We start from the raw sequence: 56,369 nt of genomic DNA, 5'->3' as shown, positions 1-56,369 counted from the left end.
ACCGAGGTCTTCGAGCAGTGGCAAGTCATGCTGGTGAGCGATACGCGCCAGGTCGGCAGTCGGTACCTGATGGGTGAAGCCCTGAATGCTGTAGTTGCTGCAGTGCACGCGCATCAGCAGGCTGGTGCGCGGGCCGATGGCGGCTTCATAGTCACGGGCGTGGGTGCGGTTGGTGGTGCCGACTTCGTGAAGCTTCACCCCGGCTCTTGCCATGATGTCGGGAATGCGGAAGGCACCGCCAATCTCGATCAGTTCGCCCCGGCTGATGATGCCTTCCTTGCGCGCGCCCAGGCTGTTGAGCGCCAGCAGCACGGCGGCGGCATTGTTGTTGACCACGGTGACGGCCTCGGCGCCGGTCAGCTCGCGAATCAGGCCTTCGATCAGGTCATCACGGTCGCCGCGCTTGCCGGTGGCCAGGTCGAACTCCAGGTTGAGGGGATAGCGGGCGGCGGTCTGCATGGCCTCGATGGCCTCCTCGGGCAGCAGCGCGCGACCCAGGTTGGTGTGCAGCACGGTGCCGGTGAGGTTGAACACGCGGCGGACCTGGCTGCGTTGCTGGATCGAGAGGCGTTCGCCAGCACGACCGAGGAGGATTTCAGGGGCCAGTTCGGCACTGCTGAGTTCGCCGTTGCGGGCAGGGTCACGCAGGTCGTCGAGCAGCTGGCGCAAGGTGCTCAGGACGGCGTCGCGGCCGTGACGGTCGATCAGCGGGAGGCAGGCCGGGTGGCGCAGGAGGGTATCGATGGAGGGCAGGCGCAGGGTGTCGCTGGCTAGGCTGGAGGGCATGCAGAGTACTACCTTGGACGGGTCCGTTGTCTTTGATGGCCTCTTCGCGGGTAAACCCGCTCCCACAGGTATAGCGCCAACCTTCAGAAGTGCGCTGTAACTGTGGGAGCGGGTTTACCCGCGAAGCAGGCAACTCGGTATTACAGTGTAGACACTCAGCCACTACCCGGCGCGAGCATCAGGTTGGGTGCCAGGCGATGGAAGCCCTCCTCGTCCAGCCTGATATCCAGCGCCAGGCTGGCCAGGTCATCAGCCAGTGGCTCGGCCGCCGCATCGTTTTCCAGATAATGCTGCTTCAGGTAGCTGGAGCATTCCGGGCAGCATTCGGCCCGTAGCGGCGCCTTGCCCGGCGCATGGCGATCGTCTTCGAGACTGGTGTAACGCAAGTCCTTGCTCGATTCGCAATAGACGCACTTGACCCGCACCACATGCCACTCACAGGCACACAACGAACATGCCAGGTAACGCAGGCCGTTGTGCTTGCCACGGTTGCGCACCACCCCGGCCATTGCCGGCGAACCGCAGGCCGGGCACTGCGCCAGGCTACCGGCGGGCTTCAGTTCCGGTGCTGGCAGGGCCAGCAACCAGCTCGACCAGGCTGCCTGCAAGGCGGCGCCAATGAACGGTACCAACGCCGCCGGCAGCGCATCGTACTGGCCGGCCAGCAAGGCGATCCCCCAGCTCTTGCGCTGGCTGTCGTCACTGTCGCGCAGGGCCTGTAGCGCTTCGCCCAGCGCGCCACTGGCCTCGCTATCGAAGTGCAAGAGCAAGGCCTGCAACCAGACCAGCCACGACCCCTCCCGTACCAGACCGTCGGCTGCCAACGGCGGCAGCCCATGACTTATGCACAGGCGATGACGCTCCTCGGCCACCGGCAAACTACCGGGAGGGTTATCCACAAGCTGCTGCTGGACGCGGCATAGTTGAGCGATCAGCAGCAGGTAATCGCCAAGGGCATTACCCTCAGCCAAGTGCTCCAGGCGCGCTGCGCGCAGTGCAAACAGATTGGCAGGCGGCAGGTGCAGAAACGGCGGCATCACTGCCGACGCTTCGATCTGCCCCGGTTCGAGTATCGTGCTCAAGCGCTCATCCTTCTTTCCGTCCGTGATTGCCCGGCGTCTTGTCGCCGGTCACTTCGCGGTACCACAACTCATGGTGCTTGCGTGCCCAGGCGCGGCTGACCCCGCCATGCAGCATGGCGCCGATCGAGCCCTTGATCCAGATACCGGCGTAGATGTGCACGATAATGCTGAGGATCAGCACGAACGCCGCCAGCGCATGGGCTAGCGCCGACAGGCGAATGACCTCGATACCGAACAGCTGGCTGAAATACGCGCGCCAGATCACTACGCCGCTGAGCAACAACACCAGCATGCACACCAGCAGGGTCCAGAACAGCAGCTTCTGCCCGGCGTTGTACTTGCCGATCGGTGGCACTCCCTCCTCCTGGTTCAGCATCACCCGGTCCACGCGGCGCAGCCACAGGCGGTCGTTGGCGGTGATGAAGTTGGCGCGCCAGAAACGGAACACCAAGCCGAGGAAGAACACGAACATCGCCACGCCCAGGAAGGGGTGCAGAATGCGCGTCCATGGTCCGCCGCCAAACAGATGGCTGAGCCAGAACAGTGCTGGATGGAACAGCGCCAGCCCGGAAAGACCTGCCGTCATGAACAGGATGGCGACGATCCAGTGGTTGGTCCGCTCATTGGCGTTGTAGCGCAGGATGGGTTTGTCGTCGTTCATGGCCGCTGCTCCCCTTGCCCACCGGGCTTGGTCGGGTCATAGACATGCACCGCAGGGTCCACCTGATGCACGCTGTTGTCCGGTGGCACCGGGTGTTCGTCCTCCTCGACCCGCTGTGGCCCCACCCGCACGTAGTGGAAGAACCCGGCCAGCACCGCCGCGCCCATGGCCAACAGCGCCAGCGGTTTTGTGAAGCCCTTCCACAAGCCCACCAGCGGGCTGATCACCGGTTGGTCCGGCAGGCCGGCGTACAGCTTCGGTGTGTCGGCGTGGTGCAGCACATACATCACGTGGGTGCCGCCGACACCGTCCGGGTCGTACAGCCCGGCCTGCTCGAAGCCGCGGGACTTGAGGTCGACGATACGCTCGGCGGCATGCACCTTCATCTCCTCCTTGGTACCGAACACGATCGCCCCGGTCGGGCAGGTCTTCACACAGGCCGGCTCCAGGCCCACGGTCACGCGGTCGGAACACAGGGTGCACTTGTACGCCTTGTGATCCTTCTGCGAGATGCGCGGGATGTTGAACGGGCAGCCGGTGATGCAGTAGCCGCAGCCGATGCAGTGGTCCTGGTTGAAGTCGACGATGCCGTTGGCGTGCTTGATGATCGCGCCCGGGCTTGGGCAGGCCTTCAGGCAGCCCGGCTCGGCGCAGTGCATGCAGCCGTCCTTGCGAATCAGCCACTCCAGGTTGCCGTCGTCGCGCTCGTGCTCGGTGAAGCGCATCAGGGTCCAGGTTTCAGCGGTGAGGTCCTGGGGATTGTCATAGGTGCCGTGGTTGTGGCCGACCTCGTCACGCAGTTCGTTCCATTCCGAGCACGCCACCTGGCAGGCCTTGCAACCGATGCACTTGGTGGTGTCGATCAGTTTGGCGACCTCGTCCAGCTGGCGTACCGAAGGCGGAACGGTGGTGGTGGCCGAGCGGGCGATGATGTCTTGGCTGGCCATCAGAGTTTCTCCACTTTGACGAGGAACGACTTGGACTCTGGCGTCTGGGTGTTGCCGTCACCGAGGAACGGCACCAAGGTGTTGGTCAGGTAGCCATGCCGCGTGGTCCCGGTGAAGCCCCAGTGCAGCGGTATGCCGATCTGGTGCACCGTCTGGTTGTTGACCTGCAGCGGGCGAATCCGCTTGGTCACCACCGCCACCGCATCGATGTGACCACGCTTGCTCGACACCCGCACCCGGTCACCGGCCTTGATGCCTTTTTCGTTGGCCAGCACCTCGCCGATCTCGACGAACTGCTCGGGCTGGGCGATGGCATTGAGGCGGCAGTGCTTGCTCCAGAAGTGGAAGTGCTCGGTCAACCGGTAAGTGGTCGCCGCATATGGAAACTCTTCGTGCTTGCCAAGGGTGTCCCACACGGAATCGAAGATCCGCCCGGCCGGGTTGCTGGTGGCCTTCTTGTTCTGCGGGTGCAGCGGGTTGATGCCAATCGGCGTCTCGAACGGCTCGTAGTGCTCGGGGAACGGGCCCTCGGCCATCTTGTCGATGGCGAAGAACCGCGCCACACCTTCGGGGTTCATGATGAACGGGTTCATCCCTGCCTCAGGTGGCGAGTCGACCTTGAAGTCGGGTACGTCGGTGCCGGTCCAGGCCTTGCCGTTCCACCACACCAGGCGCTTCTTCTCTGGGTCCCACGGCTTGCCTTGGGGGTCGCTGGACGCGCGGTTGTAGAGGATGCGGCGATTGGCCGGCCAGGCCCAGGCCCAGTTCTGCACCTGGTGCATGCCGTACGGGTCGCTGTTGTCGCGGCGGGCCATCTGGTTGCCTTGCTCGGTCCAGCAGCCGGCGAAAATCCAGCAGCCGGAGGCGGTACTGCCGTCATCCTTGAGCTGGCCGAAGCCGGACAGTTGCTGGCCAGCCTTGATGACTGCGCCGGTCGGGTCGGTGACATCGGCCACTGCCCAGCCGTTCATCTCCTTGGCCAGCTCCTCGGGTGATGGCTCTGCGGGGATCTTGTACGGCCAGTGAATGTTCATCATGGCGTCTGGATAGGCCCCGCCCTCGGCCTGGTAACGCTGGCGCAGGCGAATGAACAACTCGCTCATGATCTGCACGTCGGTGCGGGTCTCGCCCGGGCCGTCGGCGCCCTTCCAGTGCCACTGCAGCCAGCGGCTGCTGTTGACCAGCGAGCCATCCTCCTCGGCGAAACAGGTGGTGGGCAGGCGGATCACCTCGGTCTGGATATTGGCCGTGTCGACATCGTTGAACGGCCCAGCATTGCGCCAGAACTCCGAGGTTTCGGTGGCCAGCGGATCCATGATCACCAGCCACTTGAGCTTGCCGAGCGCCGCGGTGACGCGATTCTTGTCCGGCAGCGCGGCGATCGGGTTGAAGCCCTGGCACATGTAGCCATTGACCTTGCCCTGGCTCATCATTTCGAACATGCGCAGCACGTCGTACGCCGGCACATCGAGCTTGGGTAGCCAGTCATAGCCCCAGTTGTTTTCGGCCGTCGCGTTCGGCCCGTACCAGGCCTTCATCAGGCTGACGTGGAACTTGCCGTAGTTCTGCCAGTACGACAGCTGCCCCGGGCGCAGCGGTTTGGAAGCGCGCTTGTCGATATAGGCGGCGTAGTCCTGCTCGGCGTCGCCAGCCAGGGTCAGGTAGCCCGGCAATGAGTTGGACAGCAGGCCGAGGTCGGTCAGGCCCTGGATGTTGGAGTGCCCGCGCAGGGCGTTGACCCCGCCGCCCGGCATGCCGACGTTGCCCAGCAGCAGCTGGACCATGGCCGCACTGCGGATGATCTGCGCGCCGATGGAGTGCTGCGTCCAGCCGAGTGCGTAGAGGATCGTCATGGTCTTGCCCGGTACCGAGCAGGTGGCGATCTCTTCCCAGATCTTCATCATGGCGTCCTGCGGCATGCCGCAGGTCATGCTGGCCAGCTCCGGGGTGTAGCGGCTGTAGTGCTGCTTCATCAACTGGAACACGCAGCGCGGGTGCTGCAGGGTCGGGTCGACCTTGGCGAAGCCGTCCTCGCCCAGCTCATAGCCCCAGCCGGATTTGTCCGCATACACGCGCTTGGCCTCGTCGTAGCCGCTGAACAGCCCGTCCTCGAAGCCATAGGTCTCTTTGACGATGAACGACACGTCGGTGTAGTTGCGCACGTACTCGTGCTGGATCTTGTCATTGCTCAGCAGGTAGTTGATCAGCCCGCCCATGAAGGCGATGTCGGTACCGGTACGGATCGGCGCGTAGTAGTCCGCCACCGAAGCGGTACGGGTAAACCGCGGGTCGACCACGATCAGCCGCGCCTGGTTGTGCGCCTTGGCTTCGGTCACCCATTTGAAGCCGCATGGATGCGCTTCTGCTGCGTTGCCACCCATCACCAGGACCAGATTCGCGTTGGCGATATCGGACCAATGGTTGGTCATGGCGCCACGGCCGTACGTCGGGGCAAGACTTGCCACCGTCGGGCCATGTCAGACACGTGCCTGGTTATCGAACCCCAGCATGCCTGTTGCGCGGACGACCTTGTGGGTCAGGTAACCCGCCTCGCTGGAGGCGGCGGAGGCAGCGAGGAAACCGGTGGTGAGCCAGCGGTTTACCGTTTGCCCCTGGGCATTCTTCTCGATGAAGTTGGCGTCGCGGTCTTTCTTCATCAGGTCGGCGACGCGGTCGAGCGCCTCGTCCCAACTGACCCGCACCCACTCCTTGCTGCCCGGCTTGCGCACCTCGGGGTACTTGAGGCGGCTGGGGCTGTGGATAAAGTCGAGCAGCCCGGCACCTTTGGGGCACAGGGTGCCACGGTTGACCGGGTGATCGGCGTCGCCTTCGATGTGGATGATGTTCTGCTTGACGTTCTTGCCCGCATCGCCCTGGCTGTACATGATCAGGCCGCAGCCGACCGAGCAGTAGGGGCAGGTGTTGCGGGTTTCTTTCGTGTGCGCCAGCTTGAAGTGACGCACCTGCTCGGCGAAGGCCGGCGTAGGGGACATGCCCAACGCCGCCAGGCTCGAGCCTCCAAGGCCGACAGCGGCGACCTTGAAGAACTGCCGACGGTTGAGATCCATCGTGCACTCCTGATCAGGTTCGGACGCACGGAACATGGCCGGCGCCTCTTGGTAGTCACGGTGGCGGCTAATTGATGGCCGCCAATGGATAAGACTAGTCAAGAAACGAGAAGGTGCGATGACATGGGTCAGTGGTGTGCGGATTGATTGTGTCTGGGGGGGCGTTGGGGCTGCCGGGGATATCCCTCGAGCTCACAGGCGCCGCAAGGGTTGTGGCGAGCACCTGGTAGCCCTCACCCCATTCTGCTGACATCCACCCACGGCCAACCAGCCGTAAGACATTTCTGAATCTGCAACCAAATGCTTCAAGAATAAGATGCTTGGGAATTATCCTACGAGCGCTGCCGAAGTATCGCTGTTGTCGGGGAAATCCCTCAGGGATAGCCTTTTCGGGTCGCTCCGGCGACCGGGCATGAGAACCCGATAGATTAGCTAGCAGCGCCGTTATGGTGGCCGTACGTGGGCGGGCTTACGCCTGGCCGAGCCTTTGCTAGCTTCTCTCGGTTTTCTCACTCCCGCGTACGGCTGCCGCCTTCAATCCATGAGAAAGATTCAGGTGGTGGTTCCCTTTTTCAAGAAGCTGGAGCTGGACCATGAAGAAGCTCGTACCCGACCCACCCTACCGCAAGCCCATCCACACCCCTTTCTTCACCGTCAGATCCGACATGTGCCCTCCCGACGCCCTCGCCCACGCCAGCGAGCTGCTCCGCGGGGTCATCGAAACCATCGACGAACACTGCCGCGCACGAGCCGGTGAATCCGGCCTGAACATGCTGGGCAATGCCATGCATGCAAGTGAGATCGCCTATTCGCTGGTCGAACATGTGCACCCCCAACTCTATGGCCAGAAGACAGAGGGATGACGAAATGGCAGACGAACCCAAGGTCATCACCACCATCGGTGTAGAAACCTTCCTCGACGTTGGCAACCCGCCGCTCAATCTACTGCGAGTGCAGCCCGGCATCCCGATCGACGATGCCTACGAACAGGTCTCCATTTTGCTGGGCTATATCAAGCACCTGATACATGAAGGCGATGCGGAAGATGACCACAAGCTATTGGGAGCTGCGGAATACCTGTCGGTCTTGGCCAAGGCACTGATGGATGAAATAGAGATGACCAAGAACAGATTGCACTGCAGCTCAAAGCTTAGCTCAAGCATCCTATAGCGACCTTGTGTGGCGAAAGGCAGCATTCCCTTGTTCGCGCACTGGCGAAAATCTTGGGCCGCAATGCGGCCCTTTTCGCAGCATATGGAAGCTCCTACAACCCTCGAGCCGGCCCAACTGTACTCAATGAAAAATATTGAAGTCATCCTCTGCTATATGACGTATGTCGACATGCTCTCTGGCGTCATTCCCATCGATGCCAATTACCTTGTAGTGATCAAGCAGATACAACTCTCGGCTTAGCTGATTATCACCACGTACTTTTTTGGCCAAGGCCAAGAAAAGAACCCACACTGATAAGACAAGATGAGGGGCAATCTGCATGTACTGTATGAAACTCGGCCCAGAAAGACGGCTGAAATAAATAGTACTTCTTGCACGTGATTGCTATCCGATGCTTGCATGACCCACTCCTTTGAAGAAGTGGATGTTAAGCAATCTCAACAGCAAATAGTTGACAGTGTGACGATTAGCTAGACTCCTCACACATTTTGCTGACGTAACCCAGGAGAAATGTCACGCGTAAAGATGCAGAAGCACAGCCCCCAACAACACCAGACTAACCCCGCCAATCTGAAAGACCGACAGCCGCTCGCTATAAAAGAAGTACCCCAAGATAGCGGCAATGCCGCCCGACAGGGTGCTGATGACGGTGACGACGGAAACCGAGCCATTGAGCGCGCCCCAGGAAAACGCGGAGAACCCGCCCAGGTTGAAAAGACTGGCGCCGCATAGTGTGCCAAAGGTCTTCAACCTGATCGTCGCGTGATCCCGCAGTAACCTGAAGGCTTCAGGGATGAGAAACATGACCCCCACTGCATAGCCTAGCGCCAACATGTTCACCGGCCCCAGCACCGGCAAGGCGAACTTGCCCTGAATCCAGAAGCTGATGCCGTAAAGCATGGCCGCCAACAACGCAAACCCGACTGATATCGTGCTGATGGTCCTGCGCTCGAAATCACCTCCGTGATCACTGCGACTGGCTAGTAGAACGCCGAAGAAGCAAATGAGAATGCCGCTCACTTGCCAAGCTGACAGCGCATCACCACCCAGCCACGCCAACAGAGTAGTAAAAACGCCATATGAGGTGACCAAGGGGGCAACAACTGCTGTTTTGCCAACAGCAAAAGCCTTCGACAGCGCCAACGCTCCCACTACGGTACACAGAGAAGCTACTACCCCCACCCCTACTGTACGCCATGGCGCAGAAATAAATCTTTCCAACTGGCTGGCAGAAATGACGACAATTATCGTCATTAACAAAAGCCCCAGTAATTGCCCGAAAAACACCGCCCGCTTGACCCCAACCGCTCGTGCATTCACACCGACCAAAAAGTCCGTCGCCCCCCAGAATGCCGCTGCTAACAAGCCCATGAATACGTCCACAGTAAGGTTCCTTATTATTATTTAACCCTGCTTCCCCCCAGACAGTAATCGGGATCATGTCAAAAATCAAACACTCGACCAGGCCCAAACCTCACATCCCGACGCACCCTTACGTAACTGCCACCTCAGCAATTCAGTTAACAGAATTAGTCAATTCAGCTGAAACAACAATAAGCTTCAAAAGAGCAATATAGGATCCTTCTTACAAGATCATTCCTAAATGCCTACTCCAAAAAGTTGCTGCGACATTGGCGGACAACACTGTGGGCAAGGTAGCCGCCTCGCTGGAGGCGGCGGGATGTGCACTCCTGGATGTTTGAGGTGGCTGGGGCTGAGGACAATGCTGGATAGGCCCCAGTCGGGTCATTACATAACCCATTCAACACTGAGGCAGGTTTCGGGCCACATTGAGCGGCGCACTGCTCTGGGCCACCGGCATGATCTCGACGGTATTGATGTTCACATGCCCCGGTTGCTCGGCAATCCACGCCACTGTAGCGGCGATGTCCTCCGGCAAGATGGCCTCCACGTCACGATAGAGCGCTTGCACGGCATCCAGGTCGCCGTTCAGGCGCACCACCGAAAAGTCGGTGCCCGAGCACAATCCCGGTTCGATATTGCTCACCCGCACACGGGTGCCCGCCAGATCGGCGCGCAGGTTGAGGCTGAATTGGCGGACGAAGGCCTTGCTGGCGCCATACACGTTGCCGCCCGGGTACGGATAAGTGCCGGCAATGGACCCCATGTTGATGATCATCCCGCTGTCGGCCTCCACCATCTGCGGCAGGACCTTGTGGGTCACCATCGCCAGGCCGGTGACGTTGGTGTCGATCATCTGCTGCCAGTTCTCGCTGCTGCTGGCCTGGGCGCGGTCGACACCCAGCGCCAGCCCGGCATTGTTCACCAGCAGGTCGATTTGCAGCGAGGCGTCGCGGACTTGTTCGAACGCCGACTCGATCGACCGCGGATCGGTGACATCCAGCGCCAGCGCAATGAAATTGTCGCCCAGCTCGGCCTCCAGCACTTGCAGCTTGTCCATGCGCCGGGCGGCGCCGATCACACGGTAGCCCTTGCCGATCAGGGTGCGGCAGATGGCCCGGCCAAAGCCCGAAGAAGCGCCGGTGACGAATGCAGTTTTCATCAGTTATCTCCTTTGAAAGGGGTCAGGCCAGGTACTTCACGCCCAGGCTGGTAAACAGGCAGAGCATCGAGAACACCAACGCCTTGCGTACCACTTCATTGCCTTTGCGCAGGGCCAGGGCGCTGCCCAGGTGGTTGCCGAGGATGTTGCAGGCCACCAGCGGTAGCGCCAGCAGGTAGACGACCTTGCCCGCCATGACGAACGCCACCAGTGCGCCGATGTTGGAGGCGAAGTTGAAGGTCTTGGAGTTGGCGGAGCTGGAGACCAGGTCCATGCGCAGCAGGTAGTGGAACGCGATGATGAACATGCTGCCGGTGCCGGGGCCGAAGAAGCCGTCGTAGAAGCCGATGGCCAGGCAGGTCAGCGGAACCACGGTGAACAGCATGCGCGGCGACAGCTCGCGCTCCTCCACCGGGCGGTCCTTGGGGGTGAGGAAGATGAGGATGCCGAACGGGATCAGCGCCAGGATGATCTTGCCCACGGTTTCCTGGGGGATCGACACGATCAGGTGCGCGCCCAGGTAAGCCCCGAGCAATGAAAACGGCACACCGACCAGCGCCACCTGCCAGACCATCTTGCTGTTGGCCAGGAAGTTGCGGATGGCCGCGAGGGTGCCCAGGGTGCTCACCAGCTTCTCTTGCCCCAGGGCAACCTGCGGCGGCATGCCCACCAGCAGAAAGCCCGGCACCAGAAACAGCCCGCCACCCCCGGCGATGCTGTCGACAAAGCCTGCAACGAATGCGATGGCGCCCAGCATCAGGATCGCCAACAACCAGTGTTCCGCCCAGAAGGCGCCTAACAGTTCCATATCGGTACGTCCGTCGAGTCAGTAAAAGAGAATCAGGAGAGCACTTCGTAAAGGTGATCGGCCCGGGCGAAATGCACGCGGTTCAGGTCGTTGACCGCGAACAGCCGCAGCAGCCAGCGGTCGGCGCCATCGTTCTGTGGCTCGAAACCATCGCGGGCATGCAGCACACGCTGGTTCTTGAAGACCATGAAGTCGCCCGGCAGCAGCAGGTGGGGTTCGTCGAAGCGACGGGTTTCCAGCACGCTGCGCAGGCTGGCCAGTGCCTGCTCGGCCCGCAGGTTGAGGCCGTGGGTGTTTTCGCTGTCGAAACGGCACAACCATTCACCGGCATGGCCGCGCACCAGTACAGGGAGTTCGGCCGTGCAACGGCGGTTGCCGCTAAAGGAGTCGGGGCGGCGGATCTCGAACTGAGGCAGGCACAGTTCGCGTACGGTGGCCGCGGGCAGTGCCGCCACCACGGCATCGAGGCTCACCAGTGTGGTGCTGATGCGCGGGTCGCAGCGCATGCCGAAGAACGACAGGTATTCCGGGCAGCAGGACGTGTCGCCGAGCGGCTCGGATGACAGTGGCAGGTCCGGGTTGTCCACATGATAGGAGAAGCGCAGCTTCGAGCCATGGGAGCTCTTGTGGCTGGAAGAATGACGCGAAGGAATGACATGGCGGAACAGCCGACCATCGTTCTCACCCTCGTAGACCACCGGGTTGATCCCCATCAGGCTCTGCATGGTCAGGCTGACCAGGCAGGCAACCGGCGTGCTGCGCGGGCTGAGTACGCCCGAATAAGGTGTGGGTGGGATGTCACGGTCACGCGGGCAATTGCGCACGATCATGCTGGTCAGGTACGGGTCCGTGACAAAGCCACGGATCTGTTGGCAAAGCGCCTTGCCCAGCACGTCCTGGGCCTGGTCCTTGAGCTGTGGATAAAGCTCCTTGCTCGTCTCGAAGTCGAGCGGTGTGTTGTTCAGCAAGGTTTGCCAGGCGCTGGAGATGACCCAGGGCAGACGGATCTCCAGTGAGGCTTGTAGCTCGGCGCCTTGATGCAGGTGTGCACTTTCCATTTGCAGTGATATTCCATGTTGCTGGCTTGAGGCCAGTCGGTGTCGGCGGCAGATGTTTATGTTTTTGAAGCCGGTCACAGCGGGACGATGCAAGCGGCTGAAGCCGGCAAGAGGCCAGCGAATTGCATCGATGCAATCATTGTAATTACAAAAATAACGTCGATTCAATCCATTTTCCAAAAGGCGCAAACAGACAATTAAGTCGATTCAATCAACTTATTGATTTCAAAAGGTTTCTGGAGGGCGTGGCGAAACGGCGCTGGATGCAGACCGGATTTATTTCGATCAAGGCCTCGATTTAAGGTCGTCGACCGACTGATCGATGCGATTCAATCAAGGTAATTTACACGTAAGAAAACACAATTACTTCCATCAGACCTTTCGTGCTAGGCTTCCGCGTTCTCGCAGATTCTGGTGCCATTTCTATGTGGGTTCCTCATTACAGCGACCTGGCGCAGCCGGTCTACCTGATGATCGCCGACGCCCTGGAGCAGGACATCGGCAGCGGCCGGCTGGTGGCTGGCGAACGCTTGCCAACCCTCAAGGACCTGGCCGAGTCACTGGACGTGACACCCGGCACCATTGGCCGAGCCTATGACGAAGCCGCCAAGCGTGGCCTGGTGGTGGGTGAGGTCGGGCGCGGGACTTTCGTGCTGCCGCAACGCCAGGCGCAGCCCCCTGCCCCGCCTGCGCCTGCACGGCCCAGCCCCAGCAGCGCCGAGCGCGAGAGCGGGCAGATCGACCTGTCGATCATCAAGCCCAATGACGCCCACATGACCGATTGGCTGCGCGGCGCCATCAACGAACTGGCCCAGTCGCCCGACCTGGCCCAGGTGCTGGACTATGTCACCGAGGGCGGCCATGCGACCCACAAGCAGGCTGGAGCGGCCTGGATCCAGCGCTGGCTGCCCGAAGCCCGCTGGCAGCAGGTGGTGCTGACGTCGGGCGCCCAGCATGGCTTGCTAGTAGCCATCAGCAGCCTGTCGAAGAGCGACGACGTGGTGCTGTGCGAATCGTTCTGCTACCCAGGCATCATCTCCCTGGCCCACAGCATGGGGCGTCGCCTGCGAGGCGTGGCCATGGACGAATTCGGGCTGATTCCCGAGGCGCTGCGTGCGGCATGCCTGGAACATCGCCCCTCGCTGCTGGTGTGCGTCACCACGCACCAGAACCCGACCAACTCGATCATGCCCCATGCGCGGCGCGAGGCCATCGCCCAGATCGCTCGCGAGTTCGACCTGTTCATCGTCGATGATGACATCTATGGTTTTCTCGAACCCGCCCCGGACTACAAGCCGCTTGCTGCGTATGCCCCTGAGCGGTCGGTGTACCTCACCAGCCTGTCCAAGAGCGTGCTGCCGGCACTGCGTATCGGCTACCTGTATGCCCCGCCGCAAACCCTCTCGCGGCTATCATCGATGGTACGCAGCAGTGTCTGGATGCCATCGCCATTGATGGCGCAACTGGCCAGCAACCTGATCAACAGCGGCATGGCCGATCAGCTGGTGCAGGTGCAGCAGGAGCAAGCAGCTGCGCGTCAGCACATGGCGCGAGAAATCCTGGGCAAGTACAGGATCCGCAGCCAGCCCAACAGCTTCCATATCTGGTTGGAGTTGCCCGAGCCCTGGACCAGCGACGAGTTCGCCAACCTGGCGCGCAACAATGGCGTCACGGTGGTCAGCGGCAGCCAGTTCCTGCCCGAGCGCAACCATGCCACCTGTGGCGTGCGCATTGCCTTGATGTCTCCCAGCCGCCAGGAGCTGGGCTTTGCCCTGACCAAACTGGCGAGCCTGCTGGATTCACCGGAGCCGCGGTTGTTCTATTGAGCGGCATGCTGCACCGCTCTGCCTCCCGCTCGGCACTTTCGGAAAAGGACTACATCAGATTCGCTTGAAACTGACTAGGTTGAGGCAAACTCCGACAAAGGGATCTGTCCTCATGAATTTCAAGACGTTCTGCCTGAGTGTACTCGTCGCCGGCTCAGGCACCATTGCCCCAAGTGCTGCAGCCGCCTCGGGTGAAAATCCTTCGCCACTCACGTCACTACAAGCGCGAAAAATGACCGCGGCCGCCGAACGAGCGGCCACTGCCCAGGGCTATGCGATCGTCATCAGCATCATCGACAACCATGGCAACCTGAAACACTTCCACCGCATGGACGGCACCAGCAGCGGCAGCATCAAGGTAGCGCAACTCAAGGCTTCGACCTCTGCCCGCTTCCCCTTGTCTTCACGCGCACTTGGCGAACGCAGCTCCGCACACCCGGCCAACCCCTATGCATCATTACCGGGGTTCACGTTGCTGGAAGGAGGCCTGCCGATCATGGACAAGAACGGCATGCATATCGGCGGTATTGGCATCAGTGGTGCCACGCCGGAGCTGGATGCACAGTTTGCTCAGGCGGCGCTGGATAGCGATGCCTGAACAGGCATAAAAAAACCCAAGGCAACTGCCCTGGGTTTCTGTTCCAGCTAGACGCCTTGCCGCTCGATCAGAACGGAATATCGTCATCGAAGCTGTCAAAGTCAGCCGCCGGCTGCGGCGCAGGCTGCTGCGGCGCCGGGCGCTGTTGCTGCTGCGGGCGCTGAGCCTGCTGGCGTGGCGGAGCCTGGTTGTACTGTTGCTGCTGGCCGCCACCGTAGTTGCCGCCACCCTGGTTGTACGGGTCACCGCCCTGCTGCTGGCCCTGCGGACGACCGCCGAGCAGCTGCATGGTGCCGTTGATGTCGACGATGATCTCGGTGGTGTAGCGCTTGATGCCGTCCTTTTCCCACTCGCGGGTCTGCAGCTTGCCTTCGATGTAGCACTGCGAACCTTTGCGCAGGTACTCGCCGGCGATTTCGGCAACCTTGCCGAACAGCGACACACGGTGCCACTCGGTACGCTCGACCTTCTGGCCCGACTGCTTGTCGGTCCACTGCTCGCTGGTGGCCAGGCTCAGGTTGGTCACGGCGTTACCGTTGGGCAGGTAGCGGACTTCGGGATCCTGGCCACAGGTGCCGACCAGAATGACTTTGTTAACCCCACGGGCCATAACGTTCTCCTAGGCTTCGCACGCCGATGAGGCTGGATTCACCAGTCGCTCGAGGGTCGCACGGTCCAAAATTTTCGTATCCAGTTTGATATAGATGGCGGCTTCATCTGCCACCACCACGGCGTCGGTCACACCCGGCACGGCCATCAGGCGCTCGGTCAAGCCGGCTTCCCGAACGGCCTCTGGCGTCAGCGGCATGCGCAGGCTGGTCACATAGGGCGGCTCGTTCATGCGCAAGGCGACGACCAACCAGATGGCACACAGGATTGCGCAACCAAGGAACACCATGTTCAGCCCGCCGTGCTGGAACAGCCAGCCACCGAGGATGCCTCCCAGGGCAGCGCCGAGGAACTGGCTGGTGGAATACACCCCCATCGCCGTCCCCTTGCCACCAGCAGGCGACACCTTGCTCACCAGCGAAGGCAACGAGGCCTCCAGCAGGTTGAATGCGGTAAAGAATACCACGGTGCCAATCACCAGTCCGCGCAAACCGTCAGCCCACTGCCAGAAGAACACTTCCGTCAGCAGCAGGACACTGACCGCACCAGCCAGGACGCGTTTCATCTTGCGCTTTTTTTCGCCGTAGATGATGAACGGGATCATTGCAAAAAATGAGATCAGCAGCGCGGTCAGGTACACCCACCAGTGCTGCTCCTTGGGCAGATCTCCGCGTTCGACGAAGGCCAGGGGCAGCGCGACGAAGCTGGCCATGAGGATGGCGTGGAGGATGAAAATGCCTGCATCCAGGCGCAGAAGGTCCGGATGACGCAGGGTCGGGCCAAGGGCCTGGCGCGCCACACCCGACTCGCGGTGCTGCAATGTGCTGTGGGTATTGGGCACGACGAAGGCGATCAGCAGGATACCAACCAGGGCAAGTCCTGCAGTGGCCAGGAACAATCCTGACAAGCCGAAGTGACTTGTCAGCAATGGGCCTGTGACCATGGCGACGGCAAACGACAGGCCGATGCTCATGCCGATCATCGCCATCGCCTTGGTCCGGTGCTGCTCGCGGGTCAGGTCCGAGAGCAAGGCCATGACCGCCGCGGAAATCGCCCCGGCCCCCTGCAGGATACGCCCGGCGATCACCCCCCAGATGGAGTCTGCCTGAGCCGCCAGCAGGCTACCCAGGGCAAACACCACCAGCCCCAGGTAAATGACTGGTCGGCGGCCAATGCGGTCGGAAATCATCCCGAACGGGATCTGCAATACCGCCTGGGTCAGGCCATAGGCGCCTATGGCCAGGCCGATCAGCGCAGGGGTAGCGCCGGCCAGGTCCATGCCGTAGGTGGCCAGCACCGGCAAGACCATGAACATGCCCAGCATACGAAAGGCAAAGACCAGGGCCAGGCCGCCAGCAGCGCGGGTTTCGCCGCTGCTCATGCGCTCGTTGTGGGTGTCGTGCATGGATAAACCTCGTGTGAACCGGCGGCGATTCTATCAGTCCGACAGCTTGACGGCATCTACGCGACGCTTTGCCGCGTACTGGCAGCGCGCCGTATACTTCCTTGTTTATGCCCGCCGAGCGAGGCCGCAGTGGACAAGATCCTGATTCGTGGGGCACGTACCCACAACCTGAAGAACATCGACCTGACCCTGCCGCGGGACAAGCTTATCGTGATCACCGGCCTGTCCGGATCCGGCAAGTCGTCCCTGGCGTTCGACACACTCTACGCCGAAGGCCAGCGCCGCTACGTGGAATCGCTGTCGGCCTATGCCCGGCAATTCCTGTCGATGATGGAAAAGCCCGACGTCGACACCATCGAAGGCCTGTCGCCGGCGATTTCCATCGAGCAGAAGTCGACATCGCACAACCCAAGGTCAACGGTCGGCACCATCACCGAGATCTACGACTACCTGCGCCTGCTGTACGCCCGCGTCGGTACGCCGCGCTGCCCGGACCACGACATCCCTCTGGAAGCGCAAACGATCAGCCAGATGGTCGACCTGGTACTGGAGCGCCCGGAAGGCAGCAAGCTGATGCTGCTGGCGCCGGTCGTGCGCGAGCGCAAGGGTGAGCACCTGGCGGTATTCGACGAGTTGCGCGCCCAAGGCTTCGTGCGTGCACGGGTCAACGGCAAGCTCCATGAGCTGGACGAACTGCCGAAGCTGGACAAGCAGAAGAAGCACAGCATCGACGTGGTAGTGGACCGTTTCAAGGTCCGCGCCGACCTGCAACAGCGCCTGGCCGAATCGTTCGAAACCGCGCTGAAGCTCGCTGACGGCATCGCCTTGGTAGCGCCCATGGACGACGAGCCCGGCGAAGAGATGATCTTCTCCGCGCGCTTCGCCTGCCCGGTGTGCGGCCACGCGATCAGCGAGCTGGAGCCGAAGCTGTTCTCCTTCAACAACCCGGCCGGTGCCTGCCCGACCTGCGACGGCCTCGGGGTGAAGCAGTTCTTCGATACCAAGCGCCTGGTCAACAGCGAGCTGACCCTGGCCGAAGGCGCGATTCGCGGCTGGGACCGGCGCAACGTGTATTACTTCCAGATGCTCGGCTCGCTGGCAGCGCATTATGGCTTCAGCCTGGAAGAGCCGTTCGGTGAACTGTCCGCCGAGCACCAGAAGGTGATCCTTCAAGGCAGCGGCAAGCAGAGCGTCGACTTCAAGTACCTCAACGACCGCGGCGATATCGTCAAGCGCTCGCACCCGTTCGAAGGCATCGTGCCGAACCTCGAGCGCCGCTACCGCGAAACCGAGTCGGCCACCGTGCGTGAAGAGCTGGCCAAGTTCCTCGGCACCCAGCCCTGCCCGGACTGTCGCGGCACCCGCCTGCGCCGCGAAGCCCGCCACGTGTGGGTTGGCGAGAAAACCCTGCCAGCGGTGACCAACCTGCCGATCGGTGAGGCCAGCAGCTATTTCGGTGACCTGAGCCTGACCGGCCGGCGCGGCGAAATCGCGGCAAAGATCCTCAAGGAGATTTGCGAGCGCCTGCAGTTCCTGGTCAACGTCGGCCTCGACTACCTGACCCTCGACCGCAGTGCCGATACGCTGTCTGGCGGTGAGGCCCAGCGTATCCGCCTGGCCAGCCAGATTGGTGCCGGCCTGGTCGGGGTCATGTACATCCTCGACGAACCGTCCATCGGCCTTCATCAACGGGACAACGACCGCCTGCTGGCCACCCTCAACCACCTGCGCGACCTGGGCAACACGGTGATCGTGGTTGAACACGACGAGGACGCCATACGTCTGGCCGACTACGTGGTGGACATCGGCCCAGGTGCCGGCGTGCACGGTGGCCAGATCGTCGCTGAGGGCTCGCCACAGGAGGTCATGGACCACCCTGACTCGCTGACCGGCAAGTACCTGTCCGGGCGCAAGAAGATCGTCGTGCCCGCCAAGCGCACCCCGCGCGACAAGAAACTGCAGCTAAAGCTCAAGGGCGCACGTGGCAACAACCTGCAGAACGTCGATCTGGAAATCCCGATCGGCCTGCTGACCTGCGTGACCGGCGTATCCGGCTCGGGCAAGTCGACGTTGATCAACAACACGCTGTTCCCCCTCGCGGCCACCGCCCTGAACGGCGCGAGCACCCTGGAACCTGCCCCGCACACCAGCATGGATGGCCTGCAGCACCTGGACAAGGTCGTGGATATCGACCAGAGCCCGATCGGCCGCACACCGCGCTCGAACCCGGCTACCTACACCGGTATCTTCACGCCGATTCGCGAGCTGTTCTCCGGCGTACCGGAATCGCGCTCGCGCGGCTACGGTCCGGGGCGCTTCTCGTTCAACGTCAAGGGTGGCCGTTGCGAGGCCTGCCAGGGGGATGGCCTTATCAAGGTCGAGATGCACTTCCTGCCGGACATCTACGTGCCCTGCGACGTTTGCAAGAGCAAGCGCTACAACCGCGAAACCCTGGAGATCAAGTACAAGGGCAAGAACATCCACGAAGTGCTGGAAATGACCATCGAGGATGCCCGTGCGTTCTTCGATGCGGTACCAGCGTTGGCGCGCAAGCTGCAAACGCTGATGGACGTGGGGCTTTCGTACATCAAGCTGGGGCAATCGGCGACCACCCTGTCCGGTGGCGAGGCACAACGTGTGAAGCTCTCTCGCGAGTTGTCCAAGCGTGACACCGGCAAGACCCTCTACATCCTCGACGAGCCGACCACCGGCCTGCACTTCGCCGACATCCAGCAGCTGCTGGACGTTCTGCATCGCCTGCGTGACCACGGCAACACCGTGGTAGTGATCGAGCACAACCTGGATGTGATCAAGACTGCCGACTGGCTGGTGGACCTGGGGCCGGAGGGTGGTTCCAAGGGCGGGCAGATCATCGCCTGCGGGACGCCTGAGGAGCTGACCAAGATGAAGCAGTCTTATACCGGGCACTACCTCAAGCCGCTGCTGGAGCGTGACCGGGCCTGACGGTTGGCGCTGGCGTGAAAAAGCCCCTGGTACCGTTGGTGCCAGGGGCTTTTTCATGACGCTGTGGATAACTTACATCTGCGACTGCAGGTAATTCTCCAGGCCGATGGCCTTGATCAGACCCTGCTGCTTCTCCAGCCAGTAGGTGTGATCTTCTTCGGTATCAGCCAACTGCGCGCGCAGGATGTCGCGGCTGATGTAGTCCTTGTGCAGTTCGCACAACTCGATGCCTTTGCACAGAGCGCCACGCACCTTGTACTCGAGCTTGAGGTCGGCCTCGATCATTTCCGGCACGGTGCTGCCCACTTCGAGATCATCCGCGCGCATGTCCGGAGTGCCTTCGAGCATGAGGATACGACGCATCAGGGCATCAGCGTGCTGCGTCTCTTCTTCCATCTCGTGGTTGATACGCTCGTAGAGCTTGGTCAGGCCCCAGTCTTCGTACATGCGCGAGTGGATGAAGTACTGATCGCGAGCGGCCAGTTCGCCCTTCAGCAACGTGACGAGATAGTTGATAACGTCCGGGTGACCTTGCATCGCCCTGCTTCTCCCTGTGAAAACGACTAATGCACATAGTGTGAACCAGCTTTTGCGCGCGGTCACTGAAAAATGCGCAATTAGAAGCAAAAAATCGGTTAAACAGTAGTGATATTCATTGAAAAACCGCCCAAATGAGGGCGGTTCTTCTTATCACTTCGACTTAGGCGAGATTCACCCCCAATGCCTTGGCGATGCCTTCGCCGTAGGCCGGGTCAGCCTTGTAGAAGTACTGCAACTGGCGCTGAATCACATCTTCGCTGACGCCCGCCATGGCGCCGGCGATATTACTGATCAGCAGCGCCTTCTGCTCGTCACTCATCAGGCGGAACAGCGCGCCGGCGTGGCTGTAGTAATCGTTGTCCTCGCGGTGATTGTGACGGTCCGCCGCACCGCTGAGAGCCAGTGCGGGTTCGGCGTAGCGTGGCGACTGCTTTGGCGCATCAGCGTGGCTGTTGGGCTCGTAGTTCGGCGCACTGCCGTAACTGCCCATGGCCATCGAACCATCGCGCTGGTAGCTGTTCACCGGGCTACGTGGGGCGTTCACCGGCAGTTGCTGGTGGTTGGTACCCACACGGTAGCGGTGTGCATCGGCGTAAGCGAATACGCGGCCCTGCAGCATGCGGTCTGGCGACAAGCCTACACCCGGGACCATGTTGCTCGGGCCGAATGCCGCCTGCTCCACTTCGGCGAAATAGTTGAGCGGGTTGCGGTTGAGCTCCAGCACACCGACTTCGATCAGCGGGTAGTCTTTTTGCGACCAGGTCTTGGTCACATCGAACGGGTTCTCGTCGCGGTTGGCCGCCTCGGCCTCGCTCATCACCTGGATGCACACGGTCCAGCGCGGGAAGTCACCACGCTCGATAGCCTCGAACAGGTCACGCTGGGCGTAGTCCGGGTCGGTACCGGCCAGGCGCGCTGCATCGGCCGGAGTCAGGTTCTTGATACCTTGCTGAGTCTTGAAGTGCCACTTGACCCAAGTGCGCTCGCCTTGGCCATTGACCAGGCTGTAGGTGTGGCTGCCAAACCCGTGCATATGCCGGTAACCGTCTGGAATGCCGCGGTCGGAGAACAGGATCGTGACCTGGTGCAGGGCCTCGGGCGAATGCGACCAGAAGTCCCACATCATCTGGGCGTTCTTCAGGTTGGTTTGCGGGTGGCGCTTCTGGGTGTGGATAAAATCCGGGAACTTGAGCGGATCTCGGATGAAGAACACCGGGGTGTTGTTGCCCACGATGTCCCAGTTGCCTTCCTCGGTGTAGAACTTGACCGCAAAGCCACGCGGATCGCGCTCGGTATCTGCCGAGCCACGCTCGCCACCAACCGTCGAGAAGCGCAGGAAGGTCTCGGTCTGCTTGCCAATCTGTTCGAACAGCTTGGCACTGGTGTACGAGGTGATATCGCGGGTGACGGTGAAGGTACCGTAGGCACCCGAGCCTTTCGCATGCACACGACGCTCAGGGATGTTCTCGCGGTTGAAGTGGGCAAGCTTTTCGATCAGGTGGAAGTCGTCGAGCAGCAGCGGGCCACGCGGGCCGGCGGAGCGGGAATTCTGGTTGTCGGCTACAGGTGCACCGCTGGCGGTGGTGAGAAGTTTGCTCATGGGCTCTCCTTATCGGTCTTCGAGTGCCGGCTAAACGGCTTGGGAAGAAGTATCGATGAGCGGTCACCTCAGAACAAATTCATTACATGAGTTACATCAATAGAAATAAACAATACCTGCAAGAACAAAAAACCGGGCACTAGGCCCGGTTCTTTGTAGCAGACAGAACGTCTTACTCAGCAGCTTCTACAGCACCGCCGACCGGACGATCAACCAGCTCGACGTACGCCATAGGCGCGTTGTCGCCAGCGCGGAAACCGCACTTCAGGATGCGCAGGTAGCCGCCCTGACGGGTGGCGTAACGCTTGCCCAGGTCGTTGAACAGTTTGCCAACAGCGGACTTCGAACGGGTACGATCGAAGGCCAGACGACGGTTAGCAACGCTGTCTTCCTTGGCCAGGGTGATCAGCGGCTCGGCAACGCGGCGCAGTTCCTTGGCTTTCGGCAGGGTGGTTTTGATCAGCTCGTGCTCGATCAACGACACTGCCATGTTCTGGAACATAGCCTTGCGGTGAGAGCTGGTACGGCTCAGGTGACGTCCACTTTTACGATGACGCATGATTCATTCCTTACCAAACACTACGTTCGGTGATTACGACGATCAGGCGGTCGCCTTGTCGTCTTTCTTAAGACTTGCAGGCGGCCAGTTGTCGAGGCGCATGCCGAGAGACAGACCACGAGAGGCCAGGACGTCCTTGATTTCAGTCAGGGACTTCTTGCCCAGGTTAGGAGTCTTCAACAGCTCTACTTCGGTACGCTGAATCAGGTCGCCGATGTAGTAGATGTTCTCCGCCTTGAGGCAGTTGGCCGAACGTACAGTCAGTTCCAGGTCGTCAACCGGGCGCAGCAGGATCGGATCGATCTCGTCTTCCTGCTCGACTACGACAGGCTCGCTGTCACCCTTGAGGTCGACGAACGCGGCCAACTGCTGTTGCAGGATGGTCGCAGCGCGGCGGATAGCCTCTTCAGGATCCAGGGTGCCGTTGGTTTCCAGATCAATGACCAGCTTGTCCAGGTTGGTACGCTGTTCAACACGGGCGTTTTCGACCACATAGGCGATACGACGCACCGGGCTGAACGAAGCGTCCAGCTGCAGACGGCCAATGCTACGGCTTTCGTCTTCGTCGGCTTGACGGGAGTCAGCCGGCTCGTAACCACGACCACGAGCTACGGTGAGCTTCATGTTCAGGGCGCCGTTGGACGCCAGGTTCGCGATTACGTGATCGGGGTTGACGATCTCGACATCGTGATCCAGCTGAATATCGGCAGCGGTAACCACCCCCGAACCCTTTTTCGACAAGGTCAGCGTAACTTCGTCACGACCGTGCAGTTTGATAGCCAGGCCTTTCAGGTTCAACAGGATTTCAATGACGTCTTCCTGAACACCTTCGATCGCGGAGTACTCGTGGAGTACGCCATCGATCTCGGCCTCGACTACTGCACAGCCAGGCATGGAGGACAACAGGATGCGGCGCAGCGCGTTGCCCAGGGTATGGCCGAAACCACGCTCGAGAGGCTCGAGCGTAATCTTGGCGCGGGTCGGACTGACTACCTGCACATCAATATGGCGGGGAGTCAGGAACTCATTTACCGAAATCTGCATGGATGCACCTATTTTCTAGCCCTTACTTGGAGTAGAGCTCGACAATCAGGTTTTCGTTGATGTCGGCAGACAGATCGCCACGAGCAGGAACGTTCTTGAAAACGCCCGACTTCTTAGCAGAATCTACGTCTACCCACTCAACGCGGCCACGCTGGGCGCACAGTTCAAGGGCTTGAACAATGCGCAGCTGGTTCAGCGACTTCTCGCGAACCGCGACCACGTCACCCGGACGAACTTGGTAGGATGGAATATTTACAGTCTTACCGTTGACGCTGATCGCCTTGTGCGAAACCAGCTGACGGGATTCGGAACGAGTCGAACCGAAGCCCATACGGTAAACGACGTTATCCAGACGGCACTCGAGCAGTTGCAGCAGGTTCTCACCAGTTGCGCCTTTTTTCGAGGCAGCAGCTTGGTAGTAACCGCGGAACTGACGCTCCAGAACACCGTAGATACGACGGACTTTTTGCTTCTCGCGCAGCTGGGTACCGTAGTCGGACTGACGGCCACGGCGCTGACCGTGGATACCTGGGGCTGCTTCGATGTTGCACTTCGATTCCAGAGCGCGAACGCCGCTCTTCAGGAACAGGTCGGTGCCTTCACGACGAGACAGTTTGCATTTTGGACCAATGTAACGTGCCATTCTTCTGTCTCCTGATTACACGCGACGCTTCTTCGGCGGACGGCACCCGTTGTGCGGGATAGGCGTCACGTCGGTGATGCTGGCGATCTTGTAGCCGCAGCTGTTCAATGCACGAACGGCGGATTCACGACCTGGACCTGGGCCCTTGACGTTGACGTCGAGGTTCTTCAGACCATATTCCAGCGCAGCTTGACCAGCACGCTCAGCAGCGATCTGAGCTGCGAACGGGGTGGATTTGCGCGAACCACGGAAACCCGAACCACCGGAAGTAGCCCAGGACAATGCGTTGCCCTGACGGTCGGTGATGGTCACGATGGTGTTGTTGAAAGACGCATGGATGTGGGCGATGCCATCAACCACTGTCTTTTTGACTTTTTTACGAGGACGAGCAGCAGGTTTTGCCATGTCTATATTCCTGGGCGATTACTTGCGGATCGGCTTACGCGGGCCCTTACGGGTGCGTGCGTTGGTCTTGGTGCGCTGACCGCGAACCGGCAGACCTTTACGATGACGCAGGCCGCGGTAGCAACCCAGGTCCATCAAGCGCTTGATCTTCATGTTGATGTCACGACGCAGGTCACCTTCGGTGGTGAACTTCGCGACTTCGCCACGCAGGGTTTCGATTTGCTCGTCGCTCAGATCCTTGATCTTTGCGGCTGGGTTGACACCAGCGTCTGCACAGATCTTCTGTGCAGTAGTGCGACCGACACCATAGATGTAGGTCAGCGAGATAACAGTATGCTTGTTATCTGGAATGTTGACGCCTGCAATACGGGCCATTCAGTGGGACTCCAATTGACAGCTACCTACGCCCCGGAAGCCAAGAAATAGGGCGCGAGATAATATCGCTGTAGAAACGAATAATCAACCCAGCAGCACACTAGCTGCTGGGTTTGAAGCGCAGATCACACTCAGCCTTGGCGCTGTTTGTGACGCGGTTCCGCGCTGCAGATCACTCGTACGACGCCTTCGCGACGGATGATCTTGCAGTTGCGGCACAGCTTTTTCACCGATGCACGAACTTTCATTACCGACTCCTCGAACCTTAGGGGCGTATCAGCGCAGCAGACCGCTGCCACCGTAGCCTTTCAGGTTGGCTTTCTTCATCAGGGATTCGTACTGGTGCGAAACGAGGTGCGATTGTACTTGGGACATGAAGTCCATCACAACCACTACCACAATCAGCAACGAGGTCCCGCCAAGGTAGAACGGCACATTTGCTGCCACCACCAGGAACTGGGGCAGAAGGCAGACGGCCATCATGTAAAGAGCACCGAACATGGTCAGACGAGTCAGAACGCCATCAATGTAGCGTGCGGACTGCTCACCAGGACGGATACCCGGAATAAAGGCACCGGACTTCTTCAGGTTTTCCGCTACGTCTTTCGGGTTGAACATCAACGCTGTGTAGAAGAAGCAGAAGAAAATGATCCCTGCACTAAACAGCAGAATGTTCAACGGCTGACCAGGAGCGATCGACTGCGAGATGTCCTGCAGCCAGCCCATACCTTCGGACTGACCGAACCAGGCACCCAGCGAAGCCGGGAACAGCAGAATGCTGCTCGCGAAAATGGCCGGGATAACCCCTGCCATGTTCACCTTCAGCGGCAAGTGGCTGGTCTGCGCGGCAAAGACCTTGCGGCCCTGCTGACGCTTGGCGTAGTGAACGGCGATACGACGCTGACCACGCTCAATGAACACCACGAAACCGATGATCGCTACTGCAAGCAAACCGATTGCGACCAGGGCGAAAATGTTGATATCGCCTGTGCGTGCAGACTCGAAAGACTGCCCGATTGCTCTCGGAAGACCGGCAACGATACCTGCGAAGATCAACATCGAGATACCGTTACCCACACCGCGCTCGGTGATCTGCTCACCCAGCCACATCATGAACATCGCGCCTGCCACGAAGGTGGAGACAGCAACGACATAGAAGCCGAGCCCTACAGAAAACGCCACGCCCTGGTTGGCCAGGCCAATGGACATGCCAATGGCTTGAACCAGTGCCAGGATAACGGTGCCGTAGCGGGTGTACTGGCTGATCTTGCGACGGCCAGCTTCACCTTCCTTCTTCAACTGCTCCAGTTGCGGGCTGACCGCCGTCATCAGCTGCATGATGATCGATGCCGAGATGTACGGCATGATCCCCAATGCAAAGATGCTCATGCGCTCGAGCGCGCCACCGGAAAACATGTTGAACAAGCTAAGAATGGTCCCCTCATTCTGCCGAAACAGATCCGCCAGACGGTCTGGATTGATGCCAGGAACCGGGATATGCGCACCTATCCGATAGACGATGATCGCCATGAACAGAAAGCGCAGACGAGCCCAGAGTTCCGACATCCCGCCCTTACCGAGCGAAGAGAGAGCACCTTGCTTAGCCATTTATTCCTCGAATTTGCCGCCAGCTGCTTCGATAGCCGCACGCGCACCCTTGGTGGCTGCGATGCCCTTGATGGTGACTGCGCGAGTGACTTCGCCAGACAGCATGATTTTCACACGCTGTACGTTCTGGCCAATCACGTTGGCGTCCTTCAGGGACTGTACGGAAACCACGTCGCCTTCCACCTTGGCCAGCTCGGACAGACGCACTTCAGCGCGGTCCATGGCTTTCAGGGAAACGAAGCCGAATTTCGGCAGACGACGGTGCAGCGGCTGTTGACCGCCTTCGAAGCCAGGAGCGATCGAACCACCGGAACGGGAGGTCTGACCTTTGTGGCCACGGCCGCCGGTCTTACCCAGACCGCTACCGATACCACGACCTGGACGATGCTTCTCGCGACGGGAACCCGGCGCTGGACTCAGATCATTGAGTTTCATCGATTAACCCTCGACCTTCAGCATGTAGTAAGCCTTGTTGATCATCCCGCGGTTCTCGGGAGTATCCTGGACTTCTACAGTGTGACCGATGCGACGCAGACCCAGACCTTTAACGCACAGTTTGTGGTTAGGCAGGCGGCCCGAGACGCTCTTGATCAGCGTTACTTTTACGGTTGCCATGATTAGAAGATCTCCTCAACGCTCTTGCCGCGCTTGGCAGCAATGGACTCAGGAGATTGCATGGCTTTCAGACCCTTGAAGGTGGCGTAAACCACGTTCACTGGGTTGGTCGAACCGTAGCACTTGGCCAGGACGTTCTGAACACCAGCAACTTCCAGGACGGCACGCATTGCACCGCCGGCGATGATACCGGTACCTTCCGAGGCAGGCTGCATGTAAACCTTCGAGGCGCCGTGGGCAGCCTTGGTGGCGTACTGCAGGGTGGTGCCCTTCAGGTCAACCTGGATCATGTTGCGACGTGCAGCTTCCATGGCTTTCTGGATCGCAGCAGGTACTTCGCGCGACTTGCCACGGCCAAAACCAACGCGACCCTTGCCATCACCCACCACGGTCAGTGCGGTGAAGGTGAAGATACGGCCGCCTTTTACGGTTTTAGCTACGCGGTTAACTTGAACCAGCTTCTCGATGTAGCCTTCGTCGCGCTTTTGATCGTTATTTGCCATAACTTAGAACTCCAGCCCGCCTTCACGAGCAGCATCAGCCAGCGCTTTGACGCGGCCATGGTACTTGAAGCCGGAACGGTCAAAGGCAACTTGAGATACACCGGCGGCTTTCGCGCGCTCAGCTACCAGCTTGCCAACCTTAGTGGCCGCGTCGATGTTGCCAGTGGCGCCATCACGCAGGTCTTTGTCCAAGGTCGAGGCGCTTGCCAGAACCTTGCTGCCGTCGGCCGAAATGACCTGGGCGTAGATGTGCTGCGAGGAGCGGAACACGCACAGGCGCACGACTTCGAGTTCGTGCATCTTGAGACGTGCTTTGCGAGCGCGACGCAGTCGAATAACTTTTTTGTCGGTCATTTGCTAGGCCCTACTTCTTCTTGGCTTCTTTACGACGGACTGCTTCGTCCGCGTAACGCACACCCTTGCCTTTGTAAGGCTCTGGCGGACGGAACCCGCGGATTTCAGCGGCCACCTGACCTACCAGCTGCTTGTCGATACCCTTGATCAGGATGTCGGTCTGGCTAGGAGTTTCAGCGGTGATGCCGGCTGGCAGTTCGTAGTCCACTGGGTGAGAGAAGCCCAGGGCCAGGTTCAGGACGGTGCCTTTGGCCTGTGCCTTGTAACCAACACCGACCAGCTGGAGCTTGCGCTCGAAGCCTTGGCTTACGCCTTGGACCATGTTGTTGACCAGAGCTCGGGTAGTACCGGCCATGGCGCGAGCTTGCTGGTCACCATTGCGAGCGACGAAACGCAGCTCACCAGACTCTTCGGTAACTTCAACAGACGAGTGAACGTTCAGTTCGAGAGTACCTTTGGCACCCTTCACCGAAAGCTGCTGGCCGGCGAATTTGACTTCGACACCAGAAGGCAGCTTAACGGGGTTCTTAGCGACGCGAGACATGTCTATCCCCCCTTAGAACACTGTGCAGAGAACTTCGCCGCCGACACCGGCAGCGCGCGCAGCGCGATCAGTCATCACACCTTTGTTGGTGGAGACAATAGACACGCCCAGGCCGCCACGTACTTTCGGCAGCTCAGCGACGGACTTGTACTGGCGCAGGCCTGGACGGCTGGAGCGCTTCAGTTCCTCGATGACCGGACGGCCTTCGAAGTACTTCAGTTCGATCGACAGGGAAGGCTTGGCTTCACCAGTAACCTGGTAGCCAGCGATGTAACCTTCGTCCTTCAGAACTTTGGCAACCGCGACCTTCAGGGTGGAGGAAGGCATGCTTACGACGGACTTTTCAGCCATCTGGGCATTACGGATGCGAGTTAGCATGTCCGCTAACGGGTCCTGCATACTCATGGGCTAGATGCTCCTGATACAAGAAATATTAGCCTTGCGGCTATCACAACCACCCAAGCGGGCAGGGTAAAAAACCCAGGCTCAGGTGAGCCGGTCATTCTAGACATAAGGCAGAAACGAAACAAGCCCCACGAGGGGGCTTGTTTGTTGGCGAGGTCACCGATGGTCGGAAGATTGCTCCCCGTCCACCGGGATCACACCTGCAGGGATTACCAGGAGGCTTTGACCAGACCCGGTACGTCACCGCGCATTGCAGCTTGACGCAGCATGTTACGGCCCAGGCCGAACTTACGGTATACACCGTGAGGACGACCAGTCAGGCGGCAACGGTTGCGCAGACGCGCAGCGCTGGCATCACGTGGCTGCTTCTGCAGAGCGACAACGGCAGCGAAACGCTCTTCTGGAGAGGCGTTCAGGTTGACGATGGTCGCTTTCAGCTCAGCACGCTTTTTGGCGAACTTGGCTACCGTGAGCTGACGCTTCAGCTCGCGGTTTTTCATGCTCTTCTTGGCCATTTTCCTACTCCAATCAGTTGCGGAACGGGAATTTGAATGCACGCAGCAGAGCGCGGCCTTCGTCATCCGAACGAGCAGTGGTGGTCAGGGTGATGTCCAAACCGCGCAGAGCATCGATCTTGTCGTAGTCGATTTCCGGGAAGATGATCTGCTCTTTCACGCCCATGCTGTAGTTGCCACGGCCATCGAAGGACTTGGCATTCAGGCCGCGGAAGTCGCGTACCCGAGGCAGGGAGATCGCCAGCAGGCGGTCCAGGAATTCGTACATCTTGTCGCTACGCAGGGTCACCTTGACGCCGATCGGCCATCCTTCACGGACTTTGAAGCCCGCGATGGATTTACGAGCGAAAGTCACGACCGGCTTTTGACCGGTGATCTTTTCCAGGTCGGCAACAGCGTGCTCGATGACTTTCTTGTCGCCGATCGCTTCGCCCAGACCCATGTTCAGGGTGATCTTGGTAACGCGCGGAACTTCCATCACGTTCGACAGCTTAAGTTCTTCCTTAAGCTTAGGAGCGATTTCGTTCCGGTAAATCTCTTTCAGTCGTGCCATGGTCTTCTACCTAGCAGTGTTCAAGCATCAACCGCTTTTTGGGTCGACTTGAAGACACGAATTTTCTTACCGTCTTCTACTTTGAAACCAACGCGGTCAGCCTTGTTGGTTTCGCCGTTGAAGATGGCAACGTTGGAAGCGTGCAGAGGCGCTTCTTTTTCGACGATACCGCCCTGAACGCCCGCCATCGGGTTAGGCTTGGTATGACGCTTGACCAGGTTCACACCACCGACGACCAGACGGTCATCAGCCAGAACCTTCAGCACCTTACCGCGCTTACCTTTGTCTTTGCCGGCGATCACGATGATCTCGTCGTCACGACGAATCTTTTGCATGTCGGATCTCCTTACAGCACTTCAGGGGCGAGCGAGACGATCTTCATGAACTTCTCAGTACGAAGTTCACGGGTCACTGGCCCGAAGATGCGAGTGCCGATCGGCTCTTGCTTGGTGTTCAGCAGAACAGCAGCGTTGCCGTCGAAACGAATGATGGAACCGTCAGCGCGACGTACACCGTGACGGGTACGGACGACAACAGCAGTCATCACTTGGCCTTTTTTGACCTTACCGCGTGGAATTGCTTCCTTGACGGTTACTTTGATGATGTCACCGATGCCGGCGTAACGGCGGTGCGAACCGCCGAGAACCTTGATGCACATGACGCGACGAGCGCCGCTGTTATCGGCCACATCGAGCATGGATTGAGTCTGAATCATAAAATTTCTCCGACCCCTAGCCCTTAGACTTCAACAGCGCGTTCGAGGACTTCAACCAGTGCCCAGGACTTGGTCTTGGCCAGCGGACGGGTTTCACGGATGGAAACCTTGTCGCCGATTTTGCACTGGTTGGATTCGTCGTGCGCGTGCAGCTTAGTCGAACGCTTAACGTATTTACCGTAGATCGGGTGCTTTACGCGACGCTCGATCAGAACGGTGATGGTCTTGTCCATTTTGTCGCTGACGACACGGCCAGTCAGCGTACGGACGGTTTTTTCAGCTTCAGCCATGATCACTTACCTGCCTGCTGGTTAAGCACAGTTTTCACGCGAGCGATGTCACGCTTAACTTGCGAGAGCAGGTGCGACTGCCCCAACTGGCCAGTTGCCTTCTGCATACGCAGATTGAACTGGTCGCGCAGCAAGCCGAGCAGTTGCTCATTCAGTTGCTGTGCAGATTTTTCACGAAGTTCATTCGCTTTCATCACATCACCGTCCGCTTAACAAAGGAGGTGGCGAGAGGCAGCTTTGCAGCAGCCAGGGCGAAAGCTTCGCGCGCCAGCTCTTCAGAAACACCCTCGATCTCGTACAGGACTTTGCCTGGCTGGATCTGGGCAACCCAGTATTCCACGGAACCTTTACCTTTACCCATACGAACCTCGAGAGGCTTCTTGGAGATCGGCTTGTCCGGGAACACACGGATCCAGATCTTGCCGCCACGCTTGACGTGACGGGTCAGCGCACGACGTGCGGACTCGATCTGGCGAGCGGTGAGGCGACCGCGAGCAACAGCTTTCAGGGCGAATTCGCCGAAGCTGACTTTGCTACCGCGCAGTGCCAGACCACGGTTGTGGCCAGTCATCTGCTTGCGGAATTTTGTACGCTTTGGTTGCAACATTTGGCGTACCCCTTACTTAGCAGCTTTTTTACGAGGCGCTGGTGCTTGTGGTTTCAGTTCTTCTTGGCGACCACCAATAACTTCGCCTTTGAAGATCCAAACCTTCACACCGATCACACCGTAAGTGGTGTGAGCTTCGTAGGTGTTGTAGTCGATATCGGCACGCAGGGTGTGCAGCGGCACACGACCTTCGCGATACCACTCGGTACGAGCAATCTCAGCACCGCCGAGACGACCGCTCACCTGGATCTTGATGCCCTTGGCACCAATACGCATGGCGTTCTGTACGGCGCGCTTCATGGCGCGACGGAACATTACGCGGCGTTCCAGCTGCTGAGCTACGCTCTGCGCAACCAGCATAGCGTCGAGTTCCGGCTTGCGGATCTCTTCGATGTTGATGTGCACAGGCACACCCATCTGCTTGGTCAGGTCCTGACGCAGCTTCTCGACATCTTCACCTTTCTTCCCGATAACGATACCTGGACGAGCGGTGTGGATGGTGATGCGTGCAGTTTGAGCCGGACGATGAATATCGATACGGCTTACGGACGCGCTTTTTAGTTTGTCTTGGAGGTACTCACGCGTTTTCAGATCCTTCAACAGGTAATCTGCGTAAGTAGCACCGTCTGCGTACCAGACGGAGGTGTGCTCCTTGACGATTCCCAGGCGAATGCCAGTGGGATGTACTTTCTGACCCATCTGATCGACTCCGTTACTTGTCCGCAACCTTGACAGTGATATGGCAAGACCGCTTGACGATGCGATCAGCACGGCCCTTGGCACGTGGCATGATGCGCTTCAGCGAACGCCCTTCGTTGACGAAGACGGTGGAGACCTTCAGGTCATCAACGTCTGCGCCTTCGTTGTGTTCGGCGTTGGCTACGGCCGACTCGAGGACTTTCTTCATGATTTCAGCGGCTTTTTTGCTGCTGAAGGCCAACAGGTTGAGCGCTTCGCCCACCTTCTTCCCGCGGATCTGGTCGGCGACCAAGCGGGCTTTCTGGGCGGAGATGCGAGCGCCCGACAACTTAGCGGCTACTTCCATTTCCTTACCCCTTAACGCTTGGCTTTCTTGTCAGCCACGTGCCCGCGATAGGTGCGGGTACCGGCGAACTCGCCCAGTTTGTGGCCGACCATGTCTTCGTTCACGAGAACTGGGACATGCTGACGACCGTTGTGAACCGCGATGGTCAGACCGACCATTTGTGGCAGGATCATCGAACGGCGCGACCAGGTTTTAACTGGCTTGCGATCGTTCTTCTCCACCGCCACTTCGACCTTCTTCAACAGGTGAAGATCGATAAAAGGACCTTTTTTCAGAGAACGTGGCACTGTCGTATCCCTCTAGTTACTTGCGACGACGGACGATCATGTTGTCGGTACGCTTATTACCGCGGGTCTTCGCACCCTTGGTTGGGAAGCCCCATGGCGATACCGGATGACGACCACCGGAGGTACGACCTTCACCACCACCATGTGGGTGGTCAACCGGGTTCATGGCAACACCACGAACGGTTGGGCGAACGCCGCGCCAGCGTTTGGCACCAGCTTTACCCAGCGAACGCAGGCTGTGCTCGGAGTTCGAGACTTCACCCAGGGTCGCACGGCACTCAGCCAGGACTTTACGCATTTCACCAGAGCGCAGACGCAGGGTCACGTAGACACCTTCACGAGCGATCAGCTGAGCCGAAGCACCAGCGGAACGTGCGATCTGAGCACCTTTACCCGGCTTCAGTTCGATGCCGTGAATGGTGCTACCTACTGGAATGTTGCGCAGCTGCAGGGAGTTACCGGCCTTGATTGGGGCCAGGGCACCTGCGATCAGCTGGTCGCCAGCGCTCACGCCTTTAGGGGCGATGATGTAGCGACGCTCACCGTCTGCGTAGCACAGCAGGGCGATGTGAGCAGTACGGTTTGGATCGTATTCGATACGCTCGACAGTGGCTGGGATGCCATCTTTGTCGTTGCGACGGAAGTCGACCAGACGGTAATGCTGCTTATGACCACCACCAACGTGACGAGTGGTAATGCGGCCATTGTTGTTACGACCACCAGACTTCGATTTTTTCTCGATCAGCGGTGCGTGAGGAGCGCCTTTGTGCAGCTCCTTGTTGACCACCTTGACCACGAAACGGCGGCCAGGGGAAGTCGGTTTGCATTTAACGATTGCCATGATGCACCCCTTCCTTACTCAGCACTGCTGCTGAAATCGAGATCTTGGCCTGGCTGAAGGGAGACGATCGCCTTCTTCCAGTCATTACGCTTGCCCAGACCACGTGCGGTACGCTTGGTTTTACCCAGAACGTTAACAGTCGACACGTTTTCAACTTTTACGTTGAACAGGCCTTCGACAGCTTTCTTGATTTCCAGCTTGGTTGCATCGGTAGCAACCTTGAATACGAACTGGCCTTTTTTCTCAGCCAGAACGGTAGCCTTCTCGGAAACGTGCGGGCCAAGGAGGACTTTGAATACGCGTTCCTGGTTCATCCCAGCAGCTCCTCGAATTTCTTCACGGCCGAGACGGTGATCAACACCTTCTCGTATGCGATCAGACTGACCGGGTCGGAACCTTGAACGTCACGTACATCGACGTGCGGCAGGTTGCGAGCAGCCAGGTACAGGTTCTGATCAACAGCGTCGGAAACGATCAGTACGTCGTTCAGACCCATGCCGTTCAGCTTGTTCAGCAGATCTTTGGTTTTCGGCGCTTCAACAGCGAAGTCCTGAACCACGACCAGACGGTCGCTACGCACCAGCTCAGCGAGGATGGAGCGCAGGGCTGCGCGGTACATCTTCTTGTTGAGCTTCTGCGAGTGATCTTGAGGACGAGCTGCGAAGGTTACACCACCGCCACGCCAGATCGGACCACGAGTGGTACCAGCACGAGCACGGCCAGTACCCTTCTGACGCCATGGGCGCTTACCGCCACCGGCCACGTCGGAACGGGTCTTCTGCTGCTTGGTGCCCTGACGGCCGCCAGCCATGTAGGCTACGACTGCTTGGTGTACCAGCGTCTCGTTGAATTCGCCACCGAAAGCCAGTTCGGAAACTTCGATCGCCTGAGCGTCATTTACATTAAGTTGCATGTCAGTATCCCCTTAACCGCGAGCCTTGACAGCTGGACGTACAACCACGTCGCCGCCAGTAGCGCCAGGAACGGCACCCTTGACGAGCAGCAGGTTGCGCTCAGCGTCTACGCGAACTACTTCCAGGGACTGAACAGTCACGCGCTCGGCGCCCATGTGACCGGACATTTTCTTGCCCTTGAACACACGACCAGGAGTCTGGCACTGGCCGATGGAACCTGGGACACGGTGCGACACGGAGTTACCGTGGGTGTTGTCCTGGCCACGGAAGTTCCAGCGCTTGATGGTACCGGCGAAGCCTTTACCTTTGGACTGACCAGTAACGTCAACCAGCTGGCCTGCAGTGAAGAGTTCAGCTTTGATCGAGTCGCCAGCCTGGAACTCGCCTTCTTCAAGACGGAACTCCCAGACACCGCGACCAGCGGCAACGTTGGCCTTGGCGAAGTGACCTGCCTGAGCGGCAGTCACACGCGAAGCACGACGCTCGCCGACAGTGACTTGCACTGCACGGTAGCCATCGGTTTCTTCAGTTTTGAACTGGGTGACACGATTCGGCTCGATCTCAATGACCGTGACCGGAATGGAGACACCTTCTTCGGTGAAAATGCGGGTCATACCGCACTTGCGACCGATTACACCAATAGTCATGTTGTAAACCTCATGAGTGTACGGGGCTTTCACCCGCTATGGCCGCCCATTTCAGAGCGTTACACGACTAGACCGAAGTCTTAGCCGAGGCTGATCTGTACTTCCACACCTGCCGCCAGATCGAGCTTCATCAGCGCGTCAACGGTTTTATCCGTTGGCTGGACGATGTCCAGAACACGCTTATGAGTGCGAATCTCGTACTGGTCACGCGCGTCTTTGTTGACGTGCGGGGAGACCAGAACGGTGAAACGCTCTTTGCGGGTAGGCAGTGGAATTGGACCACGCACTTGTGCACCAGTACGTTTCGCGGTTTCCACGATTTCCTGGGTGGATTGGTCGATCAGGCGATGGTCGAAAGCCTTCAACCTGATACGGATTTGCTGATTTTGCATTGGATTTCAGACTCCAGGCTGTTCCCAACGGACGCACTACGCCCGCTAAAAGGAGGCGTGATTCTATAGACGCCCCAATTTAGTGTCAACCCAATAAAAAAAACCCCCGCTGAGCGGGGGTTTTTTCAATCGGTCGAGTGATTACTCGATGATTTTGGCTACGACGCCGGCGCCGACGGTACGACCGCCTTCACGGATAGCGAAGCGCAGACCGTCTTCCATTGCGATGGTCTTGATCAGGGTAACAGTCATCTGAATGTTGTCACCTGGCATTACCATTTCAACGCCTTCCGGCAGCTCGCAGTTACCGGTCACGTCAGTGGTACGGAAGTAGAACTGAGGACGGTAGCCTTTGAAGAACGGAGTGTGACGGCCGCCTTCTTCCTTCGACAGGACGTAGACTTCTGCGGTGAACTTGGTGTGCGGCTTGACCGAACCTGGCTTGACCAGAACCTGGCCACGCTCAACGTCGTCACGCTTGGTACCACGCAGCAGAACGCCGCAGTTCTCGCCAGCACGGCCTTCGTCCAGCAGCTTGCGGAACATCTCGACACCGGTGCAGGTGGTGGTGGAGGTGTCACGCAGACCAACGATTTCCAGCGGATCCTGAACGCGGACGATACCACGCTCGATACGGCCGGTAACAACGGTACCACGGCCCGAGATCGAGAATACGTCTTCGATTGGCATCAGGAATGGCTGGTCGATGGCACGAACTGGCTCAGGGATGTAGGCATCCAGAGTTTCTACCAGCTTCTTGACAGCGGTAGTACCCATTTCGTTGTCGTCTTTGCCTTCCAGCGCCATACGAGCCGAACCGATGATGATCGGAGTGTCGTCGCCTGGGAAGTCGTAGGTGGACAGCAGGTCGCGAACTTCCATCTCGACCAGTTCCAGCAGCTCAGCGTCGTCTACCAGGTCAGCCTTGTTCAGGAAGACCACGATGTACGGAACGCCAACCTGACGGGACAGCAGGATGTGCTCACGGGTTTGTGGCATCGGACCATCGGCGGCCGAGCAAACCAGGATCGCGCCGTCCATCTGGGCAGCACCGGTGATCATGTTCTTCACGTAGTCAGCGTGACCTGGGCAGTCAACGTGAGCGTAGTGACGAATGTTCGAGTTGTACTCGACGTGAGCGGTGTTGATGGTGATACCGCGTGCTTTTTCTTCTGGAGCCGAGTCGATCTTGTCGAACTCAACGACGGCCGAACCGAAAACTTCGGAGCAGACGCGAGTCAGAGCTGCGGTCAGAGTGGTCTTACCGTGGTCAACGTGGCCGATGGTGCCGACGTTAACGTGGGGAAGGGAACGATCAAATTTTTCTTTAGCCACGACAGTGAACCTCTTGCCTAAAGGGGATTAGCCTTGTTTTTTAACGAGTGCTTCGACGATGTTCGACGGAGCTTCGGCGTATTTGGAGAATTCCATGGAGTAGCTTGCGCGACCCTGAGACATGGAACGAACGTCGGTCGCGTAACCGAACATCTCTCCGAGCGGAACTTCAGCGCGGACGACGCGGCCAGAGACCGACTCATCCATACCCTGTACCAGACCACGACGACGGTTCAGGTCACCCATCACGTCACCCAGGTAGTCTTCCGGGGTTACAACTTCGACCTTCATGATCGGCTCGAGAACCACGCCACCGCCCTTCTGGGCCAGTTGCTTGGTTGCCATCGAAGCAGCGATCTTGAACGCCATTTCGTTGGAGTCGACGTCGTGGTACGAACCATCGAATACCGCGGCCTTCAGGCCGATCAGAGGATAACCGGCAACAACGCCGTTTTTCATCTGCTCTTCGATACCCTTCTGGATCGCAGGGATGTATTCCTTAGGAATCACACCACCAACGACTTCGTTGGCGAACACCAGACCTTCGGTGATGTTGCCCTTGTCGTCCTGATCCGGCTCCGAGAAACGGATCCAGCAGTGACCGAACTGACCACGGCCGCCCGACTGACGAACGAATTTGCCTTCGATTTCGACGTTGGACTTGGTGATCTTCTCGCGGTACGAAACCTGCGGCTTGCCAATGTTGGCTTCGACGTTGAACTCGCGCTTCATGCGGTCAACGAGGATGTCCAGGTGCAGCTCGCCCATACCGGAGATGATGGTCTGGCCGGTTTCTTCGTCGGTCTTGACGCGGAACGACGGGTCTTCCTGGGCCAGTTTGCCCAGAGCGATACCCATCTTCTCCTGGTCAGCCTTGGTTTTCGGCTCTACGGAGAGCGAAATTACCGGCTCAGGGAAGTCCATACGCTCGAGGATGATCGGCTTGTCGGCATTGCACAGGGTGTCACCGGTGGTGACGTCCTTCATGCCGATCAGAGCAGCGATGTCGCCTGCACGTACTTCCTTGATTTCTTCACGCTGGTTGGCGTGCATCTGCACCATACGACCAACGCGCTCTTTCTTGCCCTTGACCGAGTTGACGACGGAGTCACCAGAGGTCAGGAAGCCCGAGTAAACGCGGACGAAGGTCAGAGTACCAACGAACGGGTCGGTGGCAATCTTGAATGCCAGAGCCGAGAACGGCTCGTCATCGCTGGCGTGACGCTCGTCGTACTGCTCAGGAGTGACTTCATCCTTCGGCACTTCGGCCAGATCAGGGTGGATACCCTTGATCGCAGGAATCTCGGTCGGAGCAGGCAGGAAGTCGATGACGGCGTCGAGAACCAGGGGAACGCCCTTGTTCTTGAACGACGAACCGCAGACAGCCGGAACGATCTCGCTGGCCAGGGTGCGCGCGCGCAGGCCTGCCTTGATTTCTTCGACGGTCAGCTCACCTTCTTCAAGGTACTTGTTCATCAGCTCTTCGCTGGCTTCGGCGGCGGCTTCAACCATGTTGTTGCGCCATTCGTTAGCCAGGTCGACCAGATCCGCAGGAATTTCTTCCTCACGGTAGGTAGTACCCTTGTCGTCTTCGTTCCAGTAGATGGCTTTCATCTTGATCAGGTCGACCTGACCCTGGAAATCGTCTTCTGCACCGATAGCCAGCTGGATCGGAACCGGGGTGTGGCCCAGGCGGTTCTTGATCTGGCCGACAACGCGCAGGAAGTTGGCACCGGCACGGTCCATCTTGTTCACGTAGACAACACGTGGAACGCCGTACTTGTTGGCCTGACGCCATACGGTTTCGGACTGCGGCTCAACGCCGGAAGTACCGCAGAACACAACGACCGCGCCGTCGAGTACACGCAGCGAACGCTCAACTTCAATGGTGAAGTCAACGTGGCCGGGGGTATCGATGACGTTTACGCGGTAGTTGTCGTACTGACCACGGGAACCTTTCCAGAAGGTGGTAACGGCAGCGGAGGTAATGGTGATACCGCGCTCCTGCTCCTGCACCATCCAGTCGGTGGTCGCGGCGCCGTCATGCACCTCGCCCATCTTGTGGCTCAGACCTGTGTAGAACAGGATCCGCTCGGTAGTGGTAGTCTTGCCCGCGTCAACGTGGGCGCAGATACCGATGTTACGGTAGCGGTTAATTGCTGTAGTACGAGCCATAAAGCCCTCGCAAAATAATTGATGCTTGAATTAGAAGCGGTAGTGCGAGAACGCTTTGTTGGCTTCAGCCATACGGTGCACGTCTTCACGCTTCTTGACCGCAGCACCCTTGCCTTCGGCAGCATCCAGCAGCTCACCGGCCAGGCGCAGAGCCATCGACTTCTCGCCGCGCTTGCGGGCGTAGTCTACGAGCCAGCGCATTGCCAGAGCGTTACGACGGGATGGACGAACTTCAACCGGAACCTGGTAAGTGGCACCGCCGACACGACGGGACTTTACTTCGACCAGCGGAGCGATGGCGTCGAGAGCTTTCTCGAAGATTTCCAGGGGGTCGCTGTTCTTGCGTGCTTTGACGGTATCCAGGGCACCGTAAACGATGCGCTCGGCTACGGCCTTCTTGCCGCTTTCCATCACGTGGTTCATGAACTTGGCGAGGATCTGGGATCCGTACTTCGGATCGTCAAGGATCTCACGTTTTGCTGCTACACGACGTCTTGGCATGATAAGCCCTCAAACGGTCTTCAGGTTAGCCCGGGACGCGGGTCTTCGACCCCTGCCCGACCTTACTCTTATCGACTCAAAAAAATGGATGTCTGCAAACGGCCGATTACTTCGGACGCTTGGTACCGTATTTCGAACGACCCTGGTTACGGCCTTTAACGCCCGAAGTATCCAGAGAGCCGCGAACGGTGTGGTAACGAACACCTGGCAAGTCTTTTACACGGCCGCCACGGATAAGGACGACGCTGTGCTCTTGCAGGTTGTGGCCTTCACCACCGATGTACGAGGAAACCTCGAAACCGTTGGTCAGACGCACACGGCATACTTTACGCAGTGCCGAGTTAGGTTTTTTCGGCGTGGTGGTGTACACGCGGGTGCACACGCCACGACGCTGCGGGCAGTTCTGCAGCGCAGGAACGTCGGACTTCTCGACCGAACGCTTACGCGGCTGACGTACCAGCTGGTTGATAGTTGCCATCTACTAGCTCCACTGATTGTCTTGCGACTCTATTGTCTTGCAAGAAAGCCAAAAATTGGCGAGACGGAGCCTCACCAAATTTAAGGGTACAAAAGTCTACGGAGGATCTTGCACCCAGTCAAGACGAGGCCCCGGCCCTCCTCGCCCGATCATCGGCAACATTTCATGTCAGCGATGGTCGTTCGAGGTTTGCCGGGGCCCTGCCCTGTACTTAGTTGCCGCTGGAGTTCAGCGCTTCGGTCAGTGCGGCTTCCACCTCACTGGCGCTCACACGCAGCGGTTTGTCGGCATCACGGCGACGCTTGCGCTCGCTGTGGTAGGCCAGACCAGTACCAGCCGGGATCAGACGACCCACGACCACGTTCTCTTTCAGGCCGCGCAGGTAGTCGCGCTTCCCGGTTACAGCCGCTTCGGTCAGTACGCGGGTGGTTTCCTGGAAGGAAGCCGCGGAGATGAACGATTCGGTCGACAGCGAGGCCTTGGTGATACCCAGCAGCACGCGGGTGTATTTGGAGACGAACTTGTCTTCCGCTGCCAGGCGCTCGTTTTCCATCAGCACCTGGGTCAGTTCCATCTGGTCGCCCTTGATGAAGCTGGAGTCACCCGACTCGGCGATCTCGACCTTGCGCAGCATCTGACGCAGGATGGTCTCGATGTGCTTGTCGTTGATCTTAACGCCCTGCAGACGGTAAACGTCCTGGATCTCGTTGACGATGTATTTCGCCAGCGCGCTCACACCCAGCAGACGCAGGATGTCGTGCGGATCGCTCGGGCCGTCGGAGATAACTTCGCCGCGGTTTACCTGTTCGCCTTCGAAGACGTTCAGGTGGCGCCACTTCGGAATCAGCTCTTCGTACGGCTCGCTGCCGTCGGTCGGAGTGATGACCAGACGACGCTTGCCCTTGGTCTCCTTACCGAACGCGATGGTGCCGCTGACTTCAGCCAGAATCGAGGCTTCCTTCGGACGACGCGCTTCGAACAGGTCGGCAACGCGTGGCAGACCACCGGTGATGTCACGGGTCTTCGACGTTTCTTGCGGAATACGCGCGATAACGTCACCAACACCGATCTGGGCACCGTCAGCCACACCCACGAGGGCGTTGGCCGGCAGGAAGTACTGGGCAGGTACGTCGGTACCTGGCAGGTACAGGTCCTTGCCAGCGGCGTCGACCATCTTGATTGCCGGACGGATTTCCTTGCCTGCGGCAGGGCGATCCTTGACGTCCATCACTTCAATGTTGGTCAAGCCGGTCAGCTCATCCGTCTGACGCTTGATGGTGATGTTTTCTTCCATGCCCACGAAGGTCACGGTACCTTTCAGTTCGGTAACGATCGGGTGGGTGTGCGGGTCCCACTTGGCGACGATGGCGCCAGCTTCGACCTTGTCACCTTCCTTGACCGAAATCACCGCACCGTAAGGCAGCTTGTAGCGCTCACGCTCACGACCGAATTCGTCGGCAATGGCCAGCTCGCCGGAACGCGATACGGCAACCAGGTTACCGTCGGCACGCTCAACCTGTTTCAGGTTGTGCAGGCGAACCATACCGCCATTCTTCACCTGGACGCTGTCGGCAGCCGAGGTACGGCTTGCAGCACCACCGATGTGGAACGTACGCATGGTCAGCTGGGTACCCGGCTCACCGATCGACTGTGCAGCGATAACGCCGACAGCTTCACCGATGTTCACCTGGTGACCACGAGCCAGGTCACGACCGTAGCACTTGGCGCAGATACCGAAACGGGTTTCGCAGTTGATCGGCGAACGCACGACCACTTCGTCGATGCTGTTCAGCTCGATGAACTCGACCCACTGCTCGTCGACCAGGGTACCGGCCGGAACGATGACGTCCTCGGTGCCTGGCTTGAACACGTCACGGGCGATGACACGGCCCAGTACACGCTCACCCAGCGGCTCTACAACGTCGCCGCCTTCGATGTGCGGGGTCATCAGCAGGCCCTGGTCGGTGCCGCAGTCGATCTCGGTCACGACCAAGTCTTGTGCAACGTCTACCAGACGACGAGTCAGGTAACCGGAGTTCGCAGTCTTCAGTGCGGTATCCGCCAGACCCTTACGAGCACCGTGGGTCGAGATGAAGTACTGGAGTACGCTCAGACCTTCACGGAAGTTCGCGGTGATCGGCGTCTCGATGATCGAGCCGTCCGGCTTGGCCATCAGGCCACGCATACCAGCCAGCTGACGAATCTGGGCTGCGGAACCCCGCGCACCCGAGTCAGCCATCATGTACATCGAGTTGAAGGACTCTTGGTCGACTTCGTTGCCATCGCGATCGATGACCTTCTCTTTCGAGAGGTTGGCCATCATCGCCTTGGACACTTCGTCGTTCGCCTTCGACCACAAGTCGATGACCTTGTTGTACTTCTCGCCCTGGGTTACCAGGCCGGAGGCGTACTGGCTCTCGATTTCCTTCACTTCGTCGGTAGCGTTACCGATGATGCGGGCTTTCTCGTCCGGGATAACGAAGTCGTTAACACCGATGGAAACGCCGGAAATGGTCGAGTAAGCGAAACCGGTGTACATCAGCTGGTCAGCGAAGATAACGGTCTCTTTCAGACCCACCACGCGGTAGCACTGGTTGATCAGCTTGGAGATCGCCTTCTTTTTCATCGGCTGGTTGACCACGTCGTACGGCAGGCCTGCCGGAACAACCTGGAACAGCAGCGCACGGCCGACGGTGGTGTCGACGATGCGGGTATTCTTGACCACCGAACCGTCACGCTCTCTCACGGTTTCGTTGATACGAACCTTGATTTTCGCGTGCAGGGCAGCTTCGCCGGCGCGGAATACGCGGTCGACTTCCTGCAGGTCGGCAAATACGCGACCTTCGCCCTTGGCGTTGATGGCTTCACGGGTCATGTAGTACAGACCCAGTACAACGTCCTGCGACGGAACGATGATTGGCTCACCGTTGGCTGGCGACAGGATGTTGTTGGTCGACATCATCAGCGCGCGCGCTTCGAGCTGGGCTTCCAGCGTCAGCGGCACGTGAACGGCCATCTGGTCACCGTCGAAGTCGGCGTTGTACGCGGCGCAGACCAGCGGGTGCAGCTGGATGGCCTTACCTTCGATCAGTACCGGTTCGAATGCCTGGATACCCAGACGGTGCAGGGTCGGTGCACGGTTGAGCAGCACGGGGTGTTCGCGAATCACTTCGGCCAAAACGTCCCATACCTCTGGCAGCTCGCGCTCGACCATCTTCTTGGCAGCCTTGATGGTGGTCGCCAGACCACGCATTTCCAGCTTGCCGAAAATGAACGGCTTGAACAGCTCGAGCGCCATCTTCTTCGGCAGACCACACTGGTGCAGACGCAGGGTCGGGCCTACGGTAATTACCGAACGGCCGGAGTAGTCCACACGCTTACCGAGCAAGTTCTGACGGAAGCGACCTTGCTTACCTTTGATCATGTCGGCCAGGGACTTCAGCGGACGCTTGTTCGAGCCAGTGATGGCGCGACCGCGACGACCGTTGTCCAGCAGGGCGTCGACCGCTTCCTGCAGCATGCGCTTTTCGTTGCGCACGATGATGTCTGGCGCCGACAGATCGAGCAGGCGCTTCAGACGGTTGTTACGGTTGATCACCCGACGATACAGGTCGTTCAGGTCGGAGGTCGCGAAGCGGCCGCCATCCAGCGGTACCAGCGGACGCAGGTCCGGCGGCAGTACTGGCAGTACGGTCAGGACCATCCACTCAGGCAGGTTGCCCGAACCCTGGAAAGCTTCCATCAGCTTCAGGCGCTTGGACAGCTTCTTGATCTTGGTTTCCGAGTTGGTCTGCGGAATCTCTTCGCGCAGGCGGCCAATCTCGTGCTCCAGGTCGATGGCATGCAGCAGCTCGCGGACAGCCTCGGCACCCATGCGGGCGTCGAAGTCGTCACCGAACTCTTCCAGCGCTTCGAAGTACTGCTCGTCGTTCAGCAGCTGACCCTTCTCGAGGGTGGTCATGCCTGGGTCGATCACGACGTAGCTCTCGAAGTAGAGCACGCGCTCGATGTCACGCAGGGTCATGTCCATCAGCAGGCCGATACGGGACGGCAGCGACTTCAGGAACCAGATGTGGGCAACCGGCGAGGCCAGTTCGATGTGCGCCATGCGCTCACGACGAACCTTGGCCAGGGCAACTTCAACGCCGCACTTCTCGCAGATCACGCCACGGTGCTTGAGGCGCTTGTACTTGCCGCACAGGCACTCGTAGTCCTTGACTGGGCCAAAGATCTTGGCGCAGAACAGGCCGTCACGCTCAGGCTTGAACGTACGGTAGTTGATGGTTTCCGGCTTCTTAACTTCACCGAACGACCACGAACGGATCATTTCAGGCGACGCCAGACCGATGCGGATGGCGTCGAACTCTTCGACTTGACCCTGGTTTTTCAGCAAATTCAGTAGGTCTTTCAAGGCCTTTCCTCCTGGCGGAGCAGGGAGCGGGCATTACCTGCCCCACTCCCCTTCGCGTCACGTGTTATTCGGTTTCCAGATCGATATCGATACCGAGCGAACGGATCTCTTTGATCAACACGTTGAAGGACTCGGGCATGCCCGGCTCCATACGGTGATCGCCATCCACGATGTTCTTGTACATCTTGGTACGGCCGTTCACGTCGTCCGACTTCACTGTGAGCATTTCTTGCAGGGTGTATGCCGCGCCGTATGCTTCCAGCGCCCACACTTCCATCTCCCCGAAACGCTGACCACCGAACTGCGCCTTACCACCCAGCGGCTGCTGGGTAACCAGGCTGTAGGAACCAGTGGAACGCGCGTGCATCTTGTCGTCCACCAAGTGGTTCAGCTTGAGCATGTACATGTAACCAACGGTCACAGGACGCTCGAACTTGTTGCCGGTACGGCCGTCGAACAACACCATCTGGCCGCTTTCTGGCAGGTCTGCCAGTTTCAGCATGGCCTTGATCTCACGCTCCTTGGCACCGTCGAAGACCGGAGTAGCCATTGGCACACCTTTCTTCAGGTTGTTCGCCAGGGCGATGATCTCTTCGTCGGTGAACTCGTCCAGGTTCTCCTGACGACCACCGATCTCGTTGTAGATCTCGGTGAGGAAGGTGCGCAGTTCAGCGGCTTTACGCTGCTCTTCGATCATGCGGTCGATCTTCTCGCCCAGGCCTTTGGCCGCGAGGCCCAGGTGGGTTTCAAGGATCTGACCGACGTTCATACGCGAAGGTACACCCAGTGGGTTCAGTACCACGTCAACCGGAGTACCGTTGGCGTCGTGCGGCATGTCTTCTACCGGCATGATCACCGAGACGACACCCTTGTTACCGTGACGACCGGCCATCTTGTCACCCGGCTGGATGCGACGGCGGATTGCCAGGTAGACCTTGACGATCTTCAGTACGCCTGGAGCCAGGTCATCGCCCTGCTGCAGCTTGCGCTTCTTGTCTTCGAACTTGTCGTCCAGCAGACGGCGGCGGTCGACGATGTACTGCTGAGCCTTTTCCAGCTGCTCGTTCAGTGCATCTTCGGCCATGCGCAGTTTGAACCACTGGCCGTGCTCCAGACCGTCCAGGACTTCGTCAGTGATCACGGTGCCTTTCTTCAGGCCCGCACCACCGTCGACCACTTGGCCGTTCAGGGCAGCACGCAGACGCTCGAAGGTTGCACCTTCGACGATGCGGAACTCTTCGTTGAGGTCCTTGCGGATCTCGTCCAGCTGCATCTTCTCGATGGACAGGGCGCGGCTGTCGCGCTCCACGCCATCACGGGTGAAGACCTGTACGTCGATGACGGTACCCTTGGTGCCGGTCGGCACACGCAGGGAGGTATCCTTAACGTCGCTGGCCTTTTCACCGAAGATGGCGCGCAGCAGTTTTTCTTCCGGCGTCAGCTGGGTTTCGCCCTTAGGCGTGACCTTGCCAACCAGGATGTCGCCAGCGCCGACTTCGGCACCCACGTAGACGATACCGGCTTCGTCCAGCTTGTTCAGAGCGGCTTCACCCACGTTCGGGATGTCCGCAGTGATTTCCTCTGGGCCAAGCTTGGTGTCACGCGCCACACAGGTCAGTTCCTGGATGTGGATGGTGGTGAAGCGGTCTTCCTGGACCACACGCTCGGACAGGCAGATGGAGTCTTCGAAGTTGAAGCCGTTCCACGCCATGAACGCGATGCGCATGTTCTGGCCCAGCGCCAGTTCACCCATGTCGGTGGACGGGCCGTCAGCCATGATGTCGCCACGCTGGACCTTGTCACCTTTGCTCACCAGCGGACGCTGGTTGATGCAGGTGTTCTGGTTCGAACGGGTGTACTTGGTCAGGTTGTAGATATCCACACCTGCTTCACCGGTCTCGACTTCGTCGTCAGCAACACGAACGACGATACGGCTGGCGTCGACCGAGTCGATCACACCACCGCGGCGAGCAACCACGCAGACACCGGAGTCACGGGCAACGTTGCGCTCCATGCCGGTACCTACCAGCGGCTTGTCAGCACGCAGGGTTGGTACAGCCTGACGCTGCATGTTCGAACCCATCAACGCACGGTTGGCGTCGTCGTGCTCGAGGAACGGAATCAGCGACGCGGCAACCGAAACAACCTGCTTCGGCGAAACGTCCATCAGGGTGACGTCTTCCGGCGCCTTGACGGTGAATTCGTTCAGGTGACGAACCGCTACCAGCTCATCGATCAGCTGCTTCTTCTCGTTCATCGCGGCCGAAGCCTGGGCGATCACGTGATCCGCTTCTTCGATGGCTGACAGGAACACGATGTCGTCGCTGACCACGCCTTCCTTCACCACGCGGTACGGGCTTTCCAGGAAGCCGTACTGGTTGGTGCGGGCATAGGCTGCCAGGGAGTTGATCAGACCGATGTTCGGACCTTCAGGGGTCTCGATCGGGCACACGCGGCCGTAGTGGGTCGGGTGTACGTCACGGACTTCGAAGCCGGCGCGCTCACGGGTCAGACCACCAGGGCCGAGTGCCGAGACACGACGCTTGTGGGTGATCTCGGAGAGCGGGTTGTTCTGGTCCATGAACTGCGAGAGCTGGCTGGAACCGAAGAACTCCTTCACCGCCGCCGCTACCGGCTTGGCGTTGATCAGGTCCTGCGGCATCAGGCCTTCGCTTTCGGCCATCGACAGACGTTCCTTGACCGCACGCTCAACACGTACCAGGCCAACGCGGAACTGGTTCTCGGCCATCTCGCCAACGCAACGAACGCGGCGGTTACCCAGGTGGTCGATGTCGTCGACGATGCCTTTGCCGTTACGGATATCGACCAGGGTCTTCAGAACCTCGACGATATCTTCTTTGCTCAGCACGCCCGAACCTTCGATCTCGGTACGACCGATACGACGGTTGAACTTCATGCGGCCGACGGCAGACAGGTCGTAACGCTCAGCGCTGAAGAACAGGTTGTTGAACAGGGTCTCGGCAGCATCCTTGGTCGGCGGCTCGCCTGGACGCATCATGCGGTAGATCTCGACCAGGGCTTCCAGCTGGTTGCTGGTGGTGTCGATCTTCAGGGTATCCGAGATGAACGGACCGCAATCGATGTCGTTGGTGTAAAGGGTCTCGATGCGGACAACCTGAGCCTTGGCGATCTTGATCAGCAGCTCGGTGGTCAGCTCGGTGTTGCACTCGGCCAGGATCTCGCCGGTAGCCGGATGAACGATGGCCTTGGCGGTGGTGCGACCGAGGACGTACTCCATCGGCACGTCCAGCTGGTTGACGCCAGCCTTCTCGAGCTGATTGACGTGACGCGCAGTGATGCGACGACCCTGCTCGACAATGACCTTGCCAGCGCCGTCATGGATGTCCATGACCGCGACTTCACCACGCAGACGCTGAGGTACCAGTTCCAGGCTCAGCTTCTCGCCCGAAATGTGGAACACGTTGGTGGTGTAGAAGGTGTTGAGTACTTCTTCCGTGCTGTAGCCCAGCGCGCGCAGCAGCACCGAGGCCGGCAGTTTGCGGCGACGGTCGATACGCACGAACACGCAGTCTTTCGGGTCGAACTCGAAGTCCAGCCACGAACCGCGGTAAGGGATGATGCGAGCGGAGTACAGCAGCTTGCCGGAGCTGTGCGTCTTGCCACGGTCGTGGTCGAAGAACACACCAGGCGAACGGTGCAGCTGGGAAACGATTACTCGTTCGGTACCGTTGATAACGAAGGTACCGTTCTCAGTCATCAGGGGGATTTCACCCATGTAGACTTCTTGCTCTTTGATGTCCTTGATCGCTTTGTTCGACGATTCCTTGTCGAAGATGATCAGGCGCACCTTGACCCGCAGTGGGACCGCGAAGGTCACGCCACGCAGGACACATTCCTTCACATCGAAGGCGGGATCGCCCAGGCGGTAGCCTACGTACTCCAGGGCAGCATTGCCGGAGTAGCTGATGATCGGGAATACCGACTTGAAGGCCGCGTGCAGGCCGACGTCACGGAACTGATCCTTGGATGCTCCCGCTTGCAGGAATTCGCGATACGAATCCAGCTGGATGGCCAGAAGATATGGCACATCCATGACGTCCGGCAACTTGCTAAAGTCCTTGCGGATACGTTTTTTCTCAGTGTATGAGTAAGCCATCAGCGTTCCCCAGCTTGGTCACCTGCTTGTTTGGCTTCTCCCGGCGGGAGCAGCCAGAAAATCGTGCAAACCCCTTGGTTTGCGCACCCACATGGGTGTCTTGCAGCGTGTTATCGGGGCCGGCTTGACCAGCCACCAATAACGGAAAAAGGCCGGTGGCATAAGCCACCAGCCATCAGCCTTTCGCTCAACGCTCAGGCTGGCATCGCAAAGTCGAAATTACTTCAGCTCGACTTTAGCGCCTGCTTCTTCCAGCTTCTTCTTAGCGTCTTCAGCGGCTTCTTTCGAAACGCCTTCAGCTACAACCTGAGGAGCGCCGTCGACTTTCTCTTTGGCTTCTTTCAGGCCCAGACCGGTCAGTTCGCGAACGGCTTTGATCACGTTCACTTTCTTGTCGCCGGCTTCAACCAGAACAACGTTGAACTCGGTCTGCTCTTCAACAGCGGCAGCGGCGGTAGCTGGGCCAGCGGCAACAGCGGCAGCAGCGGTAACGCCGAAGGTTTCTTCCATCGCTTTGATCAGTTCAACAATTTCCAGAACGGTTTTCTGGCCGATCGCTTCGATGATTTGCTCGTTAGTCAGAGACATCACTTAAATCCTGTATTGGGGTGACAGCCTACGCAGCCATCAAATTAAACGTATGATTTTGAAAGAGTTGCGCGTGCCTTAGGCAGCAGCAGCTTCTTTCTGGTCGCGCAGAGCTGCCAGGGTACGAGCCAGCTTGCTGGTTGCACCTTGGATTACGCTCATCAGCTGTGCGATAGCCTCGTCGCGAGTTGGCAGGGTCGCCAGCACGTCGATCTGGTTAGCGGCAAGGAACTTGCCGTCAAACGCAGCTGCCTTGATCTCGAACTTGTCCTGACCCTTGGCGAACTCTTTGAACAGACGAGCGGCAGCGCCCGGATGTTCGTTGGAGAAAGCAATCAGGGTCGGGCCTTTGAACGCGTCGTTGAGGATCGAGAATTCGGTGCCTTCAACAGCGCGCTTGAGCAGCGTGTTACGTACGACACGTACGTATACGCCAGCTTCGCGGGCCTCTTTACGGAGTCCGGTCATTGCGCCTACAGTCACACCACGGGCATCGGCCACGACAGCGGACAGAGCGACTTTGGCAGCCTCGTTGACTTCAGCGACGATGGCCTTCTTGTCTTCGAGTTTAATTGCCACGGGTTTACTCCTGGTTTTTACCGTTTCATCTGGCCGAAGCCGGATGTCGTTTTGGTGTCTGATTCGGTAAACGAATCGGGAGCACCATCTGCGTGGGCTGGGATTTTAAGGCTCGCGCCGCCTACGGTCTTGGATAGCCCCCGCCAGGCAGGGACCCCAATTTTTGCTGGTGGCGCGACAGGTCGCGCCACCATGTTCTTACACGTTCAGCGAGCTCTGATCGATGATCAGACCTGGGCCCATGGTGGTGCTCAGGGTAACGCGCTTGACGTAGATACCTTTCGAAGAGGCCGGCTTGATACGCTTCAGGTCAGCGATCAGGGCTTCAACGTTTTCCTTCAGCTTGTCAGCTTCGAAGCCGATCTTGCCAACGGAGGTGTGGATGATACCGTTTTTGTCGGTACGGTAGCGAACCTGACCAGCCTTGGCGTTTTTGACTGCGCCGGCTACGTCTGGAGTCACGGTACCCACTTTCGGGTTAGGCATCAGGCCGCGAGGACCCAGAACCTGACCCAGCTGACCTACAACGCGCATGGCATCAGGCGATGCGATGACGACGTCATAGTTCAGGTCGCCGCCTTTCATTTCGGCAGCCAGATCGTCCATACCTACGCGGTCAGCGCCGGCAGCCAGAGCGGCTTCAGCAGCTGGACCCTGGGTGAAGACAGCAACACGTACGGTCTTGCCAGTGCCGTGTGGCAGCACGGTAGCGCTACGAACGACCTGGTCGGATTTACGCGGGTCAACACCGAGGTTAACGGCGATGTCGTAGGATTCTACGAACTTGGCAGCCGGCAGCGAAGCGAGCAGAGTTGCAGCTTCTTCGAAGTTGTAGGCCTTGCCTGCTTCGATTTTCTCGGCGATTGCCTTTTGGCGCTTGGTCAGCTTAGCCATTACACACCCTCCACGTTCAGGCCCATGCTGCGGGCAGAGCCAGCGATGGTGCGTACAGCTGCGTCCAGGTCAGCGGCGGTCAGATCAGCCTGTTTAGCCTTGGCGATATCTTCCAGCTGAGCACGGGTAACGGTACCGACTTTAACGGTGTTCGGGCGAGCCGAACCACTGGTCAGGCCAGCAGCTTTCTTCAGCAGAACCGAGGCAGGGGTGCTCTTGGTCTCGAAGGTGAAGCTACGGTCGCTGTAGACAGTGATGATCACTGGAGTCGGCAGGCCGGCTTCTTGACCCTGAGTACGGGCGTTGAAGGCCTTGCAGAACTCCATGATGTTCACACCGTGTTGGCCCAGAGCTGGACCGACGGGTGGGCTTGGGTTGGCCTGGCCGGCCTTAACTTGCAGCTTGATGTAAGCCTGAATCTTCTTAGCCATGAGCTACTCCAAAATCGGGTACAAACGCCTAATGGCTCCCCGGATGACTTGCGTTTTATCCCAGTGACGACAAAACCCCGCAGCACACAGGGCTGCGGGGTATGGGATGCTTCGTCCGCCTAGACCTTTTCGACCTGGCTGAACTCGAGCTCCACCGGAGTAGAGCGACCGAAAATGAGCACCGCGACCTGCAGGCGACTCTTTTCGTAGTTAACCTCTTCGACACTACCATTGAAGTCAGCGAACGGACCGTCAATGACTCGAACCACTTCACCCGGCTCGAACAGCGTCTTCGGCTTCGGCTTGTCACTACCGTCGGCAACGCGACGCAGGATAGCTTCAGCTTCTTTATCGGTAATCGGTGCAGGTTTGTCTGCAGTACCACCGATAAAGCCCATCACACGAGGGGTATCCTTGACCAAGTGCCAGGTCCCTTCGTTCATCTCCATCTGGACCAATACATAGCCAGGGAAGAATTTGCGCTCACTTTTGCGCTTCTGGCCATTGCGCATTTCAACGACTTCTTCGGTCGGGACCAGGATCTCGCCGAAACCGTCTTCCATGCCTGCCAGCTTCACGCGCTCGATCAGAGAGCGCATTACATGCTTCTCGTAACCCGAGTAAGCATGCACAACATACCAACGCTTAGCCACGGGACACCTTTAGCCAACGATCAGGGAGACCGCCCAGCCGAGCAGGGAATCAAGCCCCCACAGCAGCAGTGCCATAACCAGCACGACAGCCACAACAATCAGCGTGGTCTGGGTGGTTTCCTGGCGGGTCGGCCACACGACTTTACGGATCTCGGTACGAGCTTCCTTCGCCAGCACAAAGAACGACTTACCCTTCGCAGTCTGCAGAGCTACAAAGCCTGCGACAGCAGCCAGGGCGAGAAGTGCAAGGACGCGATACAGGATCGGAGAGGCGGAGTAATACTGATTACCCACGACACCAACAACCACCAAAGCCACTACAGCCAGCCACTTGAACAGATCAAAACGCGATTCTTGGGCTTCAGTTTTGGGGGTCATCGAGGAGGATCCTGTAAGAAGAAAGCCATCACACCGAGGTGAAATGGCAGGTCAGGAGGGAATCGAACCCCCAACCTACGGTTTTGGAGACCGTCGCTCTGCCAATTGAGCTACTGACCTGTAACGCTGTATCAGGCCGGCCATTATACCGGCCTGATCAAGTAAATCAACTACTTATTCAATAATTTTTGCTACGACGCCGGCGCCCACGGTACGACCGCCTTCACGGATAGCGAAGCGCAGACCGTCTTCCATTGCGATGGTCTTGATCAGGGTAACAGTCATCTGAATGTTGTCACCTGGCATTACCATTTCAACGCCTTCCGGCAGTTCGCAGTTACCGGTCACGTCAGTGGTACGGAAGTAGAACTGAGGACGGTAGCCTTTGAAGAACGGAGTGTGACGGCCGCCTTCTTCCTTCGACAGGACGTAGACTTCTGCGGTGAACTTGGTGTGCGGCTTGACCGAACCTGGCTTGACCAGAACCTGGCCACGCTCAACGTCGTCACGCTTGGTACCACGCAGCAGAACGCCGCAGTTCTCGCCAGCACGGCCTTCGTCCAGCAGCTTGCGGAACATCTCGACACCGGTGCAGGTGGTGGTGGAGGTGTCACGCAGACCAACGATTTCCAGCGGATCCTGAACGCGGACGATACCACGCTCGATACGGCCGGTAACAACGGTACCACGGCCCGAGATCGAGAATACGTCTTCGATTGGCATCAGGAATGGCTGGTCGATGGCACGAACTGGCTCAGGGATGTAGGCATCCAGAGTTTCTACCAGCTTCTTGACAGCGGTAGTACCCATTTCGTTGTCGTCTTTGCCTTCCAGCGCCATACGAGCCGAACCGATGATGATCGGAGTGTCGTCGCCTGGGAAGTCGTAGGTGGACAGCAGGTCGCGAACTTCCATCTCGACCAGTTCCAGCAGCTCAGCGTCGTCTACCAGGTCAGCCTTGTTCAGGAAGACCACGATGTACGGAACGCCAACCTGACGGGACAGCAGGATGTGCTCACGGGTTTGTGGCATCGGACCATCGGCGGCCGAGCAAACCAGGATCGCGCCGTCCATCTGGGCAGCACCGGTGATCATGTTCTTCACGTAGTCAGCGTGACCTGGGCAGTCAACGTGAGCGTAGTGACGAATGTTCGAGTTGTACTCGACGTGAGCGGTGTTGATGGTGATACCGCGTGCTTTTTCTTCTGGAGCCGAGTCGATCTTGTCGAACTCAACGACGGCCGAACCGAAAACTTCGGAGCAGACGCGAGTCAGAGCTGCGGTCAGAGTGGTCTTACCGTGGTCAACGTGGCCGATGGTGCCGACGTTAACGTGGGGAAGGGAACGATCAAACTTTTCCTTAGCCATCGATACAATCCTCCGCAGAAGAAAATAGTCTTACGCTGATAAAACAAAGGCAGATATTTTCATATCTGCCTTGTTTATATGGAGCTCTTGAGCGGACTTGAACCGCTGACCTCACCCTTACCAAGGGTGTGCTCTACCAACTGAGCTACAAGAGCGAAACACTTTGCGCAAAATCCAGCAAACTTGGAGCGGGTAGCGGGAATCGAACCCGCATCATCAGCTTGGAAGGCTGAGGTTCTACCACTAAACTATACCCGCGGAGCTTGCGGCTCTCGCTAAAACTGGTGGAGGGAGAAGGATTCGAACCTTCGAAGCTCTCGCAACGGATTTACAGTCCGTCCCCTTTGACCGCTCGGGAATCCCTCCAGATGTGGCCGGCATTCTATTTGTCTGCCGTCCCAGTGTCAAGCTTTTTTTCAAATTTTTTCAATCAAATCTGAAACTTAGCTGCTTTGACACTCGCTTCCAGTTCTACCACCTGAGTGGTGTTCCCTGTGAAGCGGGCGCCATTCTATCAAGCTATTCACCAGTTGCAATACCCTGGCAGAAAATAATTTTATGTTTTAAGTCTTTGAAATCGTTGGAAAGAGTCTCGAGAACGGTTTGATCCAGCAAACGCTCGCTTTCCGGGAAAATCTTGAGCCAGGAACCTTCAGCGCCAGGCAACTGGCCAGACACCGGCACAGCATTGATGTCCAGGCTCAGCAGGCGCTGTCGCAACGCATCGAGTTGATCGCGAGCCATCAGGCCACCTACCACCAGGCATTCATCGCGTCGCCGGGCCGGTGCAGATACACCGGTCTCCTTGAGCAGACGGATCTCTTGCTGATTTCCTTTGTACAACGACAACGGGGCGACGTCCTTCGCCTTCAGCGGGGCTTCCTGTTGGTGCCAGACGTAATAGAAGACGTTAAGCACCAGCAACAGCAGAAACAACCAACGCATAAGCACCTCAGTCCAGTGGACAGGCTATGGCCAGACCGACAAATACCAAGTCAGGGACGACCCTGCCCTGCGGCGCCGCCTCTCGTACCAACGGCGCATCCCCTCCCGTCAGGAACACCGTGAAGTCTTCACCCCACAAAGCCCGCGCCTGCTCGAGCTGCGTGCGGGCAAAACCCTGCAGCATCAATACACAACCGCGCTCTACCGCTTCGACTGTGGAGCGCCCTGGCGCAAGGCTGCTCAATGCCCGCTCAGCCGAAGCGTCGTCATAGCGAATACGGCGCGTATGCGTACGCAGTTGGCTGCGCATGAGTGGCATACCTGGGCAGATGTAGCCACCCAGGTGCTCGCCATCGGCCGATACAAAGTCGGCCTTGGCCGCTGTGCCCAGATCAATGACCAGGCAGGCGCCCTTGGCGAGATGGAACCCACCCAAGGCCGCGAGCCAGCGATCCATGCCGAGGCGCTGGTAATCGTCATAACCGTTGCGCACACCTGCCATTTCTTGTGCAGGTTCGGCAACCCGAGCAACCACTGCAAAAGCCTTGGCGATCAATGCGCAGAGGGCAGCGGTTTCATCCTCGCTACGCACACTGACGATTCGACAACCGGTAAGACGCAACGATTGCAGGGCCGCAACCTCGTCTACCAGCGCCTGGTCCGAATCGACAATGCCACCACCGACAATGGTGGCGTCGGCAGCATGAATGACACGCCACTTGATGAAGCTGTTTCCGCAATCGAGCTCAAGAATCATCACGCAACCTCAAACTGAGCTCACCACCACTGAAGCTCTTTTCCACACCGTCGACTTCAAGGCGCAATCCACCCTGCCCATCCACCCCCAGCACTACACCATCGATACGGGTGGCACCGGCGATGAGCGATACATTACGCCCCTGCCACAGATGCGACTGCTCCCACTCTTCCTGGAATGCCGCAAAACCGTAGCGCCGATGACGGGCCAATTCATGTTGCAGTTGCCGGCTGAGCATGGCCACCAGGCGATTGCGATCAATTGTCACTCCAACCTCACGTCGCATCGAGGTCCACTGCTGATCGACCTGGTCATTGACCTGCATGTTCACATTGATGCCGATGCCAAGCACCACATGGCAGACGTCTGCTGGATCGCCCACTAGCTCCAGAAGAATACCGGTGATCTTCTGCCCGCGAACCAAGACATCATTGGGCCACTTCAGCCCCACGTCCTCTACCCCAAACGCCTGCAGCGTGCGCATCACGGCCAATCCGACCACCAGACTGAGCCCCTCCAACTGACGCATGCCACCATCTACGCGCAAAACCAGGCTGTAATAGAGGTTTTCTGCAAATGGACTTATCCACATGCGCCCTCGTCGGCCACGCCCAGCGCTTTGACGCTCGGCCAGGACCAGGAATGGCGCTGATTGTCCTTCACTGGCAAGCCGCAGGCCTTCGGCGTTGGTCGAATCGATTGTTTCGTGGATGAAAACGGGCCAGCGCTCACCCTCGGTGAGCTCAGCGATCGCCTGCGCATCAAGCAAGCTCAGCGGCGCAACCAACTGGTAACCACGCCCTCGAACTTTATGAATGGTGAGGTTCAGCTCACTTTCCAGGTGTTGCAGCTGCTTCCAAACGGCGCTGCGACTCACCCCGAGGGCTGCCCCCAAGGTTTCTCCGGAATGGAACCGGCCATCCTTGAGGAGATTCAACAACTTCAGCATGCCAGTCTCGACTTGGAATAAGGCTGGCATGATAGCTAGGGGTCGTTGGCTTGCATAGGAAAAGGGCTGCGCATGGCTGCGACAAATGCCTGCATTCAGCCCAGAAAGACAAAACCCCTACCTGCATGCGCAGATAGGGGTTTTGCGAAATTAATCTTGACGATGACCTACTCTCACATGGGGAAACCCCACACTACCATCGGCGATGCATCGTTTCACTACTGAGTTCGGGATGGGATCAGGTGGTTCCAATGCTCTATGGTCGTCAAGAAATTCTGT

General features: G+C 58.8%; 62 protein-coding genes, 4 tRNA genes and 1 rRNA gene (1 of these 67 running past the window's edge). 5 read left to right on the top strand and 62 right to left on the bottom strand.

Annotated features, from left to right (window positions below; translation table 11 throughout):
* The 5 genes from selA to fdnG all read right to left on the bottom strand — a co-directional run.
* Positions 1-786 carry the 5' portion of an L-seryl-tRNA(Sec) selenium transferase gene (gene selA, locus CQW31_RS12730; protein ID WP_054886531.1) on the bottom strand. It extends 642 nt beyond the left edge of the window, so 786 of the gene's 1,428 nt are visible here — the first part of the coding sequence; it begins with the start codon at positions 784-786; its stop codon lies off the left edge, out of view.
* A 155-nt stretch (positions 787-941) separates the two neighbouring features.
* The gene (gene fdhE, locus CQW31_RS12725; protein ID WP_099814609.1) at positions 942-1,868 is read right to left on the bottom strand and encodes a formate dehydrogenase accessory protein FdhE; all 927 of its coding nucleotides are present in this window, start codon (positions 1,866-1,868) and stop codon (positions 942-944) included.
* 4 nt (positions 1,869-1,872) lie between these two features.
* Positions 1,873-2,529, bottom strand: a complete 657-nt coding sequence (locus CQW31_RS12720) for a formate dehydrogenase subunit gamma (RefSeq protein ID WP_054886529.1) — start codon at positions 2,527-2,529, stop codon at positions 1,873-1,875.
* Positions 2,526-3,476, bottom strand: coding sequence for a formate dehydrogenase subunit beta (gene fdxH, locus CQW31_RS12715; RefSeq protein WP_054886528.1), 951 nt, complete (start codon positions 3,474-3,476; stop codon positions 2,526-2,528). Before fdxH ends, CQW31_RS12720 begins: the two co-directional genes overlap by 4 nt.
* A complete protein-coding gene (gene fdnG / locus CQW31_RS12710; RefSeq protein WP_143524216.1) occupies positions 3,476-6,544 on the bottom strand; it encodes a formate dehydrogenase-N subunit alpha in 3,069 nt (1,022 codons plus the stop codon). The genes fdxH and fdnG overlap by 1 nt, the downstream gene beginning before the upstream one ends.
* 593 nt (positions 6,545-7,137) lie before the next feature.
* Here fdnG and CQW31_RS12700 point away from each other — a divergent pair.
* Positions 7,138-7,407, top strand: coding sequence for a hypothetical protein (locus tag CQW31_RS12700; RefSeq protein ID WP_099814608.1), 270 nt, complete (start codon positions 7,138-7,140; stop codon positions 7,405-7,407).
* A gap of 4 nt (positions 7,408-7,411) precedes the next feature.
* Positions 7,412-7,714: a DUF3077 domain-containing protein gene (locus CQW31_RS12695; RefSeq protein ID WP_099814607.1), complete on the top strand. Its 303-nt coding sequence runs from the start codon at positions 7,412-7,414 to the stop codon at positions 7,712-7,714.
* Positions 7,715-8,230: 516 nt separating this feature from the next.
* Here CQW31_RS12695 and CQW31_RS12685 read toward each other — a convergent pair.
* The 4 genes from CQW31_RS12685 to CQW31_RS12670 all read right to left on the bottom strand — a co-directional run bounded on the left by CQW31_RS12685 (position 8,231) and on the right by CQW31_RS12670 (position 12,107).
* Positions 8,231-9,100, bottom strand: coding sequence for a DMT family transporter (locus CQW31_RS12685; protein WP_178075567.1), 870 nt, complete (start codon positions 9,098-9,100; stop codon positions 8,231-8,233).
* Between the two features lie 379 nt (positions 9,101-9,479).
* Positions 9,480-10,241, bottom strand: coding sequence for an SDR family NAD(P)-dependent oxidoreductase (locus CQW31_RS12680; RefSeq protein WP_099814605.1), 762 nt, complete (start codon positions 10,239-10,241; stop codon positions 9,480-9,482).
* A 22-nt stretch (positions 10,242-10,263) separates the two neighbouring features.
* The gene (locus tag CQW31_RS12675; protein ID WP_099814604.1) at positions 10,264-11,049 is read right to left on the bottom strand and encodes a TSUP family transporter; all 786 of its coding nucleotides are present in this window, start codon (positions 11,047-11,049) and stop codon (positions 10,264-10,266) included.
* A 32-nt stretch (positions 11,050-11,081) separates the two neighbouring features.
* Positions 11,082-12,107, bottom strand: a complete 1,026-nt coding sequence (locus CQW31_RS12670; protein ID WP_054886523.1) for a TauD/TfdA family dioxygenase — start codon at positions 12,105-12,107, stop codon at positions 11,082-11,084.
* 425 nt (positions 12,108-12,532) lie between these two features.
* Here CQW31_RS12670 and CQW31_RS12665 point away from each other — a divergent pair, with 425 nt between their 5' ends.
* Both CQW31_RS12665 and CQW31_RS12660 read left to right on the top strand, forming a co-directional pair.
* Positions 12,533-13,933, top strand: coding sequence for a PLP-dependent aminotransferase family protein (locus CQW31_RS12665; protein WP_099814603.1), 1,401 nt, complete (start codon positions 12,533-12,535; stop codon positions 13,931-13,933).
* Positions 13,934-14,045: 112 nt separating this feature from the next.
* Entirely contained in the window at positions 14,046-14,531 is a 486-nt protein-coding gene (locus CQW31_RS12660; RefSeq protein ID WP_099814602.1) for a heme-binding protein, read from the top strand.
* A 67-nt stretch (positions 14,532-14,598) separates the two neighbouring features.
* Here the strand turns inward: CQW31_RS12660 and CQW31_RS12655 are convergent, their stop codons facing one another.
* Positions 14,599-15,141 carry a single-stranded DNA-binding protein gene (locus CQW31_RS12655; protein WP_085677073.1) on the bottom strand — a complete coding sequence of 181 codons (543 nt, stop codon included), beginning with the start codon at positions 15,139-15,141 and terminating at the stop codon, positions 14,599-14,601.
* A 9-nt stretch (positions 15,142-15,150) separates the two neighbouring features.
* A complete protein-coding gene (locus CQW31_RS12650) occupies positions 15,151-16,545 on the bottom strand; it encodes an MFS transporter (protein WP_099814601.1) in 1,395 nt (464 codons plus the stop codon).
* Between the two features lie 129 nt (positions 16,546-16,674).
* Here CQW31_RS12650 and uvrA point away from each other — a divergent pair, with 129 nt between their 5' ends.
* Positions 16,675-19,509 (top strand): excinuclease ABC subunit UvrA, encoded by a 2,835-nt coding sequence (gene uvrA / locus CQW31_RS12645; RefSeq protein WP_178075566.1) that lies wholly within the window; start codon positions 16,675-16,677, stop codon positions 19,507-19,509.
* Positions 19,510-19,581: 72 nt separating this feature from the next.
* Here uvrA and bfr read toward each other — a convergent pair whose 3' ends face one another.
* The 51 genes from bfr to rrf form a co-directional block, all read right to left on the bottom strand.
* Positions 19,582-20,046: a bacterioferritin gene (gene bfr, locus CQW31_RS12640; protein WP_016715322.1), complete on the bottom strand. Its 465-nt coding sequence runs from the start codon at positions 20,044-20,046 to the stop codon at positions 19,582-19,584.
* A 163-nt stretch (positions 20,047-20,209) separates the two neighbouring features.
* The gene (locus CQW31_RS12635; RefSeq protein WP_099814599.1) at positions 20,210-21,649 is read right to left on the bottom strand and encodes a catalase; all 1,440 of its coding nucleotides are present in this window, start codon (positions 21,647-21,649) and stop codon (positions 20,210-20,212) included.
* Between the two features lie 172 nt (positions 21,650-21,821).
* On the bottom strand, positions 21,822-22,208 hold the full coding sequence (gene rplQ, locus CQW31_RS12630) for a 50S ribosomal protein L17 (RefSeq protein WP_003255451.1): 387 nt from the start codon (positions 22,206-22,208) through the stop codon (positions 21,822-21,824).
* A 42-nt stretch (positions 22,209-22,250) separates the two neighbouring features.
* The gene (rpoA, locus tag CQW31_RS12625; RefSeq protein ID WP_099814598.1) at positions 22,251-23,252 is read right to left on the bottom strand and encodes a DNA-directed RNA polymerase subunit alpha; all 1,002 of its coding nucleotides are present in this window, start codon (positions 23,250-23,252) and stop codon (positions 22,251-22,253) included.
* A 22-nt stretch (positions 23,253-23,274) separates the two neighbouring features.
* Positions 23,275-23,895 carry a 30S ribosomal protein S4 gene (rpsD, locus tag CQW31_RS12620; RefSeq protein ID WP_027917844.1) on the bottom strand — a complete coding sequence of 207 codons (621 nt, stop codon included), beginning with the start codon at positions 23,893-23,895 and terminating at the stop codon, positions 23,275-23,277.
* A 15-nt stretch (positions 23,896-23,910) separates the two neighbouring features.
* A complete protein-coding gene (rpsK, locus tag CQW31_RS12615) occupies positions 23,911-24,300 on the bottom strand; it encodes a 30S ribosomal protein S11 (RefSeq protein WP_003255454.1) in 390 nt (129 codons plus the stop codon).
* Between the two features lie 18 nt (positions 24,301-24,318).
* Positions 24,319-24,675, bottom strand: a complete 357-nt coding sequence (rpsM, locus tag CQW31_RS12610) for a 30S ribosomal protein S13 (RefSeq protein ID WP_003255457.1) — start codon at positions 24,673-24,675, stop codon at positions 24,319-24,321.
* Between the two features lie 131 nt (positions 24,676-24,806).
* The gene (gene rpmJ, locus CQW31_RS12605) at positions 24,807-24,923 is read right to left on the bottom strand and encodes a 50S ribosomal protein L36 (RefSeq protein ID WP_002555468.1); all 117 of its coding nucleotides are present in this window, start codon (positions 24,921-24,923) and stop codon (positions 24,807-24,809) included.
* A gap of 28 nt (positions 24,924-24,951) precedes the next feature.
* Complete coding sequence (secY, locus tag CQW31_RS12600; RefSeq protein ID WP_016393394.1) at positions 24,952-26,283, bottom strand: preprotein translocase subunit SecY; 1,332 nt, start codon at positions 26,281-26,283, stop codon at positions 24,952-24,954.
* Positions 26,284-26,718 (bottom strand): 50S ribosomal protein L15, encoded by a 435-nt coding sequence (gene rplO, locus CQW31_RS12595; protein WP_023382625.1) that lies wholly within the window; start codon positions 26,716-26,718, stop codon positions 26,284-26,286.
* 3 nt (positions 26,719-26,721) lie between these two features.
* A complete protein-coding gene (gene rpmD / locus CQW31_RS12590) occupies positions 26,722-26,898 on the bottom strand; it encodes a 50S ribosomal protein L30 (protein ID WP_003255463.1) in 177 nt (58 codons plus the stop codon).
* A 2-nt stretch (positions 26,899-26,900) separates the two neighbouring features.
* Positions 26,901-27,401: a 30S ribosomal protein S5 gene (gene rpsE / locus CQW31_RS12585; protein ID WP_003255465.1), complete on the bottom strand. Its 501-nt coding sequence runs from the start codon at positions 27,399-27,401 to the stop codon at positions 26,901-26,903.
* Between the two features lie 3 nt (positions 27,402-27,404).
* Entirely contained in the window at positions 27,405-27,755 is a 351-nt protein-coding gene (rplR, locus tag CQW31_RS12580) for a 50S ribosomal protein L18 (RefSeq protein ID WP_003255467.1), read from the bottom strand.
* Positions 27,756-27,765: 10 nt separating this feature from the next.
* Positions 27,766-28,299 (bottom strand): 50S ribosomal protein L6, encoded by a 534-nt coding sequence (rplF, locus tag CQW31_RS12575; protein WP_054887033.1) that lies wholly within the window; start codon positions 28,297-28,299, stop codon positions 27,766-27,768.
* Positions 28,300-28,311: 12 nt separating this feature from the next.
* Entirely contained in the window at positions 28,312-28,704 is a 393-nt protein-coding gene (rpsH, locus tag CQW31_RS12570) for a 30S ribosomal protein S8 (RefSeq protein WP_009681971.1), read from the bottom strand.
* A 209-nt stretch (positions 28,705-28,913) separates the two neighbouring features.
* Positions 28,914-29,219, bottom strand: a complete 306-nt coding sequence (gene rpsN, locus CQW31_RS12565; RefSeq protein WP_012316516.1) for a 30S ribosomal protein S14 — start codon at positions 29,217-29,219, stop codon at positions 28,914-28,916.
* Between the two features lie 13 nt (positions 29,220-29,232).
* Positions 29,233-29,772, bottom strand: a complete 540-nt coding sequence (gene rplE / locus CQW31_RS12560) for a 50S ribosomal protein L5 (RefSeq protein WP_003255474.1) — start codon at positions 29,770-29,772, stop codon at positions 29,233-29,235.
* A 20-nt stretch (positions 29,773-29,792) separates the two neighbouring features.
* Positions 29,793-30,107 carry a 50S ribosomal protein L24 gene (gene rplX, locus CQW31_RS12555; RefSeq protein ID WP_016715319.1) on the bottom strand — a complete coding sequence of 105 codons (315 nt, stop codon included), beginning with the start codon at positions 30,105-30,107 and terminating at the stop codon, positions 29,793-29,795.
* 11 nt (positions 30,108-30,118) lie between these two features.
* A complete protein-coding gene (rplN, locus tag CQW31_RS12550) occupies positions 30,119-30,487 on the bottom strand; it encodes a 50S ribosomal protein L14 (RefSeq protein WP_008089810.1) in 369 nt (122 codons plus the stop codon).
* A gap of 23 nt (positions 30,488-30,510) precedes the next feature.
* A complete protein-coding gene (rpsQ, locus tag CQW31_RS12545) occupies positions 30,511-30,777 on the bottom strand; it encodes a 30S ribosomal protein S17 (RefSeq protein WP_008089812.1) in 267 nt (88 codons plus the stop codon).
* A 2-nt stretch (positions 30,778-30,779) separates the two neighbouring features.
* Positions 30,780-30,971, bottom strand: coding sequence for a 50S ribosomal protein L29 (gene rpmC, locus CQW31_RS12540; RefSeq protein WP_002555481.1), 192 nt, complete (start codon positions 30,969-30,971; stop codon positions 30,780-30,782).
* The gene (gene rplP, locus CQW31_RS12535; protein ID WP_003255479.1) at positions 30,971-31,384 is read right to left on the bottom strand and encodes a 50S ribosomal protein L16; all 414 of its coding nucleotides are present in this window, start codon (positions 31,382-31,384) and stop codon (positions 30,971-30,973) included. Before rplP ends, rpmC begins: the two co-directional genes overlap by 1 nt.
* A 12-nt stretch (positions 31,385-31,396) precedes the next feature.
* The gene (gene rpsC, locus CQW31_RS12530; RefSeq protein WP_003255481.1) at positions 31,397-32,083 is read right to left on the bottom strand and encodes a 30S ribosomal protein S3; all 687 of its coding nucleotides are present in this window, start codon (positions 32,081-32,083) and stop codon (positions 31,397-31,399) included.
* 13 nt (positions 32,084-32,096) lie between these two features.
* Positions 32,097-32,429, bottom strand: coding sequence for a 50S ribosomal protein L22 (rplV, locus tag CQW31_RS12525; RefSeq protein WP_003103908.1), 333 nt, complete (start codon positions 32,427-32,429; stop codon positions 32,097-32,099).
* Positions 32,430-32,440: 11 nt separating this feature from the next.
* Positions 32,441-32,716 carry a 30S ribosomal protein S19 gene (gene rpsS / locus CQW31_RS12520; RefSeq protein ID WP_003255482.1) on the bottom strand — a complete coding sequence of 92 codons (276 nt, stop codon included), beginning with the start codon at positions 32,714-32,716 and terminating at the stop codon, positions 32,441-32,443.
* A 16-nt stretch (positions 32,717-32,732) separates the two neighbouring features.
* A complete protein-coding gene (rplB, locus tag CQW31_RS12515) occupies positions 32,733-33,557 on the bottom strand; it encodes a 50S ribosomal protein L2 (protein WP_003255483.1) in 825 nt (274 codons plus the stop codon).
* A gap of 14 nt (positions 33,558-33,571) precedes the next feature.
* Entirely contained in the window at positions 33,572-33,871 is a 300-nt protein-coding gene (gene rplW / locus CQW31_RS12510; RefSeq protein ID WP_003255484.1) for a 50S ribosomal protein L23, read from the bottom strand.
* A complete protein-coding gene (rplD, locus tag CQW31_RS12505; RefSeq protein WP_027917846.1) occupies positions 33,868-34,470 on the bottom strand; it encodes a 50S ribosomal protein L4 in 603 nt (200 codons plus the stop codon). The genes rplW and rplD overlap by 4 nt, the downstream gene beginning before the upstream one ends.
* Before the next feature lie 12 nt (positions 34,471-34,482).
* Positions 34,483-35,118, bottom strand: a complete 636-nt coding sequence (gene rplC, locus CQW31_RS12500) for a 50S ribosomal protein L3 (protein ID WP_027917847.1) — start codon at positions 35,116-35,118, stop codon at positions 34,483-34,485.
* Positions 35,119-35,198: 80 nt separating this feature from the next.
* A complete protein-coding gene (rpsJ, locus tag CQW31_RS12495; RefSeq protein ID WP_003186070.1) occupies positions 35,199-35,510 on the bottom strand; it encodes a 30S ribosomal protein S10 in 312 nt (103 codons plus the stop codon).
* A gap of 141 nt (positions 35,511-35,651) precedes the next feature.
* Positions 35,652-36,845, bottom strand: coding sequence for an elongation factor Tu (gene tuf, locus CQW31_RS12490; RefSeq protein WP_054881963.1), 1,194 nt, complete (start codon positions 36,843-36,845; stop codon positions 35,652-35,654).
* Between the two features lie 27 nt (positions 36,846-36,872).
* Positions 36,873-39,020 carry an elongation factor G gene (gene fusA, locus CQW31_RS12485; protein ID WP_054887144.1) on the bottom strand — a complete coding sequence of 716 codons (2,148 nt, stop codon included), beginning with the start codon at positions 39,018-39,020 and terminating at the stop codon, positions 36,873-36,875.
* Between the two features lie 30 nt (positions 39,021-39,050).
* The gene (rpsG, locus tag CQW31_RS12480; RefSeq protein WP_003246741.1) at positions 39,051-39,521 is read right to left on the bottom strand and encodes a 30S ribosomal protein S7; all 471 of its coding nucleotides are present in this window, start codon (positions 39,519-39,521) and stop codon (positions 39,051-39,053) included.
* 106 nt (positions 39,522-39,627) lie between these two features.
* On the bottom strand, positions 39,628-39,999 hold the full coding sequence (rpsL, locus tag CQW31_RS12475) for a 30S ribosomal protein S12 (RefSeq protein ID WP_003255492.1): 372 nt from the start codon (positions 39,997-39,999) through the stop codon (positions 39,628-39,630).
* Positions 40,000-40,210: 211 nt separating this feature from the next.
* Complete coding sequence (gene rpoC, locus CQW31_RS12470; RefSeq protein WP_054887145.1) at positions 40,211-44,410, bottom strand: DNA-directed RNA polymerase subunit beta'; 4,200 nt, start codon at positions 44,408-44,410, stop codon at positions 40,211-40,213.
* Between the two features lie 64 nt (positions 44,411-44,474).
* A complete protein-coding gene (rpoB, locus tag CQW31_RS12465; RefSeq protein ID WP_054887146.1) occupies positions 44,475-48,548 on the bottom strand; it encodes a DNA-directed RNA polymerase subunit beta in 4,074 nt (1,357 codons plus the stop codon).
* Positions 48,549-48,767: 219 nt separating this feature from the next.
* Entirely contained in the window at positions 48,768-49,136 is a 369-nt protein-coding gene (rplL, locus tag CQW31_RS12460) for a 50S ribosomal protein L7/L12 (protein ID WP_054887147.1), read from the bottom strand.
* Positions 49,137-49,214: 78 nt separating this feature from the next.
* Positions 49,215-49,715 (bottom strand): 50S ribosomal protein L10, encoded by a 501-nt coding sequence (rplJ, locus tag CQW31_RS12455; RefSeq protein WP_003257082.1) that lies wholly within the window; start codon positions 49,713-49,715, stop codon positions 49,215-49,217.
* Positions 49,716-49,913: 198 nt separating this feature from the next.
* On the bottom strand, positions 49,914-50,609 hold the full coding sequence (rplA, locus tag CQW31_RS12450) for a 50S ribosomal protein L1 (RefSeq protein WP_027919361.1): 696 nt from the start codon (positions 50,607-50,609) through the stop codon (positions 49,914-49,916).
* Positions 50,609-51,040: a 50S ribosomal protein L11 gene (gene rplK, locus CQW31_RS12445; RefSeq protein ID WP_003255500.1), complete on the bottom strand. Its 432-nt coding sequence runs from the start codon at positions 51,038-51,040 to the stop codon at positions 50,609-50,611. Before rplK ends, rplA begins: the two co-directional genes overlap by 1 nt.
* 119 nt (positions 51,041-51,159) lie before the next feature.
* The gene (nusG, locus tag CQW31_RS12440; RefSeq protein ID WP_003255501.1) at positions 51,160-51,693 is read right to left on the bottom strand and encodes a transcription termination/antitermination protein NusG; all 534 of its coding nucleotides are present in this window, start codon (positions 51,691-51,693) and stop codon (positions 51,160-51,162) included.
* A 9-nt stretch (positions 51,694-51,702) separates the two neighbouring features.
* Entirely contained in the window at positions 51,703-52,071 is a 369-nt protein-coding gene (gene secE, locus CQW31_RS12435; RefSeq protein ID WP_054887148.1) for a preprotein translocase subunit SecE, read from the bottom strand.
* A gap of 44 nt (positions 52,072-52,115) precedes the next feature.
* A tRNA-Trp gene (locus CQW31_RS12430) sits at positions 52,116-52,191 on the bottom strand.
* A gap of 54 nt (positions 52,192-52,245) precedes the next feature.
* Positions 52,246-53,439 carry an elongation factor Tu gene (tuf, locus tag CQW31_RS12425; RefSeq protein ID WP_054881963.1) on the bottom strand — a complete coding sequence of 398 codons (1,194 nt, stop codon included), beginning with the start codon at positions 53,437-53,439 and terminating at the stop codon, positions 52,246-52,248.
* A 79-nt stretch (positions 53,440-53,518) separates the two neighbouring features.
* Positions 53,519-53,594, bottom strand: a tRNA-Thr gene (locus tag CQW31_RS12420).
* A gap of 29 nt (positions 53,595-53,623) precedes the next feature.
* A tRNA-Gly gene (locus CQW31_RS12415) sits at positions 53,624-53,697 on the bottom strand.
* A gap of 24 nt (positions 53,698-53,721) precedes the next feature.
* Positions 53,722-53,805 (bottom strand) — tRNA-Tyr (locus tag CQW31_RS12410).
* A gap of 153 nt (positions 53,806-53,958) precedes the next feature.
* Positions 53,959-54,384 carry a hypothetical protein gene (locus CQW31_RS12405; RefSeq protein WP_099814597.1) on the bottom strand — a complete coding sequence of 142 codons (426 nt, stop codon included), beginning with the start codon at positions 54,382-54,384 and terminating at the stop codon, positions 53,959-53,961.
* Positions 54,385-54,391: 7 nt separating this feature from the next.
* Positions 54,392-55,141 (bottom strand): pantothenate kinase, encoded by a 750-nt coding sequence (locus CQW31_RS12400; RefSeq protein WP_054887267.1) that lies wholly within the window; start codon positions 55,139-55,141, stop codon positions 54,392-54,394.
* Positions 55,131-56,090 carry a bifunctional biotin--[acetyl-CoA-carboxylase] ligase/biotin operon repressor BirA gene (gene birA, locus CQW31_RS12395; protein WP_099814686.1) on the bottom strand — a complete coding sequence of 320 codons (960 nt, stop codon included), beginning with the start codon at positions 56,088-56,090 and terminating at the stop codon, positions 55,131-55,133. The genes CQW31_RS12400 and birA overlap by 11 nt, the downstream gene beginning before the upstream one ends.
* Positions 56,091-56,244: 154 nt before the next feature.
* Positions 56,245-56,360: ribosomal RNA gene (gene rrf / locus CQW31_RS12390) — 5S ribosomal RNA — on the bottom strand.
* Positions 56,361-56,369 lie beyond the last annotated feature (9 nt).

It is taken from the genome of Pseudomonas sp. 382 (genome assembly GCF_002759075.1).
Classification (GTDB): Bacteria; Pseudomonadota; Gammaproteobacteria; order Pseudomonadales; family Pseudomonadaceae; genus Aquipseudomonas; species Aquipseudomonas vlassakiae.
Note: the sequence above shows the minus strand (reverse complement) of the source record. Positions and strands in the feature narration are given on the sequence as shown.

Coding starts and splice junctions, on each gene's coding strand:
- CQW31_RS12720 (WP_054886529.1), bottom strand. CDS start 2,529: ATGAACGACGACAAACCCATCCTGCGCTACAACGCCAATGAGCGGACC.
- fdxH (WP_054886528.1), bottom strand. CDS start 3,476: ATGGCCAGCCAAGACATCATCGCCCGCTCGGCCACCACCACCGTTCCG.
- CQW31_RS12700 (WP_099814608.1), top strand. CDS start 7,138: ATGAAGAAGCTCGTACCCGACCCACCCTACCGCAAGCCCATCCACACC.
- CQW31_RS12695 (WP_099814607.1), top strand. CDS start 7,412: ATGGCAGACGAACCCAAGGTCATCACCACCATCGGTGTAGAAACCTTC.
- CQW31_RS12680 (WP_099814605.1), bottom strand. CDS start 10,241: ATGAAAACTGCATTCGTCACCGGCGCTTCTTCGGGCTTTGGCCGGGCC.
- CQW31_RS12675 (WP_099814604.1), bottom strand. CDS start 11,049: ATGGAACTGTTAGGCGCCTTCTGGGCGGAACACTGGTTGTTGGCGATC.
- CQW31_RS12670 (WP_054886523.1), bottom strand. CDS start 12,107: ATGGAAAGTGCACACCTGCATCAAGGCGCCGAGCTACAAGCCTCACTG.
- CQW31_RS12665 (WP_099814603.1), top strand. CDS start 12,533: ATGTGGGTTCCTCATTACAGCGACCTGGCGCAGCCGGTCTACCTGATG.
- CQW31_RS12660 (WP_099814602.1), top strand. CDS start 14,046: ATGAATTTCAAGACGTTCTGCCTGAGTGTACTCGTCGCCGGCTCAGGC.
- CQW31_RS12655 (WP_085677073.1), bottom strand. CDS start 15,141: ATGGCCCGTGGGGTTAACAAAGTCATTCTGGTCGGCACCTGTGGCCAG.
- CQW31_RS12650 (WP_099814601.1), bottom strand. CDS start 16,545: ATGCACGACACCCACAACGAGCGCATGAGCAGCGGCGAAACCCGCGCT.
- bfr (WP_016715322.1), bottom strand. CDS start 20,046: ATGCAAGGTCACCCGGACGTTATCAACTATCTCGTCACGTTGCTGAAG.
- CQW31_RS12635 (WP_099814599.1), bottom strand. CDS start 21,649: ATGAGCAAACTTCTCACCACCGCCAGCGGTGCACCTGTAGCCGACAAC.
- rplQ (WP_003255451.1), bottom strand. CDS start 22,208: ATGCGTCATCGTAAAAGTGGACGTCACCTGAGCCGTACCAGCTCTCAC.
- rpoA (WP_099814598.1), bottom strand. CDS start 23,252: ATGCAGATTTCGGTAAATGAGTTCCTGACTCCCCGCCATATTGATGTG.
- rpsD (WP_027917844.1), bottom strand. CDS start 23,895: ATGGCACGTTACATTGGTCCAAAATGCAAACTGTCTCGTCGTGAAGGC.
- rpsK (WP_003255454.1), bottom strand. CDS start 24,300: ATGGCAAAACCTGCTGCTCGTCCTCGTAAAAAAGTCAAAAAGACAGTG.
- rpsM (WP_003255457.1), bottom strand. CDS start 24,675: ATGGCCCGTATTGCAGGCGTCAACATTCCAGATAACAAGCATACTGTT.
- rpmJ (WP_002555468.1), bottom strand. CDS start 24,923: ATGAAAGTTCGTGCATCGGTGAAAAAGCTGTGCCGCAACTGCAAGATC.
- secY (WP_016393394.1), bottom strand. CDS start 26,283: ATGGCTAAGCAAGGTGCTCTCTCTTCGCTCGGTAAGGGCGGGATGTCG.
- rplO (WP_023382625.1), bottom strand. CDS start 26,718: ATGAAACTCAATGATCTGAGTCCAGCGCCGGGTTCCCGTCGCGAGAAG.
- rpmD (WP_003255463.1), bottom strand. CDS start 26,898: ATGGCAACCGTAAAAGTAACGCTGATCAAGAGCGTCTCGGGCCGCCTG.
- rpsE (WP_003255465.1), bottom strand. CDS start 27,401: ATGGCAAATAACGATCAAAAGCGCGACGAAGGCTACATCGAGAAGCTG.
- rplR (WP_003255467.1), bottom strand. CDS start 27,755: ATGACCGACAAAAAAGTTATTCGACTGCGTCGCGCTCGCAAAGCACGT.
- rplF (WP_054887033.1), bottom strand. CDS start 28,299: ATGTCTCGCGTCGCTAAGAACCCCGTTAAGCTGCCTTCTGGTGTCGAA.
- rpsH (WP_009681971.1), bottom strand. CDS start 28,704: ATGAGTATGCAGGACCCGTTAGCGGACATGCTAACTCGCATCCGTAAT.
- rpsN (WP_012316516.1), bottom strand. CDS start 29,219: ATGGCCAAGAAGAGCATGAAAAACCGCGAGCTGAAGCGTCAGCTCACG.
- rplE (WP_003255474.1), bottom strand. CDS start 29,772: ATGGCACGACTGAAAGAGATTTACCGGAACGAAATCGCTCCTAAGCTT.
- rplX (WP_016715319.1), bottom strand. CDS start 30,107: ATGCAAAAGATTCGTCGTGACGACGAGATCATCGTGATCGCCGGCAAA.
- rplN (WP_008089810.1), bottom strand. CDS start 30,487: ATGATTCAGACTCAATCCATGCTCGATGTGGCCGATAACAGCGGCGCT.
- rpsQ (WP_008089812.1), bottom strand. CDS start 30,777: ATGGCTGAAGCTGAAAAAACCGTCCGTACGCTGACTGGCCGTGTCGTC.
- rpmC (WP_002555481.1), bottom strand. CDS start 30,971: ATGAAAGCGAATGAACTTCGTGAAAAATCTGCACAGCAACTGAATGAG.
- rplP (WP_003255479.1), bottom strand. CDS start 31,384: ATGTTGCAACCAAAGCGTACAAAATTCCGCAAGCAGATGACTGGCCAC.
- rpsC (WP_003255481.1), bottom strand. CDS start 32,083: ATGGGTCAGAAAGTACATCCCACTGGCATTCGCCTGGGAATCGTCAAG.
- rplV (WP_003103908.1), bottom strand. CDS start 32,429: ATGGAAGTAGCCGCTAAGTTGTCGGGCGCTCGCATCTCCGCCCAGAAA.
- rplB (WP_003255483.1), bottom strand. CDS start 33,557: ATGGCAATCGTTAAATGCAAACCGACTTCCCCTGGCCGCCGTTTCGTG.
- rplW (WP_003255484.1), bottom strand. CDS start 33,871: ATGAACCAGGAACGCGTATTCAAAGTCCTCCTTGGCCCGCACGTTTCC.
- rplD (WP_027917846.1), bottom strand. CDS start 34,470: ATGCAACTTAATGTAAATGACGCTCAGGCGATCGAAGTTTCCGAACTG.
- rplC (WP_027917847.1), bottom strand. CDS start 35,118: ATGACTATTGGTGTAATCGGTCGCAAGTGCGGTATGACCCGCATTTTC.
- rpsJ (WP_003186070.1), bottom strand. CDS start 35,510: ATGCAAAATCAGCAAATCCGTATCAGGTTGAAGGCTTTCGACCATCGC.
- fusA (WP_054887144.1), bottom strand. CDS start 39,020: ATGGCTCGTACTACAGCAATTAACCGCTACCGTAACATCGGTATCTGC.
- rpsG (WP_003246741.1), bottom strand. CDS start 39,521: ATGCCAAGACGTCGTGTAGCAGCAAAACGTGAGATCCTTGACGATCCG.
- rpsL (WP_003255492.1), bottom strand. CDS start 39,999: ATGGCAACTATCAACCAGCTGGTACGTCAGCCGCGTAAGCGTTCGGTC.
- rpoB (WP_054887146.1), bottom strand. CDS start 48,548: ATGGCTTACTCATACACTGAGAAAAAACGTATCCGCAAGGACTTTAGC.
- rplL (WP_054887147.1), bottom strand. CDS start 49,136: ATGTCTCTGACTAACGAGCAAATCATCGAAGCGATCGGCCAGAAAACC.
- rplA (WP_027919361.1), bottom strand. CDS start 50,609: ATGGCTAAGCTGACCAAGCGCCAAAAGGCAATCGCCGAGAAAATCGAA.
- rplK (WP_003255500.1), bottom strand. CDS start 51,040: ATGGCTAAGAAGATTCAGGCTTACATCAAGCTGCAAGTTAAGGCCGGC.
- secE (WP_054887148.1), bottom strand. CDS start 52,071: ATGACCCCCAAAACTGAAGCCCAAGAATCGCGTTTTGATCTGTTCAAG.
- tuf (WP_054881963.1), bottom strand. CDS start 53,439: ATGGCTAAGGAAAAGTTTGATCGTTCCCTTCCCCACGTTAACGTCGGC.
- CQW31_RS12405 (WP_099814597.1), bottom strand. CDS start 54,384: ATGCGTTGGTTGTTTCTGCTGTTGCTGGTGCTTAACGTCTTCTATTAC.
- CQW31_RS12400 (WP_054887267.1), bottom strand. CDS start 55,141: ATGATTCTTGAGCTCGATTGCGGAAACAGCTTCATCAAGTGGCGTGTC.
- birA (WP_099814686.1), bottom strand. CDS start 56,090: ATGCTGAAGTTGTTGAATCTCCTCAAGGATGGCCGGTTCCATTCCGGA.